This is a genomic window from Bacillus sp. JJ1122, from assembly GCF_036964885.1.
GTDB lineage: Bacteria > Bacillota > Bacilli > Bacillales > Cytobacillaceae > Mesobacillus.
Genome location: NZ_JBALQL010000006.1, coordinates 275387 through 327648, shown reverse-complemented (window position 1 = coordinate 327648; position 52262 = coordinate 275387). Strand labels below are relative to the sequence as shown.

The following is a 52262-nucleotide window of genomic DNA, read 5'->3' as shown; positions in this document are numbered from 1 at the left end:
GCGTGGGCAGATTCGAGGAAGCTAATTCAGTGTCCTGCGGGGCTAAGCGCCAGCCCCTAGAAGAATTTGCTTATGAAAAAACCGGAAGTTGGGCTTTTTCATAATTCTTCAGCGGAAAGCGAAGCATCTGGAACGAAAATCAACAGCCTTGTTTACAGAGCCATAAGACTAACAAAGATAGCAAGGTGCTTTTCTCGAATCATAGATAAAGTCAATAAAGAGAAAACGCCCGGCAGATGCCGGGCACTGAATAGTGGGGTGCTATTTAGATGGCTGGCATTTATCCTTATAGCCAGGCTGCACCTACAATGATTAGCAATATGAAAAGCACTACGATAAGAGCAAACCCAGCTCCTAGTCCGTTGCATCCATGACCTTTTTTATCTGACATGCACATTACCTCCTGATAGTAAAATAGCCTACTTTACATTTTCAGCATATGAGGAAACTAGGTTAAAGGTTTGGGCGATAGTCCCTGTTTTATCAGGAATTTTAAAAATTCATATAGAAATTAGTAATGGATAACCTTATGCTAATCCACTATACTTATATAATGATGCAGTTCAATATAGGAATTTTGGTGGGAAACGATGCAATATAATGTGAAAATCGAGGCTTTCGAAGGCCCGTTGGATTTACTTCTGCACTTGATCAATCGCCTGGAGATTGATATTTATGATATACCTGTAGCGGAAATTACTGAACAATATCTCATGTATATCCATGCAATGAAAGAGGTCCAGTTGGATGTCGCAAGTGAATTTCTGGTGATGGCAGCAACACTTTTGGCCATAAAAAGCAAAATGCTTCTTCCAAAGCATGAGGAAGAAATCATTGATGAATTTGAGTTTGAACAAGAGGAAGATCCGCGAAATGAACTTGTAGAAAGGCTGATTGAATACAAAAAATTCAAAGAGGCCGCAAGTGATTTAAAGTCACTTGAACAAGAACGAGGCCTTATCTATACGAAGCCACCGAGTGATTTGACTGAATATGCGAAGGAAATAAAAACCGAAAATACAGACCTGGATATTTCTTTATACGATATGCTGGGAGCTTTTCAAAAGCTATTAAGAAGAAAGAAATTGCAGAAGCCGATGTCTACAAAAATTGCCCGTCAGGAAATATCTATTGAAAAAAGAATGGATGAAATCATCCACTTCCTGAAAGCGAGCGGGACGAGGACCAGTTTTAATGATTTGTTCCCGAATTCTGATCGTGGACACATTGTCGTTACGTTCTTGGCCATCCTTGAATTGATAAAACGGAAGGAAATCGATGTGCAGCAAGAACAGAATTTTGCTGAGATATTTATGACTGCAAGAAAGGAGTAAAAAGCTTGGAAATAGTTAAGTGGAAAGGTATTTTGGAAAGCCTGCTATTTGCTGCGGGAGATGAGGGGCTCAGCCTCAAGCAAATAGCGGCAGTGCTAGACGTGGAAGAACTGAAGGCTAATGAGATTTTGTCTGAATTGCAGATGGAATATGAAAAAGATGATAATCGGGGGATAACGATCGTTCAGCTTGCAGGTGTTCTTCAGCTTGCCACGAAAAAAGAGCATGCCAATTATTTAAAAAAACTTGTAGAATCACCAGGTGCCGGCCATCTTTCACAGGCAGCTCTTGAAACACTGGCAATAATAGCTTATAAACAGCCAATCACAAGGGCGGAAATTGAAGAGATACGCGGTGTGAAAACAGAAAGACCATTGCATACACTGACTTCCAGGGCGCTGATTAAAGAGGTTGGCAGGGCGGAAGGAACGGGCAGGGCTATTTTATATGGCACCACAAAGGAATTTCTTGATTACTTCGGCTTGAAAAATATCAAGGAACTCCCGCCACTTCCTGAAAAGATTGATGAAGATGATATCCAGGATGATGCAGATCTTTTCTTTGAAAAATTCCAGGAAACGATGGATATGGATATTTAGCTTTTGTGCACAAAGTTTAGAATTTATGATAAAATTTAAATAATTATTAATTGGAAATGCTTTTCGTTATCGAAGGCATTTTCTTTATACATATCTATTTTGATAGAATGAATGTCCATCAGGAGGAATAACATGCTTATTAAGCAATGTGTTGGGTATGAACTTGAAAAAGAGAAATCAAATACATCTGAGGATTTTTTTAACCGGAGTGAAGTCACCTTTGTTGAAGACGGCAAAGAAAAAACATTGCATGTATTGTATGTCAGGTATTTTGATGAATTGATTGGCAGCATCACACCCTTTGAAGCAGATCCACCGTTCAAGGCCGGATCAAGTGAAGTTTATTTAAGAGATCTTGTTGCACTGGCAGCTTTATTGAAAAATCCCGGATATCGCCATCGTAAGAGGGTATATATTAATGTGCAAAGAGAATTCGCGGATATTTTCAATGGTCTTGATTTTAACAAGCTTCCTGAAATTATTGAGGGCATTGAACAAAAAGGAGCTTTTGAAGTACGCTCGCCTTTAGATTATATTGTCCAGCCAGTCTAATAAGTTTGATGAAAATCCATCGGGGGTGTTATTTTGGGTAATACAATCGTTAAAACACAAATTGAAGAAGTCAGGGAATTTCTGGCGAATAGCGTGCACGAGCTGGAAGCATTCCTGAATGAAACAACCCTTACCACACTTCAACAGGGACAAAAAGCTAATGAAGAATATTATAAGTCCATCCTCTCAAGCCTGAGGAAACTGACAGTATATTGTGAAGAAGGTCTCGATGCTTGTAAGGTCATTTTGCAGGCGGAAGCATTTTCAAAGGCTGCCGCAGAAAAAACACTATACAGGATTTATTACCAGTGCATTGAAGAATTCTTCTCTCCAAAAAGTGATGTGTGGTATGAGGATAGCAGGTCGGCATATACAGGAAAGAATGCTATAAAGTTCAGACAGCCAGTATCTTCAGAATTAAGTGAGCTGCTGCTTGGCCTCGAGGGCAGTTTTCAGCGAATAAGAGAAGAATTGGAGTACTACGAAACAGATTACCGTACAAAGATGCTCCAATCCCGATAATTGTTGAAAAGGCTGTGTAAAAGGTCGGATGTTGGTTTCTGGCACCAGTTGATAGGAATGGAACTCAACAGACCTATTTACCATCGGAAAAAATTAATAAGACTGACTGTAGACAACCCGATTTTCATCGAGTTTGTCTACAGTCAGAAAGAAACAGCTTTATACAGCTGTTTCTTTTTTTTATGCCAATTGACTTAAAGTATAACCCGAAGCTTGTAGTCATATCATGCCTTGTCCTGCATAAACTTGTACAAACTGCCAAAGGAGACGAGGGTCTATCAATGAATAGGAAATGGATAATCATTTTGTTAATCACCGCCCTAATGCTATACAGCGTTCCTGGTACTGCCCAGGCTTCTATTTCAGTTAGTGCCAGCAGTGCTATTTTGATAGAACAGGAATCTGGCAGGGTATTATTTGAAAAAGACGCACATAAAGTAAGCCGGATTGCCAGCATCACCAAAATTATGACGGCAATACTGGCAATTGAATCAGGAAAAATGAATAACATGGTTAAGGTAACCGAAAAGGCTGCCCATGCAGAGGGATCATCGATTTATTTGAAACCCGGCGAAAAAATAAAGCTGGAGGACCTGGTTTACGGGTTGATGCTGAGATCTGGAAATGATGCAGCCGTAGCCATCGCAGAATATGTTGGCGGAAGCCTTGAAGGGTTTGCCTTCCTTATGAACGAAAAAGCTCGTGAAATCGGGATGGAAAACACTAATTTCGCAAACCCGCATGGTCTTGATGATCATGAAAATCATGTTTCTACAGCGTATGATATGGCCTTGCTAACCCGTTACGCAATGAACAATGAGTACTATAAAAAGATTGCTGGTACTAAAGTCCACAGAGCACCAAATCCAACAGAATCTTGGGACAGGGTATGGAAAAATAAAAATCGTCTGCTGACTGAATTATACGAGCACAGTACCGGAGGGAAAACAGGATACACAAAGCGTGCAAAAAGGACCTTGGTTTCAACAGCCGAAAAAGATGGATTTGAATTGATTGCTGTCACTCTCAATGCTCCGGATGATTGGAATGATCATATTCAAATGTTTGAATCTGCATATGACAATTATGATATCGCGGAAATTCTGGCAAAAGGGAAAATAAAAGGCATAAAAGATTCCTACTATAAGAATATGCTTTATTTAGATCATTCTTTTGACTATCCGCTAACCACTGAAGAAGAAGATCTTGTAAGAGTAGAATATAAATTAAAAAAAGCGCCAAAGGATGGAGCAGATCAGCTTAATTCTAATCTGGCTGGAAAGGCGAATGTTTATCTTGATGAAAAGAAGATAGCCAGCTTGCCGGTCTATTATAAAATGGAAAAGAAAAAAGAAAATTCATTTTTTGATTTCTTCAAAAATATCTTTACCTCGATGACAGGAATTGATCATCATGGTTAATTACATTTGGGTGATCATGACGTTAATTGGTCTTGGCTTTGCCATGGTGAACGGAACAATGGCTGAAGTCAATGAAGCTGTATTTACTGGTGCTAAGGAAGCAGTAACATTATGTATAGGTTTAATCAGTATTCTTGTTTTTTGGCTTGGCATGATGCGTATTGCTGAAGAGTCTGGCTTGCTTTTGAAGCTTTCAAGTTTATTTAAGCCGTTTGTTTCAAAATTATTCCCTGAAGTTCCTTCCAATCATCCCGCGATGGGCTATATCCTTTCAAATATGATTGCAAATATGTTTGGACTTGGAAATGCAGCAACACCTTTGGGGATTAAAGCGATGGAAGAACTTAAAGAATTAAATGGCGGGAAAAAAGAGGCTAGTCGTTCGATGATCACCTTTCTCGCAATTAATACAGCAAGCATTACCTTGATTCCGACCACTGTCATTGCAATCAGAATGAACTACAATTCAGAGAATCCAACCGATATAGTAGGCCCGACGCTGGTAGCTACTGCCGTTTCAGCTGTGGCTGCCATTTTCATAGACCGTTATTTTTACTATAGAAGAACCAAAAGGGGTAAATGAATATGGAATTCGTTTCAGCTATATCGCTATGGTTCATTCCTGTCTTGATCGGCTTCATCTTAATATATGGAACGTTTAAAAAAGTACCGACATATGAAAGTTTTGTTGAAGGCGGAAAAGAAGGAATCAAAATGGCCGTCTCGATTATTCCATTTTTAGTAGGCATGATGGTTGCCATTTCTGTTTTCAGAGCATCCGGTGCTCTTGATCTAATGGTTGATGCAATCAGGCCAGGACTTGCGAAGATAGGGGTACCGGCTGAAATTGTTCCGCTTGCCATCATCAGGCCTATTTCCGGAACTGCAGCTTTGGGAATAACGAGTGACTTGATTGGAGTGTATGGGCCGGATTCTTATATCGGCAGGCTTGCTGCTACACTGCAAGGTAGTACGGACACCACTTTTTATGTCCTAACTGTTTATTTTGGGGCTGTTGGGATCAAGAAGATGGGGGATGCTTTAAAAGTAGGACTGATGGCAGATGCAGTAGCCATTGCAACAGCTATTATTGTTGTTACCATAATGTTTTCATGAGGATACCTCTTCAGCGGGTATCTTTTTTATTTTGGCCGTATTAAAATTTATTATTAATTTTAAAATTATCAGTCAAGTCTTACAGGATATAATTTATTTTTTAGGGAATTGCTTACTTTGAAAACAGCGCGAGTTATGTCATAATTCATAAGGATGGATTAGATATTAAACTAAAGAATAGTTAATTGATACTATTAGGAGTGACCTTCATGGAAAGACTGCAAAAAGTTATTGCCCACGCTGGCATTGCATCAAGAAGAAAAGCTGAAGAAATGATCCTCGAAGGAAGGGTCAAAGTAAATGGCAGTGTTGTAAAAGAACTTGGACGTAAAGTAACTTCTTCCGACAGGATCGAAGTCGATGGAGTGCAAATCGAGGGAGAAGAGCCGGTTTATTTCTTATTCTATAAGCCGCGAGGAGTCATTTCGAGCGTTCAGGATGATAAAGGCAGAAAAGTGGTTACAGACTTCTTTGAAACTATTGAACAAAGGATTTACCCGGTCGGAAGGCTAGATTATGATACTTCTGGTTTACTGTTACTTACCAACGACGGTGAATTTGCGAACATACTTATGCACCCAAGCAATGAAATCGAGAAGGTTTATGTTGCAAAGGTAAAAGGCATCCCTTCAAAAGAAAAGCTGACAAGTCTTGCAAGAGGGATTATGCTAGAGGATGGAAAGACGGCTCCAGCAAAGACCAAGCTATTAAGTGTGGATAAGAAGAAAGATTCCGCAATTGTAGAGATTACCATCCACGAGGGACGAAACAGGCAGGTTAGAAGAATGTTCGAGGCAATCGGACACCCTGTCCTGAAGCTAAAGAGAGAAAAATATGGTTTCCTGACACTGAATGGCTTGCGAACAGGTGAAATAAGAGAGCTTACTCATCATGAAGTAAAACAGCTGCGTGTGCTTGGATTAAAAAAATCATAAAGAGTTTCCAACATAACTGTCTGTAAATGATATAATGGGGAATACGGTAGGAGGTTTAAAAATGAAAAAAAAGCGTCTGCTCACTCGGACCATTATACTTGCGGTTTTGGCTGCGGCAGTAGCGTATACATTGTACGCCAATATGAACAAAGATAAGAACCAGAAAATTGAAATCGGCAAGCCTGCGCCTGATTTTGTCCTGATTGATATGAATGGCAATAAACACAGACTTTCAGAATATAAAGGGCAAGGAGTTTTCTTGAATTTTTGGGCTACATGGTGCAAGCCTTGCGAACGGGAAATGCCTAACATCGAGAACCAGTATCAGCAATTTAAAGACCAAGGAGTCCAGGTTCTGGCAATAGATTCAAGTGAAACAGAACTGGTAGTAAACAAATTCATTGAGCGTAAAGGACTTAATTTCCCGGTGATGATTGACAAGGATGGACAAGTCCAGGCTGCCTATGGGATTAATCCGCTGCCAATCACCTTTCTGATTGACAAAGAAGGCAATGTTGTCAAAAGCCATACAGGGGAATTAACAGAAGAAACAGTCCGTGAATTCATGGAACAGATTAAACCTTAAAGTAAGGGGAACAGGGAGTTTTTACAATGAACGATGTAAAATGTGAATGTGGCCATGTAAATCCACATGGAACCATTCTTTGTGAATCTTGCGGGAGAGTTCTAGAAGAAAAGGAAAAAGAAACGCAGTTACTTGATATGCGTTATGAAGGAAGCGCACGCCGTTCACAGACTTATAATAAGACGGTTGTCGATAAGATATGGAATTTCTTTTCATCAGTTAAGGTGGGGGTATCGCTGATCATTACCCTCTTGGTCGCTTCTTCACTTGGTACGATTTTTCCACAGGAAATGTATATCCCTCCATTAATGCCGGCAGGGGAATATTATGAAGAAAAGTATGGATGGTTAGGAAAACTTTATTATGATTTAGGATTCCATAATCTTTATAGCTCCTGGTGGTACTTGCTCTTGATAGCTGGACTGGGTACATCACTTTTAATTGCCAGTCTGGACAGGGTAGTCCCATTGTACAGGTCTCTTACTAAACAGCGAGTTACTAGGCATGAAAGTTTTCTGAAGCGCCAGAGGATGTTCAGTGTGTCGGATGGTGAATTGTCAGATGATGCTATGGGTAAGATTACAAACCATTTAACTCAAAAGAGATATAAAATCCGTGAAGAAAACGGAAACATTCTCGCAGAAAAGAATCGTTTCTCCAGATGGGGTCCATATGTCAACCATTTAGGGCTGATTATCTTTTTGATTGGCGGAATGCTTCGCTTCGTCCCGGGAATGTATGTTGATGAAATCCTTTGGTTAAGGGAAGGGGAAACAAAAGCAATTCCCGGCACAGAAGGGCAATATTTTCTAAAGAATAATCAGTTCATCTTTGAAGTCTATGATAAAGATAAAGACGACGAAGTTTTTAAGGATGCAATTAATAAAGTCGGAACTGTAGTGAAGAACTATCAAACGAATGCGACGCTTTACAAAAAAAAGGGTGACACAGTTCCAGGAGAGAAGCCAGAACTTGAAAAAGTCCGAGACCAGTCAATCCAGGTTAACAAGCCACTCAAAGTTGATGGGTTCGGTCTGTACCAGGTCGATTATAAGCTTGGTGAAATGAACATGATGGCATTCAAGCTTGAAAATAAAAAAACTGGTAAACAGTTTGGCGACGTCCAAGTAGACTTATATGATCCTAAGATGAATTACGATCTAGGAAATGGTTATAAAGTGGAGGTCATGAGCTATTTCCCTGATTTTGAATTCAATGCAGAAGGCGAGCCGGCAACAAAGTCTCGTATTCCTAATAATCCTGCATTTATCTTCAAAATGTTTTCACCAGAAAAACCTAAGGGTGAAATTAGTTTTGTTGCGATCAGAAAGACAATCGAGCCGATGGGCAACAATGAATATAAGATGATATTCAATGGCGTTGAAACAAAAAATGTTACAGCACTTACTGTGCGAAAAGACCTCACTTTATGGATTATCGGTCTTGGCGGTTTAATATTCATGATCGGGGTTGTCCAGGGAGCTTATTGGAACCACCGTCGATTATGGATCAGGAGGGTCAATGGCCAGATTTGGACAGCAGCCCATACTAATAAGAACTGGCACGGGTTAAAAAGGGAACTAGATACTATATTTGCCGATTCGGGAATCGGTGTCCCTGAAGACCAGCTGGCAGAAGATAAGAAAGAATAAGGAGGGGAAAATAATGGTTCATTTAAGCTCGAACTTCCTGTTTGCAGCATTTATCCTTTATTTAGTCGGCATTTTATTTTTTGGAGGCGCCATCAAGGATAAGAGACATGCTGACAAGAAAGAAGGCCCTAATAGATGGGCGAAAATTGGTATCTTTGTAACAATCGCAGGATTTCTGTCTCAATTGACATTCTTTATTTTACGATGGATAGCATCTGGCCATGCACCGGTCAGCAATCTATTTGAATTCACAACGTTCTTTGGAATGGCTTTGGTTGGGGCATTTATCGGTATTTATTTTATGTACAAAACGCCACTTTTAGGTTTGTTCACTTTGCCTGTAGCGGCATTGATCATTGCCTATGGCAGCATGTTCCCAAGGGATGTTACACCGTTGATTCCTGCGCTGCAAAGTTATTGGCTTCATATCCATGTAACAACGACAGCGATAGGACAAGCAATTCTTGCGATCAGTTTCGCGGCCGGTTTGATTTATCTCGTCAGAAGTGTGGACCAGACAAAGAAGAGTAAAAGTACTCTGTGGCTTGAAGTTGTATTGTTTGGCTTGATCAGCACACTTGGATTCGTCTTTGTATCCAGCTACTTCGCTGCGACAGACTACGAAGCGAACTTTAACTATGTTAATAAAGAAGGTCAGCCTGCAACAGAGAAATTTACTGTTCCGGCACTAGTTGGCCCGCATCAATTTGAGCTTACAGATAAAGATCGTTTCGAGCCTTCATTTGAAACACCTGCAATTATCAACGCTAAAAAATTAAATACGGTTATTTGGTCTCTTGCTGCGGGTATAGTATTATATGTGTTGTTAAGAGCAATTTTAAGGAAGAGAATCGCTGCAGCCCTGCAGCCATGGACGAAAAATATCAATCTTGACCTTGTTGATGAAATTGGCTACCGCTCAGTCTTGATCGGTTTTCCAGTCTTCACACTTGGAGGATTGATCTTTGCGATGATTTGGGCCCAAATTGCCTGGACACGTTTCTGGGGATGGGATCCAAAAGAAGTTTGGGCATTGATTACATGGCTATTCTACGCCGCTTTCCTTCATCTCCGCCTTTCAAAAGGATGGCATGGTGAGAAATCTGCATGGCTAGCCGTGATCGGATTCATTATCATCATGTTTAATCTGGTAGCTGTAAACTTAGTCATTGCTGGCTTGCATTCTTATGCAGGTTCATAAAATGTGTCAAATTTTTGAATGCCTTCACTGCGTAAAGTGAAGGCATTTTTTAAAAAATCATGGCAAGAAGACGTATGTTTATGTAAAATATTCGCAGGGAGGGATATACCTTATGGAAAAAGACGTTAAGATTTTAGTGGTGGATGATGAAGAAAGAATCAGACGTTTATTGAAGATGTATCTTGAAAGAGAGAATTATATTATAGACGAAGCGGAAGATGGCAACGAAGCTTTGGCAAAATCGCTTGCCAATGATTATGATGTCATTCTTCTTGATTTGATGATGCCTGGCAAGGATGGACTAGAGGTTTGCCGTGATTTGAGGGAAAAGAAGTCTACTCCAGTAATCATGCTGACTGCAAAAGGTGAAGAAGTGAACAGGGTGCAAGGGTTCGAGGTAGGTACAGATGATTATATTGTTAAGCCATTCAGCCCGCGTGAAGTAGTCCTGCGTGTAAAAGCAATGCTGCGACGTTCTTCAAGCACAAGTTATCTTCAGACGGAAACGACTACTAAAGACGTAATTGTTTTCCCTCATTTAACAATTGATAATGATGCTCATAGGGTTTCTGCTGATGGAAAAGAAGTCAGCTTGACCCCTAAGGAATATGAACTACTTTATTTCCTGGCTAAGGCACCAGATAAGGTTTTTGACAGGGAACAATTATTGAAGGAAGTTTGGCATTATGAATTTTTCGGTGACTTGCGTACAGTTGACACACATGTTAAAAGATTGCGCGAGAAATTAAATAAAGTATCTGAACAGGCTGCGAAAATGATTGTAACTGTCTGGGGGGTTGGCTACAAATTCGAGGTAGTCAATGAATGATGTTTTGGCGCAGTGTAGTAGGTAAGCTTTGGATTACCATCCTTCTGTTAGTTTCGTTTGTATTGTTTATCCTGACAGTCATGCTGCTGGAGTTTTTTGAAAATTATCATATAAATGAAACGCGCAAAGGACTCACCAATACTGCTGAGAAAATTGCCAAGGTTCTTGAAGACCATCCAGGCCAGGAGGAACAATTAGGACTAGAGATTGCTTGGGAAATGGTCGATGACGATTCCCGTGTAACGGTTGTAAGAAATAAAAATACGTACTTTTATTCCCCTGGAACTGATGACGCTGCAGCCCATGTTCCTATTTCATTTTTTATGAAAGACAAGGAATTGGCCGAGGTTTTCAATAAAAACAAAACCGTCGATATTATTACTTCATTGCCGGAAGTTTCGAGCCAGGTGGATGATACAAAGTATTTGATGATTGGTGTCCCGCTCCATCAAAATGGAAAAGGAAATGGAGCCGTTTTCATCTATCAATCACTTGAAGTGATGGAAGAAACAACAAGGCTGACGACAAAATTCATATTGCTGGCAGCGGGTGTAGCCATCGTCCTAACGACAATTTTTGCGTTTTTCCTATCAACTCGGATAACGGCACCACTTCGTAAAATGCGTGAAGCAGCTTTTGAAGTGGCGAGAGGAAAATTCGATACGAAAGTACCAATTCTTACGCATGATGAGATCGGGGAATTAGCTACGGCCTTCAATCAAATGGGCAGGCAGCTAAAGTTTAATATGAATGCCCTTAGTCAGGAAAAAGAGCAGCTGACAAGTATACTGAGCAGCATGGCAGATGGTGTAATAACCTTCAACCGGGATGGAACCATCCTGATCACCAATCCTCCGGCAGAAATGTTCCTGCGGTACTGGTATTATGAACAGGGGCTTGGGTCTGAGAATAATGATGCCGTTCCTTCAGAAGTTATGGAGCTATTCCAGCTCGCGGTAAATACGGAGAAAGAACAGATAGGGGAAATCTCAGCCCAGGGGCGTACCTGGGTGATCATTGTCAGCCCGCTATATAATAAACGTTTTATCCGTGGTGCGGTGGCTGTTGTCAGGGATATGACAGAAGAGCGGAAGCTGGACAAACTTAGGGAAGACTTCATCGCCAATGTTTCACATGAACTCAGAACACCGATTTCGATGATGCAGGGGTACAGTGAAGCGATTGTAGATGATATCGCCCAGACTGATGAAGAAAAGAAGGAAATGGCCAAAGTCATTTATGATGAATCTCTTCGGATGGGCAGGCTGGTGAATGAGCTGCTGGACTTGGCACGCATGGAGGCAGGACATCTTCTTCTTTCTATGGAATCGGTCGAAATTGGACCCTATGTAAATCGTGTCATCCGAAAGTTCCATGGTCTCGCTAAGGAAAAGGGGATTGATTTATCAGTACATCTCGATACAGATGAGTTAAACTTCCGATTCGATCCTGATCGAATTGAACAGGTCCTGACTAACTTGATTGATAATGCCATCAGGCACGTGCCAGATTCGGCTTCTATTTTGATCAGCGGAAGGACCGATGAGCGAGGTTTATATTTTGAAGTAAATGATCAGGGTCCCGGTATTCCCGAAGAAGATTTGCCATTCCTGTTTGAAAGATTCTATAAAGCTGATAAATCAAGAACCCGTGGCATATCTGGCACAGGTCTTGGCCTTGCGATTGCAAAGAATATCATCGAGGCTCATCGGGGAAATATCTCGGTTAAAAGCAAACTTGGACATGGAACGACATTTTCCTTTTTTATCCCTCGAAATATTGAATAAATTAGGATTACTTGCCGACTATTCTTGATTCACGAGGAACATTTTTCGGTGAAATATTTCATGTAAGGCCCATTCCTGACAGGGATGGGCCTTTTTGTATTTTATTTTTACCCTAAGCGCGCATAGCGAGGAACAGTTTCGCTGGTCTGACCGCAGAAAACGAAGCGCATGTGGCAAGAAACTAAAATGTCTTGCCAAAAAACTGATTTCAAACATACTCTTCGAAAAATCTTTCTCCTCCATGATCGTTGTATTCAGTGAAATGAGAATTTTGATTGCGAAAAATCCTTTCATTTCCAATCTAAAAATAATATAGTTATTATGAAACTTTCTTTACATACATAACGACTAATCTTATGAATACGGAGGCGAGGCGACCAATGAACTCCGTTTTTGATGAATTATATAATAAATATCATCATGACGTTTTTCAATTTTTATTTTATATGGTAAAAAGCAAAGAGCAGGCTGAAGACCTTGTCCAGGAAGTGTATATCCGTGTTTTGAAAGCTTATGACCGATTCGAAGGCAAAAGCAGTGAAAAAACGTGGTTATTTTCAATCGCAAAAAATGTAGCGATTGACCATTTTCGCAAGCAAAAGGGCTGGAAACAGCGCTTGCTCGAATCGTTCGATATGTCTGCAAGACAGGTAAAGGATGACCAGCCGCTTCCTGAGGAACTTGCGCTTCAAAGCGAAGAGATTCAGATGATGTACAAGTGCCTTGATCAATGTACGGTTGATCAGCGAATGGTCATTATCATGCGGTATATTCATGACTTAACGATTACGGAAGCAGCTGAAGCGTTAGCCTGGACGGAAAGCAAGGTTAAAACGACACAGCACCGTGCTTTAAAAACATTAAAAAAACTGATGGAAGAAATGATCGAAAAGGAAGGGATGACTAGTGAAAAAGTCACAGTTAAGCGATAAGCAGCTAGAAGAAATCCTCGGCCAGATGCCTAAGATAAAAGATCATCGCGACCCTCGTGACATCTACCAAAACATTGCCCATAGAGTCGAGAAAAGAAAGATGCCGGCCTGGGTCATCCCAAGTGCCGCCATGGCAGCTGTGCTTTTCCTTGCATTCATTCTCTCACCTGGGTTGATGGATTGGAACCAATCCGCAGATAAAAGTATGAACAGCAAGTCATCTTCTGAGGCGAATATGGCGATGGATATGGATACGTCCAAGAAAGAAAGTGCCGCGAAAAAGACAGCAGATCAGGCAGATCAAAATATAAGGTTGGGCACTACAATAGAGGATAAGAATACAGAAAATAAGTTCACTGCTAAAGTAGCTGAAAATCCATATGCCAGTCTGAATGCGTTGTATAAGGAAGAGCTTGTTGGGGAGGAAAGTGAAGTCCTTACCTATGCAATACCTGATCAAAATGGACAGATTCTTGTTCCAATAACAACGACCATTCCTAAAGAAGAGGACAAACCTTGGATTGACAGCTTCACAGAGACAATGCCCAAGCTCAAGGAAGAAGAGTGGGGGTTGAGCGAATTTTATCCGGTGGATGCAACCTTTAAATATGATGAAACCTCCAAAACTTTAAATATGGATGTAAAGGCTGACCACCCTTATAAGGATGGAAGCACATCCAGCACGCTTCTACTGGATGCAATGTCCCAGAATTTATCAGGGAAGGGAATCGATAAGCTGACCTTTACGACTGAGCAAAAACCAGGAATGGATTTGGGTAATTATGGTGTTTTGAAAGAGGGCCCCATTACCACGGCAGCAAATGAAATGCGGGCGTATATGTTCTACCAGCAGGATGGCAATAAACAGCCGTTCCTCGTTCCAACCAAAGAGCAATTTGACTCAATCATGCTGGCATTTGAACAAATGCGGGGGAATATTGAAGAGCTGCAGCTAACCGCATCATTGCCAAAAGAATTCTCGCCTGCAAAAATAGAACCCGAAGCAGATCATACTGAACTCAAGATCATTTTAGATAATGAGCTGGCTTTGGATAACGAATTTCTGCCGAATCTTGAGGCTATTCTAATGACTGCAAAAGAATTTGGATACCAATCAGTGAAATTTGAAAATGCTGGCACAGAGCAGATTGGTCCGTTTAAACTGAACGATCCAATACCCGTACCAGTAGCTCCGAATAAAAAAGTAGTTATTGAATAAAAGAAAGGCTAGCCAGCCTTTCTTTTTTTATGGCCATTTTCGTAAATTCTTTTTTCCCCACGAAGAAATTGTCGGCTAGTTTTTTAATCTTTCATCGTTAAGGAACCTTTCAAAACAAAAACGACTTTGTTTTCCAAAACATTCTTTATTAGTGGGGAATTTAATCTTATCCTTGCTGTAGAAGCATTCATAATGAAATTGAATAAAAAAATTTCCAAACACTGTGCTTATGAATTTTCCTTCTTTTGCATAAAAAAGCATATTATCACCAAATATAACGAATGTGCTTTTTTAGCTGCTGTTTTTCCATCGATTGGAGTTCTTTTTTCGTACAGCCTGTCATAGTGATGGAAAGGGAGTACAAATTTAAGGAGGAAAAAAATGCAGGATTACATAAAGCGTTTGCTCATTGCTGGGTTAATGGCACTCTGTGTCAGCTTGCTATTTCTCGGCGGAAAGCACTCTCAAGCAGAAATGCTGGATATTCCGGAATTGACTTCAGATTGGATTTGGCCTGCTGAAGGCGTAGTATCAGACGTATATGGTACACGTCATGGTCACCATAAAGGAATTGATATTGCTTCAGAATTCAGGACACCTATACATACAGTAGCGGATGGTGTGGTCACGAAGTCCTACTACTCGGGAACATATGGACATGTTGTGTTTATCAAACATGAGAATAATTTAGAGACGGTTTATGCTCATTTAAATAAAAGGAAGGTTATTGAAGGTCAAACTGTAAAACAGGGAGATATTATTGGTGAGATGGGCAATACCGGTGATTCTTCTGGAGTGCATCTCCACTTTGAAATCCATAAAGAAAAGTGGACCTACGAAAAAGAAAACGCTGTCAATCCGGTCATCGCACTAGGGGATGCAGCGATTGGACAGCCAGTCACAGCTCTTGAAAAACAGCAGGCATACTCTCTGGAAACAATTGCGAAGCTCCGATTGGCCGATGATATCAAAATAGGCAGCCCAGAAAAACACGAAACCCTGGATGGCCAGGAAACAGTGAAAGCCCCATCTTCAGAACTTGCGGAACCATTGAAGCATGTAGTCCAAAAAGGGGAATCATTATGGTCGATAGCAATAAAGTACAAGACTTCGGTGGATTCTTTGGCTCAGAAAAATAATATAAAAGATTTTCGAATTGCCGCTGGTGACATACTTGTAATTGATGCTGCAGAACAGGATCGTTATATCGTGGCAGCTGGAGATTCTCTGCATTCGATTGCCGCAAAGACCAAAACATCCGTTGAAGAGCTCAAAGCTTTGAATCACTTAACTACAGACGTAATCCAGCCTCAGCAAATATTGATCACCAGATAGTTATTTCTTGTCCCCTTTAATTCGTGAAAGTATAATAGGGAAAACGATTCTATAGGGGGATGAAAAGGAAATGCTGACGGATTACCATAACCATTTGGAAAGAGGAACATTGACCCTGGATTATTTAAAACAGTTCACCACTGCTGCAGAAAAACAGGGGATTTCGCATTTCGGGATTTCAGAGCATGCCTATCACTTTTACCAGACGGCAGATATTCTTCGAAACAGCTGGGTGGATGAACGGCGCTTTTATGATATGGATGATTATGTTCAGCTATTTAAAGAAGCTTGGATAAATAATATTGACGTGAAGATGTCGATAGAGATGGATTATACGCCGAGTAAACATAAGGAAATAGAAAAATTCATAAAAAGTTATGATTTCGACTATGTTATTGGTTCAATCCATTGGATAGGCGACTTCGGGATCGATCTTGCGGAGTACAGGCGGGAATGGGATAAAAGGGATATCAATGAGGTGTATAAACTATACTTTGACCAGGTTGTTACCCTTGCAGAGTCGAATCTATTTGATATTATCGGTCATATTGATCTTGTGAAAATCTTTAAATATGTCCCGTCTGATGAAAATTTCCTGCTGGAGCAATATGATAGAGCAACAACAGCTCTTGCGCAATCTAAAACTTGTGTTGAAATTAGTACGGCAGGATTGAGGAAGCCAACACAAACCTTATATCCCGATAAGCGTCTCCTCCAGATGTGCCATGATAAAAATATCCCAATAGTACTTTCCTCTGATGCACATGTGCCCGAGCATGTGGGTGCTGATTATGACCAGGCACTGAAGCTTGCTAAAGAAGTGGGATACAATGAAATTATGACATTTAGCAAAGGTGAACGAAAGGCCTATCCATTAGGTTAAAAATAGTAGCTGCAGTAAAAACAGGTCTTTAATCTAAGGCTTGTTCTGTTTGTGTAAAAAAGTGGTTCAAAATGGTCATATTTCGAACCACTTTTGCAAATCGATGACGAAAGCAGCAAGTGTAAGACTCAGACGGGAAGGCTAGAGGTAAATTGATTCGAAGCAAATAAGGCTTCTTGGTTACCTGAAAGAGCAAAAAATTGGAAAAGGAGGGCAGCTATAAGGCCTCTTGGATATCCGAATAGAATAAAATACGGAAAATAAGGGTGCCAATAAGGCCTCTTGGATGCCCGAATAGAACAAAATATGGAAAATAAGGGTGCCAATAAGGCCTCTTGGATACTCGAATAGAACAAAATTTGGAAAATAAGGGCGCCAATAAGGCTTTTTGGATACCTGAATGTAATAAAATTTGGAAAATAAGGACGCCAATTAGGCTTCTTGATTCCTCATGGTTGGAATTTTTAATAATTCTTCCGCGGAAAGCGAAGAATATTAGCTCCATTACTTCTCCAACCAAAAGAAAGACCGTAAACAAGCCCGATTTTATCGAGTTTGTCTACAGTCTGAACAGGCTAGATAGGAAGGACTAGTTGTTTTTATTAAGTTTTTTTATTATAGGATTTTTATCCAAATGGTTTGTCTGAAATCAACTTATTAAAACCAACAAAGTTTACCAAAGAGCCATTATTGAAGTATTATGCTGTTTATTGTAACGATATCTTTTAACGATTTAAGTTTTTCAATCATATCCTCTTGAAGCGGCTTGTCAAATGAAAGGACCATTATAGCCTCTCCTCCTGCTTCTTTTCTTCCTACCTGCATCGTTGCGATATTGACGCTATGATCGCCAAGAACTTTCCCTACATGCCCGATAACCCCTGGACGGTCCATATGCTGGATATAAAGAAGGTTGCCTGAAGGGTGGAAGTCGATGTTAAATCCATCCAGATTGACGATTCTCGGACCGTAATGTTCAATATATGTCCCTCTTGCTGTAAACGTTTCCCCGTCGCCAAGGGCAGTAACTGTCACTGTATTCGCGTAGCCGAAAGTATCACCGGTGATTTTCTCACCAATCATTATTCCTCGTTCCTTAGCGATATGGATGGCGTTTACTTCATTAACGGTCACATCGATGCGATTTTGGAAGAAACCAGACAAAAGCGCTTTTGTAAGGAAGGAGGTCTCCAGCTCGGCTGCGGTGCCTGAATATGTAACAGTCAACTCGCTAATCCCTTTATTGTGGCATTCTGAAACAATTTTCCCCATTTCTTTGGCAAGCTGGTGAAAAGGCTGGATTTTTTCGTAAATTTCTTTGGACATTGCCGGCAGGTTAATTGAATTAGCCACTGGTTTGTTTTCAAGAAAGGTCCTGATTTCCTTTGCGACCTGGGTGGCAACATTCAATTGTGCCTCCTTTGTTGATGCGCCTAAATGAGGAGTGACAATGACTGAATCTAGATCAAGCAAAGGGTGATTCCCAGGAGGTTCAACTTCAAAAACATCCAGTGCAGCTCCGGCTACGTGACCTTTTTCAATGAAGTGAGCAAGAGCGATTTCGTCAATAATTCCGCCCCTTGCACAATTCAGCAGGTAAACACCTTTTTTAGTAAAACTTAAAGTTTTTTCGTTTAGCAGCCCTTTCGTTTCTTTTGTTAATGGGGTATGGACAGAAATAATGTCTGCTTGGGGCAATAAATCATCAAATGTGGATAGTTGTACTCCCAATACACCAGCTCGTTCCTGGGTCAGGAATGGATCGAAAACTTTTACGGCCATTCCAAAAGCTCTAGCCCTCTTGGCTAATTCAGAACCGATTCTGCCCATACCTATAATACCTAATGTTTTTCCGAACAATTCACTGCCAATATATTGGTTTCTTTTCCATTCACCATTCTTTACAGTGGAATGTGCTTGAGGAATATTTCTGAGAAGTGCAGCCATCATTGCAAAAGTATGCTCAGCCGTAGAAATGGTATTACCATCTGGAGCATTTACAACGACTATCCCTTTTTTAGTGGCCTCTGAAATATCTATATTATCCACCCCGACTCCAGCCCGGCCGACAATTTTGAGTGAAGGCATGCGGTCAAGCAATTCATGGCTGACTTTTGTAGCGCTTCTTACCAAAAGGGCATCAATTTTTGTTAAATCGATATTTTCAGAGTCAATATTGTCCATATAAACCTGTGCGTTCTCCAATTCTAGTAACGGCTGGAGGCCTTCCTCTTTTATTGAATCGGTTGCTAATATCTGAAACATTCTGCACTCACTCCCTAAACTAAAGTATGTAATATTCTGATTATTTTACAAAACGAATAATTTTTTGTCAAATGACAAAAATGTTCATGATTTAGTGAAAACGCTCTCATATTAAGAGGAACACCAGGTTGAAAAGTTCGGATATTGCTTTTTTTTGTCACACTTAATTCATCATATTCATTATGATGGAAGAATAGGATGGAGATTGCAGCAGACATAAAATCGTCACAAGCAAACAGCTTCACAAATATTCTTTTTTTCAGTATAATAAGTTTGTAAAATTAAATATGGTCTATCTTCGGGGCAGGGTGAAATTCCCGATCGGCGGTAATGAGATCTTTTTCTCTAAGCCCGCGAGCCTTTTAGGGGCAGGATTTGGTGCGATTCCAAAGCCGACAGTATAGTCTGGATGGGAGAAGATGGAGGTTCTGCAGACGTTCAAAAAATGCAGGTTTTGAACGTTTATTAAGCATGCCTTTAACATTTCTCCCTCAAGAATAAAACTTGGGGGATTTATTTGTTTTTGGGTGTGTGAATGCTGAATCTTTCTTCTTTATGTGAGATGGATCTCTATAAGGAGAGAGGATTATGAAAAAATTTAGTGTCAAAGCAATGGTTTCAATTGGGATGTTAAGCAGTATTTCTTATGTACTTATGTTGTTGAACTTTCCGCTGCCGCCGTTTCCCAAGTTTTTAATGGTCGATTTCAGTGACATTCCTGCATTGATTGCTGCGTTGATCTTTGGTCCGGCTGCCGGTATCTTAGTAGAGTTATTAAAGAACATGCTTGATTATTTTATGACTGGAAGTGAAACAGGTGTCCCTGTTGGCCACGTTGCTAATTTTGTCGCAGGTGTATTGTTCATCCTTCCAACCTATTATCTTTACCAGAAGCTGAAAACAACTAAAGGCATGACATTTGCCCTTGTTGCAGGTACAGTCAGTATGGCTGTCTTGATGAGTGTATTGAATTATTTCGTTTTTCTTCCTGCATATACATTATTTTTAAATATGCCGGCAATGTCTGGCCCGGAAACAAAACAACTTATTGTGGCCGGTATTTTGCCATTCAATATGGTTAAAGGTATTTTAATGTCATTTGTATTCATGCTGATGTTCTCAAGGATGAAAACATGGATTGAAAGACAGCGGTCTTTTAAAAACGCATAATTATCTCAGCAGAGATTAAATAGATGAAAAGCAACGGCCTGCACCGTTGCTTTTTTTGTCATTATATGGCCTTCGTTATGCCAGTACCAATTTCAATGGTCAGCTACTATTATGTACTTTAAGCTCAGCAGCATTCTATGCAAAGATGGAGGGAGAAAAATTAAGATCTAATTGCCGACAAAAAAATTCCCGCCGGAAAGCGGGAATTATGTATTGATTATTCGAATTTAGTAGCATCTCCGTTAAATGGCTCATCTGCAACTTTGATTGAATCTGTTGGGCAGCCTTCGAATGCATCCATCATATCGTCAATTAAAACGTCTGGAATCTCTACGATACCTTCGTTTTCATCAAGTGTTACGAATGCAATGCCTTCATCGTCGTAATCATAAATGTCCGGAGCAGCTGCACCGCAAGCTCCGCATGCAATACATGTTTCTTTGTCAACAATCGTGTACTTAGCCATGATCTAATTCCTCCCAAATGTTTAACAATAATAAATCGTCTTCCTGAAAAAGTGAAAACGTATTCCTCATATCTATTGTAAAACTGTATCGCAAACATTTCAATAAAAAAAGTATTGAGAATGCTTATCACATAAGGCATTGCCGACTTTTAAGGCTGAAAATAAAACATTTTCTTCTTCATTTTCATGTTAAAATAAATCTATAATATTTTCCTGCAATAGGAAAGGTAAAGAAATTCTATGGGAATAATTCTATTTTCAGCAAGGGTGATTTTATGCAAATTCAATACCTAGAAGCAGTCATCCTATATCTTTTAAAAAAAATTAATGGAGAACGGACTATTTATTCCTTATTCCATCTTTTTCAAGGTAAGAGGTCATCCCAAACAATTCAAGATGCACATCTATATCAGCTTTTACCTTTTTTTTATTCTTATCCTTCAATAACAAGAAGAAAGCTTGAAAAGGCAGTAAACAGTCTCATTGAGTCCGGACTGGCTGAGGAAATCGCTGAAACAAAAGTTGTTTTAACCTCCAGTGGGATACAGGAATTGGATCTTAAGCTGGCTGAATGTCCTTTGCCTATTTATTTAAATGGCTGGAAGTATCACCAGGTTACAGAACCGTTTTGGGAAAGGCTGACTCTGCTCATTCAAGTAAGTTCAAATTTAGTCCACCGTGAACGGAGTTTTATTCCTGTCCGCAATAAAAAGGAAACTCTTTATTGGATTAAACATTATATTAGGCAGCAGGGCGAGGACAGATACCAGCTTGCAGAAAGGCTGTATCAAGAATTGACTGCCACTCTGGAAAATCAGGAAAGCAGGCCGGAGCTGATCGTATTAAGGCTGACGGGCTTTAAGAAAATTGGGCTGACCGCCGTTCAGGCTGCTGAATTGGCAGGATTAGAGCCAGCCCACTACCATTTTGAATTTTTAAATAGTTTACATGCCATGATAGACAAAATTATGAATGATCCTGCTAATTTTCCGCTTTTAAATGGATTGATCAACCAGCCAGAACAAAAGGTTCCCTTAACCCAATCTACTGAAAAAACGTTTAAAATGCTTCAGAAAGATTATTCGCTTGAAGAAATCGCAGCTGTTCGAAACCTTAAAGAAAGTACGGTTGAAGACCATATTGTTGAAATTGTTCTATCCGTAAAGGATTTTGTAATTGATGATTATGTTTTGCCAGAGAAACAACATAGGATTCTGGAGGCTGCAAGAAAAATTGGAGCAAAAAGATTAAAGCAAATCAGAGAACAAGTGGTGGATGTCTCTTATTTTGAGATCAGGCTTGTACTTGCAAAATACGGTGATGCTGAATGGAACTGAAGATCTATTTAAAAAAATATTTTAATTTTGATCATTTCCGTCCTGGGCAACAAGAAGCAATCGAATCGGTGCTTGGAGGAATGAATACGATCGCGATGCTGCCGACGGGTACCGGGAAGTCTCTATGCTATCAGCTTCCAGGCTACTTGTCTGACGGGCAGGTGCTAATTATCTCGCCTTTGTTGTCGCTAATGCAGGATCAGGTGGAACAAATTATGGCGATGGGGGAAAAGAGGGTCATCGCTTTAAATTCTTTTTTGACACCTCAGCAGAAGGGAAAAGCCATTGAAGGACTAAACCATTTCAAATTTATATTTATCTCTCCGGAAATGCTGGGTTTAGACATTGTCGTTAAGCGGATAAAAGATTTGAATATATCTTTGTTTGTTGTTGATGAAGCCCATTGTATATCACAATGGGGGTATGACTTCAGGCCAGATTACCTAAAGCTTGGAATCATTCGGAAGCTGATTGGAGAACCGCTGACGCTTGCACTTACTGCTACCGCTACTGAAGAGGTAAGGCAGGATATAGCTGATAAACTTCTTTTAAGCGATTGGAAGGAAGTTGTATATTCTGTTGATCGTCCGTCGATTTCACTTGCAGTTGAAAAAGTCAGTCATTTTCAGGAAAAAATTGAACGAACAATAGAGCTGGTGAAATATTTGAAAGGGCCTGGCATCATTTATTTCTCCAGTAAAAAGCTAGCTGAGCAAACAGCTGCTTATATGAGAGAACAGGGAATCAAAAAAGTTATGGCTTACCATGGGGGGGTGGATTCTGAAAGCAGGATACTGATTCAGCAGCAGTTCATTCATGGCCAGCTGGAAGTTATTTGTGCGACGAGTGCTTTTGGGATGGGGATAAACAAAGAGAATGTCAGATATGTAATACATTTCCATATGCCGATGCAAATTGAGTCATATGTGCAAGAAATTGGCCGTGCTGCACGTGATGGGTTGGATTCCATCGCCGTGCTGCTATATTCTCCTGGAGATGAGCAGCTTGCTTTTCAGCTGGCTGAGGGAGAATTGCCTGATCATATTCAAATAGAGAGGCTCTTTGCGTTCCTTAATGATCGTGAGCTGGAGTATCTAGATGTCAAACAGTATGAAGAAGAAATCATAGCGTTTTGCGGATTTACTGAAATTCAATGGAGGATTACTGAAGATTACCTTTCAAGCCTGGAAGTTATTGATTATGATAAAGATAAAATCAGTTTTATCAATATTGTAGAAAGCCGCTTGTCGGTTAAAAACTACAAGATTAAGCAAATGCTCAACTGGGTTCACTCGCAGGATTGTAAAAGAGCAGCCATACTGACCCATTTCAATGAACAGTTCACCACAAAGCCGCCTAATTGCTGCACATTATGCGGGTTAGACATGAACCACTTTAAACAAAGTGAAGTCGCAGCTGACGAACCTGTGAGTATTAATTGGAAACAGGAACTGGCTTCTATTCTGTTATTAAAATCCTTTTGACAAAGCACGAGACAGGATAATGAATGCATTTTCTGTTAGCTATTTTTAGAATAAGTGGGCGAATATGATGAAGGAACGATACAAGGAAAGAGTAGCGGTACTCACTGAAAAAGAACTGCTTTTTCATTTGATTGCTACTCAAATATTACTATTAACGATTTCTGTCATTTTAGGTATGATATTGTTTGATAGTTTAAATGAATTCCAAAATTTGTTTATCTGGAATGATGTTAGTATCCTTACAGTCGGTTTAGGAGCGGGAATCCTGGTAGTAACAGTTGATGTTTTGCTTATGAAATATCTTCCTCCATCTTATTATGACGACGGAGGCCTGAACGAACGAATCTTTAAAAGTAGAACGATTTTGCAGATTGCAATGATTGCAGCAATGGTAGCGGTCAGCGAGGAAATTCTTTTCAGGGGGATCATCCAGACTAATGCCGGCTTAATGATAACGAGCATTATATTTGCTGTAGTCCATTACCGCTATTTATTCAACTGGTTTTTGTTCCTGAATATAATATTGCTGAGTTTTTTTATTGGTTATATTTATATGCAGACAGACAACTTGCTTGTAACGATTGTCATGCACTTTATCATTGATTTCTTATTAGGGCTTATGATTAAATTCAGGGCTGGAGCAGCAAATGGGGGTACTGACGTTGAATAGAGAAAAACCTATTAGGGACCAGGCAGAGCGCCTGAGAAAAAGGGTTGAACGAAAAGCTGAACATGCTGTTGTGAAAAAAGAGACACTCCCACCCAGGAGTGAATTACACAGGCAAAAGCAAAAGAAAACGAAGGTGAAGGTGAAGTACCCTGTAATAAGGCTAATGGCATTATTTTTCATTCTCCTGCCAATCACTTTCTTTAGTATCATTTCCTATCTTGATGGTTCGAAAGGGCCGTTGGATATAACGAAAGACCGAGCTGGCGTTGAACTGATCGATGTAGAGAGCGGCAGTGGAGGCGTTAGCAAAGCTAAAGATTCCTCGGACGATGAAGATTCTCCCTCGATTGAGGAAATCGCAGAACCTGAGGATATTGATGTGGCCGCGGCACCTGCACCAGAAAGTGGCAATGATAAAAATACACCTGGAAATCCAGTTAGCACCAAAGAGCAAACTGCTGCTTCCGAAACTACAACGAAACAGCCTGCTGCTGAAGCTCAGCAATCGCCACCGGCTAATGCAGGGGGCGAGGAGAAAATCATCTATCATACTGTTCAACCAAGTGAAACACTTTTCAGGGTTGCGATGAAATATTATAAATCGCAAGAGGGAATCCCTATTATCAAAAATGCTAACAATATTCAGGGTAATGAAATTCAGGCAGGACAAGTTTTGAAAATACCTATTAAAAACTAGCCGGATTAAACTGCATCTCCATTGTTAGACACGAAACTAACAATGGAGGTGCAGTTTTTTTCTTTTTGGCTCCGTTAAAGCTGAATGTTGATTTTAAAACTCTGTTGATAGAAGTGGAAGACGCGTAGACTCCTCCGCAAATACTAACGCATTTGCTTCGTGCGTGGGTAGATTCGAGGAAGCTTTTCAGTGTCCTGAGGGCTCATCGCCAGCCCCGCGGAAAGCGAAGCGCTTGGAACGAAGATCAACAGTCTTGTTTAACAGAGCCTTCTTTTTTGGAAAAGGGTATTCAACTCAGGAATAGAGATCTTTGCAAGATAAACACTAATTTTGTTTTGTTTTCTAGCTTCCTATCATATCGTTCAGGACAAGCTCATAAATTTAATGTAAGGCTGCTTTCGCATAAAGTGTTGTTTTGTTTCTTTTTCGCTTTTCATAGGATTCACATTCTTAGTGTTTGTTTAAGTAACAAAGAATCCAACAAAAACAGAAAAGTTAATCGAAGGTAAAGAGGAGGGCTTGTGAATGGAACCAGAAATCACGAAACTGGATGACAGAACAGATCATGCAACGAAGAAAATGCTTAATAATCTAATTGATCGAAAAAGGAAGTTTGACAAATACAAATCTAGGCATCTTTTGTCTGTGTGGATAACGATTGGACTAATAACCCTTTATTTCTATTATCTTTATGTAACGGTGATGCAGCCATATTCATACTCATTTGCTGAAATCTTTTCTGTCTATGTCCAGAACTCGGCAAATTTATATTTTTTAATTTTGACCGTCGGGACTTATGGATTAATGATTTTATTAAAAGAAAAGCGGGAGAAAGCGGAAAAAGAATATCATGCTCTCCGTTGTGAGATTGTCGACCGCAGCAAGGATTTATGGAAGAAGGAAGAAGAGTGGAAGAATCGCCATGTAGTATTTGAGATGATGAAAAAAGCATATGATATTAACCTGTACCATGAAAATAAATAAGAAGCATCCGGTGATGGATGCTTCTTGCAATCTTAGTATATTCGTTTCTTTCCTTGCTCATCCTTAAGTATTTCCACTGCCTCACGGAAACGCTGGGAGTGAATGATTTCGCGCTCTCGCAGGTACCTTAAACCATCATTTAAATCTGGGTCATCGCTCATATTAATGATCCATTGGTATGTTGCTCTTGCTTTTTCTTCAGCAGCAATATCTTCGTATAAATCAGCAATAGGATCGCCTTTTGCAGCTATATAGGAAGCTGTCCAAGGAACACCCGCTGCATTATGATAGAAGAGAGCACTGTCGTGGTTGGCGTAATGCGCATCCAGACCAGCTTGCTTCATCTGTTCAGGTGTAGCGTCTTTAGTCAATTTGTAAATCATCGTAGCGATCATTTCAAGGTGGGCGAATTCCTCTGTCCCAATATCCGTCAATAATCCAATCACCTTATCTGGAATCGTGTATCTTTGATTTAAGTATCGTAATGCTGCAGCAAGTTCTCCATCAGCTCCGCCATACTGTTCAACCAAAAATTTGGCGAGCATGGGGTTACAGGTGCCGACCTTTACGGGGTATTGCAATTTTTTTTCATATACCCACATCTTCCTTACCCCCTCCTAAGTTCATTTAGAGCTGCCAAGGCCACGGTCCTTCGTTCCAATCCCAGGGATATCCTGAATAACTGTTACCGTATTGCATTAAAGGGCCATAGTTGCTTTCAATGACTTTTTTCAGTCGTTTGCGTTCTCTTGCAAATTGATTGAACTGATTAATTGCTTCAAAATCATCAGGATGGGTATCTAAATAGAGAGTGAGTTCTACCAAGACGAAATCTACTGCTTGCAACTGTTCCATTGTTGCGTAAAATTCCTGTGGCAGTTGCTTCATAAGAGATCGTCCTCCCTTGGAGCTTCGAGTGGAGAATACCAGGTATCATAGAAAACCTTCCAGAGAGTCCCTGTTCTTAGTGCTTGCATAGGTGTAAACTGAGGCAAATTAGGCGGCTGGAAGCCTAAATATAAATTAGGCGGTGTTGAAAATGTCTTAGCCTTGATAGGCGGACAGGGGTCGAAGGGACTGGCGTAAGGGTACCAAACTTTTCGATTTGTAGACAAACAAAGCCCTCCTCAATATAAACTTCAGTTCATTTTATGAGGGAAATTTAATTTCATGTTAAATTTCTCAGCTTCAGCAGGGATTTTTATAATTTTGTTGAAATATATAAGATATGGCAGTACTTTAAACCAGAGGTGAATTGAATGTTTGTTAAAAGTATCATGATTCCTAAGTACAAATGTATTACAGCCCAACAAGATGAAACATTACAAAATGTTTTGACAAAGCTTGACGAAAATGAAATTGATGGTCTTCCAGTTTTGGATGGAGATAAATATGCCGGTGTTGTCACAAGGCATGGAATTTATCATGGCTTCTTTAAGGCAGGAGACAAGAAAGAGGAATATCTCAATAATACTGCTGCTAAGGAAATTGTCACTTTGAAGGATCACTTCTTGCATGGAAGTGAAATGTTCGAAACAACCTTAGTGAAACTTAAAGACATCCCATTGCTGGCGGTGGTTGATGAAAATGGTAAATTTCAAGGTGCAGTTACCCGCTCAGACGTACTTGATCAATTCCAGAGTGCATTTGGAGTGCAGAGAGAAGGAGTAAGGATCGCATTTACTTCTGTAGAAACAGAAGGAAGGATTGCAAGGCTTGCAGACATTGCCCACCAATTCCATGAACATATCATCTCCTTAGTAACTTTCGATGAAACTGATAAGCTTGTCCGGAGAATCGTCATGAAGATTGAAAAGAAGGATAATATTGATAAATTTGTCAAAAAGCTTGAAGAGTCTGGTTTCCGCATCCTTGATATTCATGAAGTTTGATTCTGTCGCACAGAAATAACGAAAAAGCCTTTCATACATCTTGTATGGGAGGTTTTTTTTTTGCGAGGAAAAATACAGTCACGTTTTCGAATTATTGGCAAGTGCTTGGTCACCATTTGCATGTGCGTATTCGGGTGGCTGATAAGAAACGCTTCAAGTTTTAAAACAGTTAAAGGTAAAAATGGGATGGTTTCTGATATAATTTTAGCTATTGGAAGCAAAGGGTGCTTTTTTCTGCTGACTCTTTTCGTGATATGGCAGACGTGTGTTTCTTTCAGTTATTGTTATCTGTATGGTATGATTTCACAAAGCCTATTAAGGACGGAATGGGGAACTAAGATTACGGATTTGCAGGAGGCACAAATGGTACTGATTTATTTTTTACTGGCAATATTAATTTTAGGCGGCTTCTTGCTGTTATATATGTATCGGCAGGCATTTGGGGACAGGGTATTGAAGCACGAGCTGCGGTTTAAGGAATTCCCCGCTAGTTTTGGCTCTGTTACTCTCTTTTTTATCTCGGATATCCATAAGCGCATCATTTCGGATTCAGTCATTGAGGAAGCTAAAGGGAAGGCTGATTTAGTTATCATTGGTGGAGATCTGGCAGAGAAGGGCGTAGGTCTTGATCAAGTGTCAATTAATATTGAAAAGTTAAAATCCATTGCCCCCGTTTTTTTTGTATGGGGCAATAATGATTACGAATTCAATTCACATGAACTGGATTCTCTGCTCTTTCATTCAGGGGTGAAAATGCTGGATAACACGGCGGTTAAATTTGAGTCGAGCTCTGGTGATACTCTATTTATTTTAGGAATAGATGATCTAAGTCTTGGTAAAAGCAGACTGGACCTCGCAATGCAGGATGCAGAACCGAATGGTTTTCACATCCTCATTAGTCATAATCCAGCAATTGTTAACCGTTTAGAGCCCGGCCATAATATAAGTTTGGTATTAAGCGGCCATACTCATGGCGGGCAGATAAGAATTTTAGGGTTTGGTCCATATGAATTAGGTGGAATTAAAAAGAAAAATGGCACTACTCTGATTACGAGCAATGGATACGGGACAACGACAGTTCCATTAAGACTGGGGGCAAGGGCTGAAACACACTTAATTACCTTGCTGCCAAAGGGAAACTAGCAGATTGAGGTTTTACAACCGTTATCCAAGGGGGGTATAATCGGTGTGGTAATGTGGTTACACGGAGGATTGATGATGGGAGCAAGCGAGGGAAAATATAATATTAAAGCAGTATCAAATATGCTCGGCATCCAGCCAGGAACTCTGAGGGCATGGGAACGGAGATATCAAATGATCGCACCCGTCAGGAATGATTCCGGACATCGATTGTATACTGAGGAGCACCTAAGAACATTAAGATGGCTCATTTCGAAAGTGAATCAAGGTTTTACAATCAGCCAGGCGATTTCATTGATGGAGAATTCCAGTTCTGCAATGGAAGGGGCCGATCCTCCTAAAAAAGATATATTGGAAGAATTAGGAGACAAGCTGTTGGCGGCACTTTTGAACTTTAACAATGCTCAGGCGCATGAATTGATCAATCAGGCATTTAGCTTATTTACAATTGACAAAACGGTTATTGATTTGCTTGGACCTATTTTGATTAAAATTGGGGATTTGTGGGAAGACGGAAAAATAACGACTGCACATGAGCATTTTGCTTCTTCCTTTTTGCGTTCAAGAATAGAAAGCCTTTCTAATTCATTTCCACATAGCTCTTTTCTTCCTAAAGCAGTTGCTGTATGCGGCCCAGGTGAAAAACATGAGCTGGGCTTGCTGATCTTTACGATGTACCTGAGGCGAAAAGGCTTTGAGGTGGTGTTTCTTGGTACAAGTATTGCTGAACATGATTTAGAAGTTGTGCTTGATAAAGTCAGACCCAAATTTTTATTTTTATCTTGTACGCTTGAAGAGAATAGATCAGCAGTACTGAAGCTTGCTGATGAAATTGGCGGAAATTACCCTGCCCTTCACATTGGCCTAGGGGGCATCGCAATAGATTCCATACAGTTTCAGCAGCGTCAACTTTATAAAGAAAACATTGTGGGCATGACAAGGATGGAATGGGAGAAATGGTTAAAAAAGCGTATTGATCAATTGAAATAACTCACCAACCTGCAATAATTTCATAATCTATAACAAGAGCTTTGTCGATGGCAGGGGGCATGATTATGCGCTTGGAACGATTAACGAACAACAAGATAAAGATTTTTATTACAGTTGATGATCTTTCAGACAGGGGATTGACTAAGGAAGACATCTGGAAGGACTCACTTAAATGGCATCAGCTTTTTCATGATATGCTTGAAGAAGCAAGCGAGGAATTTGATTTGGAAATCTTAGGGTCGGTTGCGGTAGAGATTTTTTCATTGCATGCCCAAGGTATGGTGATGATCGTTACCATGATCGAGCAGGATGAAGACGAGGAACAGTTCGATGATGGAATCATTGAAATGCAGGTCACTGTCGATGGAAGCGATGATATTCTATTTGAGTTTGACAATATCGAAGATGTTATACAGCTTGCCAACAGACTTTACCAGGCAGGTATTCCAGGTGGAAGCCTCCACTTTATGGAGAGTCACTATTATTTGCTTATGAATGGGATTTTAGCGGAAGACGCTACCAAAGCCGTTTCACTAATGGCTGAATATGGAGTGCCTTCTATTTTAAGTATCCATAGATTATTGGAATACGGGAACGAGATTATGGAAGAAAACGCAGTCGAAACTCTTGTCCATTATTTTATAAAATAATGGAGAAGAGCTTCGGCTTTTTTTTATGAATTATCATCCCGGTAAAGTCTTATTATTCAGTCAATTTTTATCCACCCAATAACTATCAGGCCTAAATTGTTAGCGTTTACATTTTGTGATCAAAAAATGCTGAAAAGTGTTTTTTTCTTCTTGCATAAAATAACCAAAGGTGTATACTAATCCATGAAAGCAGACAACATCCGCAAAAGTGATTTAGGAGGTTTATCAATGGTAGCCGCAAACGGTAATGAAAATCCAAATAAAGAAGACAAACATGACGTCTTACGATCTACACAAACTGTTATTCATAAGGCTTTGGAAAAACTCGGATACCCTGAAGAGGTGTATGAGCTTTTAAAGGAGCCTCTCAGGATGATGACAGTGAAAATCCCTGTCAGAATGGATGACGGATCTGTTAAAGTCTTTACTGGCTACCGGGCGCAGCACAATGATGCAGTGGGTCCAACAAAGGGAGGAATACGTTTCCATCCAAACGTAACAGAGAAAGAAGTTAAAGCGCTATCAATCTGGATGAGTTTAAAATGTGGTATTGTCGACCTTCCGTACGGCGGGGGTAAAGGTGGAATCGTTTGCGATCCGCGTGACATGTCATTCAGGGAATTGGAAAGATTAAGCCGCGGGTACGTTCGTGCGATCAGCCAGATTGTCGGACCAACAAAGGATATTCCGGCACCTGATGTTTTCACTAACTCACAGATCATGGCATGGATGATGGACGAATACAGCCGTATAGATGAATTTAACTCTCCAGGATTCATTACAGGCAAGCCGCTTGTTCTCGGGGGTTCCCATGGACGGGAATCAGCTACAGCAAAAGGTGTAACAATTTGTATACGTGAAGCATCGAAGAAAAAAGGAATCGAACTTGAAGGTGCCAGAGTCGTAGTACAGGGCTTCGGAAATGCCGGAAGCTACCTGGCAAAATTCATGCACGATGCAGGCGCAAAAATCATCGGTATATCTGATGCATATGGAGCACTGCATGATCCAGACGGACTTGACGTCGATTACTTGCTGGACCGTCGCGACAGCTTCGGGACAGTAACCAAACTATTCAATAATACAATTACAAATAAAGAATTGCTGGAGCTGGATTGTGATATCCTTGTACCAGCTGCAATAGAAAACCAGATTACTGAAGAAAATGCCCACAATATCAGAGCGAGCATCGTTGTTGAGGCGGCAAATGGTCCGACAACTCTAGAAGCAACTGAAATTTTAACCGAACGTGGCATCCTGCTCGTACCGGATGTACTAGCTTCGGCTGGTGGCGTTACCGTTTCATACTTTGAATGGGTCCAAAACAACCAAGGTTATTATTGGACTGAAGAAGAAGTGGAAGAAAAACTTGAAAAAGTAATGGTGAAATCTTTTGACAGTATTTATGAAACGGCACAGACCCGCAGAGTAGACATGCGCCTTGCTGCATATATGGTCGGTGTCAGAAAAATGGCTGAAGCAAGCCGTTTCAGAGGCTGGATTTAGAACTTCCATGCTTGTACATTAATTTAATAAATGGTTCTTCATTGAATCTTATGCAAAAATCTCCTATCATTTAAAGATAGGAGATTTTTTTCTATTCACCATAAAACTGTGGTTGTTTATAGATTACTAAGGAGTGAACAGACTTACATGAATAAAGAACAAACAATTATTGTTGGCGGTGGCCCTTGTGGTCTAGCTGCAGCAATCGCGCTTAAGAAAAAAGGAATCAATCCGTTAATCATTGAAAAAGGCAATATCGTTAATGCGATTTATCATTATCCAACTCATCAAACCTTTTTCAGCAGCAGTGAGAAGCTTGCGATAGGTGAAGTGCCATTCATTACTGAGAATCACAAGCCAAAACGGAACCAGGCACTCGTATATTACCGGGAAGTCGCGAAAAGGGAAGAATTAAGAATTAATAAATATGAAAAAGTCACGGAAATCACGAAAGTCGGAGAAGCAAGTTTCAAAGTTACCACAGATCAGCGTCAATATTCTGCGGCCAATATAATCATCGCGACCGGGTACTATGACAATCCAAATTTCATGCAAATCCCTGGTGAGGATTTACCGAAGGTCTCTCATTACTTTAAGGAAGCCCATCCTTTTTTTGATATGGATGTTGCGGTAATTGGCGGGAAAAATTCCAGTGTAGATGCTGCGATTGAATTGGTGAAGGCTGGTGCCCGAGTTACCGTCCTTTATAGGGGATCAGAATATTCTCCAAGCATAAAGCCCTGGGTTCTGCCAGAATTTGAGGCGCTGGTCAAAACCGGAATGATTAACATGGTTTTTAACGCCGCATTAAAAGAGATAACAGCTGACCAGATTGTGTATGAACATTATGGGAATACTGTAAAGCAAAAAAATGATTTTGTTTTTGCAATGACTGGGTATCGGCCCGACCATGCATTTTTAAAGAAAATGGGTGTGAAAATTGAGGAGGAAACAGGTCGGCCATATTTTAATCCGGATACAATGGAAACGAATGTAGAAGGAATCTTCATTGCTGGGGTAATCGCAGCAGGGAATAATGCAAATGAAATCTTTATTGAGAATGGCCGGTTCCATGGAGGACAAATAGCAGAAGCGATTTCTCAGAGAGTTTAAATAAGTAAAACAAAAAGGCGGATTGTTTCCGCCTTTTTATTTTGCTGGCACATATAATGTAATAGATACAGTACATAAATGTTCTATAACCAGGCATCCAAAGTATAGTTAAAACATGAACATCTCGGTAATTTCTTCCATTTTATCCGTTTTTGCAAGGGCGACAAGCAGCTTAATACGGGCTTTTTGTCCATTTAGTCCATTTGAAAAAATGACACCAAGTTCTTTCAGGTGCTTTCCGCCGCCTTCATACCCATATATATCCTGAACAATTCCATTAAAGCTTCGTGAAACGATCACGACAGGAATGTTGTTTTTTATTAAATCTGCCACACCCTCAAGTGCTGCTGGAGGAAGATTCCCTTGACCCAATGCCTCAACCACGACTCCATCAATCTCCAGGCCAAGTATAGCCTTCAGCAGAGAAGAGTCCATTCCGGCATGGGCTTTAATCAGGACAACTTTCTTTTCGGCATCAGTGATTGAATAGTTTTCATGTTTCGTAGGTGTGTGATGAAAATGGACACCTCTTTTAGTCACAATTCCTATTGGACCGTACTGAGGGCTCTGGAATGTGGATAGATTGCTCGTGTGTGTTTTGGTCACATTCAGCGCGGCATGAATTTCGTCATTCAATACGACCAATACACCTTGTCCCTTAGCTTCATCGCTTGAAGCTACTTTAATTGAAGAAATTAAATTATAAAGACCGTCTGATCCTAATTCATTGCTTGAACGCATTGCGCCGGTAACAACGATTGGAAAACTTGCCTGGACTGTCAGATCTAAAAAGTAGGCTGTTTCCTCAAGGGTATCTGTACCATGAGTAATAACTGCTCCTTCAATAGTGCCCGCTTGCTCGTACTGTTCGATTAATTGCTTTAACTGCATCATTTCTTTTGGTGTAATATGTGGAGAAGGGAGATTGAAGGGTTCTTCTACAACGAGATTGGCGAGTTTTGAAAGAAGGCCTGTCCCTTCCATTAATGGATTGTTTGTGCCCGGCTTGACGGAGCCGCTTGTATCTTCACTCATCGAGATGGTTCCGCCAGTATGAATTAATAAAATATTTTTTTTCAAGTTTACTACCTCCAAATCACCTGTAGAGAAAGAAGAATAATCCATTTTCTTTCTTCTAATATCATGATACGATTAAAAAAACAAATTGAAAAGAGGACAGCGCATGCTGGGAATAGTTACTGCTGGTGTCGCTCCCGGGCTGGCACTGTTAAGCTACTTTTATTTAAAGGATCAATATGATTCAGAACCCCTTTCACTAGTATCCAAAACCTTTTTATTTGGTGCACTGCTCGTTTTTCCACTTATGTTCATTCAATATGTTCTTGCTGCAGAAGGCTTATTGCAAGGGGACTTTACAAAAGCATTTGGAACGGTTGGCCTTTTGGAAGAATTCTTTAAATGGTTTATCCTTTATTATACTATTTTTCAGCACATAGCCTTTGATGAGCCATACGATGGAATTATCTATGGTGCATCGGTATCATTAGGCTTTGCATCAGCGGAAAATATCTTTTACCTTGTAGCGAATGGCCTTCAGGATGCAATCGGGAGAGCACTGCTTCCTGTATCCAGCCATGCTTTGTTTGGTGTGATTATGGGGTACTATATAGGAAAGGCAAAATTCTCCGAGCATTCAATAAAAAAATGGGTAGTGCTTTCATTAACTTTGCCTGTTGCCCTGCATGGAATCTATGATTATATTTTGATGACAAGGGAAAACTGGCTGCTGCTTATGGTTCCTTTTATGATTTTCTTATGGTGGCTAGGTTTAAGAAAAGTGAAAAAAGCAAGGATCTTGACTCTAAAGCATATCGAAAAGCATTATCCTATATAAAAACTCTTCATTTAATTAAAAATGGAGAGTTTTTTCTTTTTGTGGAATAAAAGTTATCTCTTTACAAAAAATAGGGTTAATCTTTAAAGTTCACATCTTGGGGGTTGCATGCAATGAAGAATTATCGGTCAATCTTGAAATTGATGGCCGCACTGGCATTGATTTTGACAGTTATACGCTTCAGCGGGATTGAGCAAAGAGCTGATGCCTTTACAAGCCAAGTTTTACAGCAAGGGTCAGTGGGGGACGATGTAATTGAGCTTCAGTCACGTCTTAAGCATATAGGTTTTTACAGCGGGAAAGTTGACGGAGTTTTTGGCTGGGGAACTTATTGGGCACTTAGGAATTTCCAGTACGAATTCGGAATGAAGGTTGACGGTGTTGCTGGATGGCAAACAAAACTGAAACTGGCAAAAGCTACTCCAAACGCCAAAATTGCTTGGGGCGGAGAATCTAACCAAAGTAAACCGCAGACACCTGCTTCAAAGCCTGCAGCCAGTACACCAAATGGATTCTCTCAAAATGATATCCAGCTGATGGCCAATGCCGTTTACGGCGAGTCCAGGGGGGAGCCGTATACAGGGCAGGTGGCCGTAGCCGCAGTCATCCTGAACCGTCTTGACAGCGCTACTTTTCCAAACACAGTTTCAGGAGTGATTTTTGAGCCTAGAGCATTTACAGCAGTTGCGGATGGCCAAATATGGCTGACTCCTAATGAGACGGCGAGGAAGGCAGTCCTCGATGCTATTAATGGCTGGGATCCTACAGGCAATGCCATTTATTATTTCAATCCAGATACCGCAACAAGCGCTTGGATTTGGTCCAGGCCGCAAATTAAAAAGATCGGAAAACATATTTTTTGTAAATAGAGGTGAGTTGATTTGCTAAGAGGAATAGCCATTGCTGTCCTGGTGATTGGTATAGCAGGAACAGCTTATTGGGGTTATCAGGAGCATAGGGAAAAAACAGCGATTCTTATTAATGCGGAAAATAATTACCAAAGAGCCTTTCATGACTTGACCTATCAAATTGACTTGTTGAATGACAAAATCGGTACAACGCTGGCAATGAATTCAAGAAGTTCATTATCTCCACAGCTGGCAGAGGTATGGAAAATCACTTCCCAAGCGCACGGTGATGTAGGCCAGCTGCCTTTAACGCTTTTGCCGTTTAATAAAACAGAAGAATTTTTAGCGAACATTGGTAATTTCAGTTATAAAGCGGCAATACGCGATCTAGATAAAGAGCCATTGACAGAAAAAGAGTATGGCACGCTGAAAACATTGTATAAACAATCTGGAGAAATTCAGCAGGACTTAAGACAAGTTCAGTATATGGTCTTGAAGAATAACTTGAGGTGGATGGATGTAGAGCTTGCTCTGGCAACGGAAAAGGGAAAAACGGACAATACGATCATTGACGGCTTTAAAACTGTTGAGAAAACAGTAGAAGGTTACTCTGAAACTGATTTTGGCCCTGCGCAAATCAATTTACAAATAAGGGATGAAAACTTTAAAAAATTGCAAGGCAAAAAGATTTCTAAAAACGATGCGATTAAGATTACCAGAAGATATGCGTCAATTGGGAATACTGGCAAAGTAAAGGTAGAAGAGAATGGAAAAGGATCGGATTACGGTTTCTACAGTGTCTCCATACTGAATCCGAAGACGAACTTAGAAGCGAGCATGGACATTACGAAAAAGGGTGGCTATCCTATTTGGTTCCTTCTTGACAGAGATGTGAAAAAACAAGTGATAAGCCTTAATGACGCTTCAAATAAGGCAATCACCTTTTTGAAGGACAACAAATTTACGAATCTGGATCTTTTCGAGAGTGCACAATATGATAATATTGGTGTCTTTACTTTCGTTGGCAACGAGGGTGGAGTCAGAATCTACCCTGATGCTATTAAAATGAAAGTTGCCCTTGATAATGGTGAAATAATTGGTTTTTCAGCTGAGGATTATCTGAAATCCCATAAAACAAGGAAAATACCTGAGGCAGGAATTTCAGTTGAAGAAGCAAAGACGAAAATAAATCCGAACTTGAAAATTATGGACCAGACAAAGGCAATTATATTAAATGACCTGAATGCAGAGGTTTTGTGCTATGAAATCCTTGGAGTTTTAGGAGAGGACACATACCGAATTTATATCAATGCCGAAGATGGTACCGAGGAAAAGGTTGAGAAACTGCATAATGCTGAACCGATATATGAGGATGTAGTCTAAAGGAAAAGCAATTGCTTTTCCTTTTTCATTTTTTCTATTGCTTCGATCCAATTGTTCGTATTTCCTTTCTAAAAAAGGGAAATTAATGCTAAAAAGGACTATTGCACCAATTAATCCTCCCATGTCATAATGATTACATAATATTTATAGAAAGTTACTAACGATTATTTTGTTTTTCTAATAGGGATTTTTAGAAAAGACTTAAATCTTATCTAATTGTTGGTAGTAGTTTTTATAAGCAATGCAACAATTCTAACAGACATTGGGAAAAACATGTGGGGAAGTGGCTAGCTTTGATTAAAATCGGCGATATTATAATCCTTGAGGATAAATACTCAGAAAATTTCGAGCAGTATAAATGTAAATTGGTAGAGCAAAAAGGCAGTGACCTTTATATTGATTATCCTGTTAACATGAATACGAACAGAACCGTTTTTCTTTTAGAAGGAACGCCATTAAAGGCGAATTTTGTGACTGAATCGGGTTCTCACTACTACTTTGAGACAGACGTCAAAGGAAGGGTTAAGCAGAACATTCCAATGGTTGTACTATCTTATCCTGGAAAAGACCATCTGATCAAAATCCAGCGCAGGCAATATGTACGCGTTGAAACGTCCGTAGATGTTGCAGTGCATTCGATTAATGGTGAATTCGCTCCATTCACGACAGTTACTGATGATATCAGTGCAGGAGGTGCTGCATTGCTCATTGGCAAAAATAGCAGTTTGAAGCCAGGGATGAAGATTGAATGCTGGTTTGTGCTTCCTATGCAAAATGGAGAATATGAATACAGGAAATTCCGTGGTGAGATAGTCCGCATCATCCAAGGGCAGGGACCCATGAATAAAGCGTCTGTACAATTTAGCGAGGCTACCGGAACGGAACGACAGATGCTTTTACGATTTTGCTTTGAAAGGCAGCTAGCTATGAAAAAGAAAGGACTTCCAGTCTAAACAGAATAATTTTTAACTTTTGTTCCAATACTAAAAGAAAAATAGCTGCAGGAGCAAAAGAAATGAAATCATTTGAAAGAATATTAATTAAGATTGCTATTATACAATTTGTCTTTTTAATCATTGCTCAGTTGTTTTTTCATGAATTCAATGCATTTCCAGAGCTAAAGCAAATTACCCAATATGAAGGCGTAACTGACGATAATCATTCAGAAGTCTTGAATTCAATACGAAGCAAGGAGTAGGCATGTCTTATGCCTGCTTTTTTATTTGGAAATGTGGATCGTTAAAATTGTAATCGGTGAATCTAACAATTGATGTTAAAAATTGACGGAGTTTAGACAGATAACCTTAATCGTTCCTATAAATTTACATAATTTAAATTAGGATTGTTCACTAAAAAATGAAATGATTAAAGAAGAATAATTAAATTTTGTGTTAAAATAAGAGAGAAAATATATTGCAACAACATTGATTGTACCAGGAGGAAATATGAGTAAACGAATTTCTATTGCTATAGACGGACCTGCAGCAGCGGGAAAAAGTACGGTTGCGAAAATTGTAGCCGAAAAACTTGCATATGTATACATTGACACAGGGGCTATGTACCGTGCACTTACATACAAGGCATTAAAAGAAGGCGTAAGCTTAAATGATGAAACAGACTTGATCAGTCTTTTGAATGATACTACTATTGAACTTTTCCCAGGAGAAGCGGGGCAAAAAGTTGTACTTGATGGAATAGAGGTCTCTCACGAAATCAGAACTGCGGAGGTGACTAATCAAGTTTCGTATGCTTCAATTCATGAGCAGGTAAGGAAAGAAATGGTGAAGCGGCAGCAAATGTTTGCCAAAGACGGCGGAGTAGTGATGGATGGCAGGGACATCGGGACTCATGTACTTCCGAATGCGGAGGTAAAAGTTTTCCTTCTGGCAAGTGTGGAGGAAAGAGCGCAGAGAAGGCATGCCGAGAATACGCAGAAGGGATTTCAGTCAGATTTGGAACAGTTGAAAGCTGAGATTTCCGCTCGGGATAAAATTGATTCAGAGCGCGAGGTTGCACCACTTAAAAAGGCTGATGATGCCGCTGTAATCGATACAACATCCTTGTCAATCGCAGATGTGGTCGAAAAAATAATGGTATTGGCGCTTGAAAGGATCGGGTGAAATTGACATTTTATTCATTTGCTAGATCACTTGTAAATACCGTAATGAAACCAACTTACCGTATCGAGGTTATAGGAAAGGAGAACATTCCTTCGGATGGAGGCGTGCTTCTTTGTGCTAACCATATTTCTAACCTTGATCCGCTTATTGTAGGAATTACCACCAAACGTCCTGTGCATTTCATGGCAAAGGATGAGCTTTTCTCAGTGCCTGTACTTGGGAAAATTGTAAGCAACGTTAATGCGTTTCCTGTTAAGAGAGGAATGAGTGACAGGGAAGCATTAAGAAAAGGACTTGGAATTTTAAAAGAGGCAAAGGTTTTAGGATTGTTTCCAGAGGGAACAAGAAGCAAGACAGGTGAAATGGGTAAGGGACTAGCAGGAGCGGGTTTCTTTGCTCTAAGATCAGATGCCTATGTTGTTCCTTGTGCGATCATCGGTCCTTATAAAGCATTTACTAAATTAAGGGTAGTTTACGGAAAGCCAATTGATATGGACTCTGTCAGGGCAAACAAGGTGAATGCTGAACAGGCAACCGACTTGATTATGAGTGAAATTCAAAAGCTGATAACCCAATATAAGTAATGTTTCTTGCTTGACAAATATGCCTGTTTGTAAGAAGTTATTAAGAAGAGATATTTTTAGAATTTTCACTTAGTAGTTTAATTATGTTGTTTTTAAAAGTGGTGAAGCCGCCACAAAAGCATAAATTTGCAGCAGTCATGGATTAAGGAGGAGTACATATGTCAGAAGATATGAATCAAATCGAGGTTAAGAATTTTGAAAATGGTGACCGAGTCAAAGGCCAGGTAACCAAAGTAGAAGAAAAGCAAGTCCTTGTTGACATTGAGGGCAGCAAACTTGATGGAATCATTCCTATCAGCGAGCTATCAAGTCTTCACGTTGAAAAGGCTGAAGATGCAGTATCTGTTGGCGATGTATTGGAGCTTGAAGTCCAGAAGGTTGAAGAAGAAGCATTGATCCTTTCAAAGAGAAAAGTAGATGCAGAAAAAGCATGGGATCAGCTTAAAGGGAAATTTGAAAGTGGCGAGGTTTTTGAAGCAGAGGTTAAGGACGTAGTGAAAGGCGGCCTGGTTGTTGACTTGGGCGTACGCGGCTTTGTGCCTGCATCACTAGTTGAATCACACTTTGTAGAGGACTTCTCGGATTATAAGGGTAAAACGCTCAGCTTTAAAATTGTTGAGCTTGAGCAGGAGAAAAATCGTCTGATTCTATCTCACCGTGCTGTTGTGGAACAGGAACAAGGAAAGAAAAAACAGGACCTGCTTTCCGCAATCCAAGCTGGACAGGTAATCGAAGGAACTGTACAAAGAATCACTGATTTTGGCGCATTTGTTGATATTGGCGGAGTCGATGGACTTGTTCATATATCACAGCTTTCACACGAGCATGTTGAAAAGCCATCTGACGTAGTTGAGGAAGGCCAGAAGGTTCAGGTTAAGGTATTGAGTGTTGACCGGGACAATGAGCGAATTTCATTATCTATTAAAGAGACGCTGCCTGGACCATGGGCTGACATCGAGGAAAAAGCTCCAAAAGGAAGCACTCTTGAAGGGACTGTAAAACGTCTCGTATCTTATGGAGCGTTTGTAGAAGTATTCCCGGGAGTGGAAGGTCTCGTCCACATCTCACAAATTTCACATAAACATATAGGCACTCCGCATGAAGTTCTGAAAGAAGGACAGACTGTTAAGGTGAAGGTGCTTGAAGCAAATAAAGCTGATCAAAGATTGTCACTTAGCATGAAGGAGTTTGAAGAAAGAGAAAGCAATGAAGCTTTTGATTACGAACTTCCAGAGGAATCAAAAGGTTTCAGTTTAGGTGATATGATCGGAGACAAGCTAAAGAATCTAAAATAGTAATGGTGATAAATAGTGTCAAGATCAAAAAGGAAATGGGACCATATTCAATATGCCCTTGAGACAGGCCAAAAACGGCTTACTGGTTTTGACGATATCAAGTTTGTTCACCAAAGCTTGCCGGATACCAATCTAGCATTAATAAATTTGCAGACTCAAATTGGCGAACTTTCTTTAAGTTCGCCAATTTTTATCAACGCAATGACAGGCGGCGGCGGAGAAAGAACATATCGAATTAACCGTGAACTTGCAATTGCTGCAAAAGAGACTGGTTCAGCTATTGCAGTAGGGTCTCAAATGGCTGCCTTGAAAGATCCTGCAGAACGCAGGACTTATGAGGTAGTAAGAGAAATGCATCCAGATGGGATTATTCTCGCTAATCTGGGCAGTGAAGCAACGGTAGACCAGGCAATAGCTGCAGTTGATATGATTGCAGCTAACGGTATCCAAATTCACCTGAATGTCATTCAGGAATTGACCATGCCTGAGGGTGACAGCAACTTTCAGGGGGCTTTGCAGCGAATTATGGAGATTGAGCAAAGGCTTGAAGTTCCTGTAATTGTTAAAGAGGTTGGATTCGGTATTAGTGCCGAAACTGCTTTTGAACTTGCTTCCTCAGGCCTACGCTATATTGATATTGGCGGTTATGGAGGCACGAACTTCGCTGCAATTGAAAACAAACGCAGAAACCGAATGCTGACATTTTTTGAGAATTGGGGCATACCTACTGCCGCTTCACTTATCGAATGTAGAGCAGCTGCACCGGAAATTTCATTGATTGCATCTGGTGGAATCCAAAGTAGCGCGGAAATTGTAAAAGCTCTTTCATTAGGAGCAGATGCGGCGGCAATTGCGGGTTATCTTCTAAAAGTACTGCTTGAAAACGGGACTGAAAGACTTATTAAGGAAATTCAATCAATAAAAACTGAGATTTCAATGATGATGGCCGCACTCGGTGCTAGTACTATAGGAGAACTAAAGGGCATTCCTCTGGTGATTTCTGGCGATACATACCATTGGCTTGAACAGAGAAGAATTGATACAAAAGCGTTTAGCCGTCGTTGAGTGTAAGAACCCTGCAGATATCTGCAGGGTTTTTTTATTTTTACGCTATTCAACTATACTTCCCATCATTTAGAGATCTTGCTTCTTCAGGGCTCTGCAATTTAGTTGCTCCTGGGTAATGCAATGCCTGGTCACGGTCTGATTCCACTCGGCCGCTTTTCTTTAACTTCTTTTCCTGTCTGTCTCTTCCCATTTTTATACCTCCCGAGAATGTGTGATTAGAATGAAATTCAAATGCCATTATTACGGCAGGCTTCCATCGTGTGCCTGTCTTTTGTACAATACTACACCTAAGAACCAGTTCAGGTTCAGCAGCAAGGATAAATATGCTTAAAAGAAGGGGAGTCTTGACCAGTTCTCCAGGATTTTATAGCAATCCCGCAAACCTTCAAATCGCTTCCCCTTTTCTTAACATGGAACAGTGCAAAAAGTTTATGCAAAAAAGATTAATTTACATAAGCAATTGCCATAATGGAAATGATAGGAGGGGAATAATGGAGGGACTATATTTTAATTGGCTGGCATGGATGGCGTGGATTTGGGCTACCTTTTTTATGGATAAGAAAAATCCCGCTAGGATGAATTTGGCTTTCTGGCTTTTGGCAGTCATTGTAGCTGCACCATATAAGATTCATTTGTTTATTTTTGATTTGCACCTCTCTGCATTTTCAATTGCCATGTTCTTATTTATAGAGACAAGGAAGAAGAAGAAAGGATCATTTCTTTATTTATACCTTTCTTCATTCATTATCATGCTGGCATATACAAGTTTTTTGCTTTTTGAATTGTATGATCCGGTCTGGGTTCTTTTTGACAGAAAAATCATGATTTCGGCAATTGGCTTTTATCTTGCACTCTTACTACAGAAGAACAAATACAATAGGGGTTTGGCATTGATTTCAGGATTTTTGCAAGGTGAAATATTGTACTCAATGATCCTTTGGCAATTTAACTTTCCTTATTCAATATCATCTTTAGCCTTTATGGACATTCTGATCATTTCTTTAGCGATGCTGATAACTTGGTCAGGTTTTGAAATGGCTATAGGTATTATGTCTAGGAGTACGCTTAATCAAGCTGAACGGGAGGAACAAAAACTGCATGAATGAATACACATTGCCTATCGTTTTCGGGATTGCGACAGGAACACTCGCGAGGCTTTTTATGCTTCGGACAGATTATCGTCAATACCCAACATATTTGCATGGCAAGATCATCCATGTTGCACTTGGTTTTATTGCTGCAGGGCTTGGTACTGTTGCGGGTCCAGCCATTATGGAAGAAGAATTTACGGCAATCACCTTTTTGACACTCGCGGCTTCACAGTTCAGGGAAGTGAGGAATATGGAGAGGAATACCCTCACTGAACTCGACAGTTATGAGCTTGTTTCTAGAGGCAAGACATATATTGAAGGGATAGCAATCGCCTTTGAAAGCAGGAATTATCTTGTTATATTTACTTCCCTTGTCAGCACGCTTGCTTACCTTCTAATCAATATTTGGGCAGGAATAATCGGAGCGATTGTGGCAGTCTTTATTTGCAAACTGCTAATGTCTGGTGGAAAGCTGAAAGATATTGTTGAGATTGAATATGTTGAACCGAGATTCGAGGGTGCGGGACTATATGTGGATAATATTTACATTATGAACATAGGTCTTCCTGAACGGCAAAAGGAAGTGCTTAGTTACGGAATGGGATTTATTCTAAAACCGAAAAATATGAATGCACGTTCCACAATCGCAAATCTTGGCCAGAGACAAGCGGTACTTCATGATTTGTCCACAGCACTTGGAGTGTACCGCGATTCTGGAACTCCTGCGCTTGTGCCGCTGGCAAAGAGGGATTTAGATGATGGGAGAGTTGGGGTATTTGTTCTGCCTCAAGAACGGAATATCGAAAGGGCAATTTGTGTCATTGGTGATGTTCCTACCCTGGAAAATGCAATCAGGATGCCTTCTGAGAAGAAGAGTAATGCAGGAGGTGCGGGGAAATGATGATAGAGAAGCTTATACTTGCCGTCATCACTACAAACCCAAAGAAAGCACCATCAGGAACAGCCGTTTTCCATTGTGATACAAAAGAAGAGATGGAAACTATCGCAGCGAACCTGGAAGCCATTCTTGATGGGATTGCACACGCACTCACAGAGGAGCTTTTTATTATTGTGAAACATTGACAGGAAATGTTTTCATTGCCTGTTTACGGCATCTTTTGATAAACTGATTAAGCCAGACCCTTCTGTATACTAAGAAGGGTTTATTTTATAAGGCTATTTCCTCGTGCTGACTGTGTCTACCAGGAGGCGAAAAAGGAAGAGTCTTAACTAATGATGAGAACCTGTGAAGTTTGAAATTGTTATGGCCAGGTCCGTGACCTGCATTAATAGAATTTGAAAGGGTGATATTCATGACGAAACCAGTGATCGCTATCGTTGGGCGTCCGAATGTCGGCAAGTCTACGATTTTTAACCGAATCGTTGGTGAACGTATTTCGATCGTTGAAGATATTCCTGGAGTAACAAGGGATCGTATATACAGTTCAGCTGAATGGCTGACACATGATTTTAACATTATTGACACTGGAGGAATTGACTTAGGAGACGAACCTTTCCTAGATCAAATCCGCCAGCAGGCTGAAATTGCAATTGATGAAGCAGATGTAATTATCTTCCTAGTGAACGGAAGAGAAGGTGTCACTTCTGCTGATGAAGAAGTGGCGAAAATCCTTTACCGTTCGAATAAGCCAGTAGTTCTGGCCGTCAATAAAATTGACAATCCTGAAATGAGAGATATGATTTATGACTTTTACGCTCTAGGGTTTGGCGAACCATTTCCGATCTCAGGCTCACATGGCCTTGGACTAGGAGATTTGCTTGATGAGGCGGCAAAACATTTTCCAAATCCAAAGGATGATGACTATGATAAAGATGCGATTAAATTCTCTTTGATTGGACGTCCGAACGTTGGGAAATCCTCGCTAGTGAATGCCATCCTCGGCGAGGAACGTGTCATTGTCAGTGATATCGCTGGAACGACAAGGGATGCGATTGACTCTCAGGTAACGTATAATGGGCAAAAATATCTTATTATTGATACTGCTGGTATGAGAAAAAAGGGCAAGGTATATGAAACAACCGAGAAATACAGTGTTTTAAGAGCGTTAAGGGCAATTGAACGTTCAGATGTTGTTCTAATTGTCATCAATGCAGAAGAAGGCATAATCGAGCAGGATAAGCATATTGCCGGTTATGCTGAAGAAGCTGGACGAGCTGTTATCATTGTCGTCAATAAATGGGATGCCATTGAAAAAGATGAAAAAACTATGAAGGAATTTGAGGAAAAGATTCGTGCTCATTTCCAATTCTTAAGCTATGCACCGATTGTTTTCTTATCGGCTAAAACGAAGAAGCGTATCCATACATTGATGCCGATGATCGATTTGGCTAGTGAAAACCATGCGATGAGGGTCCAGACTAACATTCTGAATGAAGTGATCATGGATGCTGTCGCAATGAATCCAACGCCTTCAGATAAAGGCAAGAGGCTTAAAATTTACTATGCTACACAAGTATCAACCAAGCCGCCGACATTTGTTGTATTTGTCAATGAACCTGAGTTATTGCATTTTTCTTATGAGCGCTTCCTTGAAAACAGGATTCGGGATGCTTTTGATTTCACAGGTACTCCGATTAAGATTTTTGCCAGAGAAAGAAAATAATAAAAAGGTTGTGGTTTAAATGGAACGGAAGAGAGAGAAAATAGCTGTCCTCGGTGCCGGAAGCTGGGGGACAGCATTGGCAATGGTCCTTGCTGACAATGGACATGAAGTTCGGCTATGGGGGCAAAATCCTGTCCAAATAGACGAAATCAATCAGCAGCATACCAATAAGAAGTATCTTCCCGAAATTACTCTGCCTGCAACCATCATTGGATATTCTTCACTTCAAGAGGCTTTAACTGGGGTAAAAACTGTCATTATGGCTGTTCCAACAAAGGCGATTCGTGAAGTAATCAGGAAAATGACAGATGTCCCTTCGAATTCATTACTTATTGTCCATGTAAGCAAAGGGATAGAGCCAGATTCTTTGCTGCGGATTTCTGAAATGATTGAAGAGGAGATGCCAACTGAGCTGCTTGATAGTGTTGTGGTGCTTTCCGGCCCAAGCCATGCTGAAGAAGTCAGTCTGCGTCACCCAACCACGGTTACGGTGTCTTCAAAAGTTATGGAGTCAGCTGAAAAAATCCAGGATTTATTTATCAACACTAACTTCAGAGTATACACCAACCCTGATTTAATAGGTGTCGAGATTGGCGGGGCCCTGAAAAACATCATTGCTTTAGCGGCTGGTATCTCCGATGGGCTTGGTTATGGTGATAACGCTAAAGCTGCCTTGATCACTAGGGGACTTGCGGAAATAGCACGCCTGGGTGTGAAAATGGGTGCGAGTCCTTTGACTTTTTCAGGTTTAACGGGAATTGGGGATTTGATTGTGACGTGTACAAGCGTCCACTCACGCAACTGGCGGGCAGGTAACCTGCTCGGCAGAGGGCAAAACCTGGATGAGGTCCTTGAGAACATGGGTATGGTTGTAGAGGGTGTAAGGACAACCAAGGCTGCACACCAGCTCGCTGAAAAGTATAACGTGAATATGCCTATTACCAATGCACTTTATAACATCCTGTTCAATGGTGTTAACCCAAAGGACGCGGTAGACGATTTAATGTCCCGGCAGAAAACACATGAAATGGAAGATTTAGCTGACATTCTTGGCGGAAAAAACTGATCAGAAAAATTTTCCGAAGAATAATATTCTTAAAATAGGCATTCGAGGATGCGATTTCCTTTTTGCTTGCATAAAATGCATCGAAGCAAACTGGTGGTTTGAACTGGGTGATAGGGTATTTAGTCAATATAGGCTGAGGTAAAGTTGTCCGCCCCTTCTTTACTTCAGCTTTTTTTATGTCAAAAGATCAATAGGGCATATTCCAGTCCCATAATGAATGCTTTACTTAAAGTATTTTAGGAATATTAATTTGATCACCGCTTATGTTATAATACTTCTCGGAAAAGGGAGGGGTTTATTTTGTCACCGGCATTATTAAAGATGTATGTATCTTTTATTGGCATGGGCTGTATGATTGCCTCATTGCTTGCAATTTATTTGAGCAGATTTAAGCTAAAAGGTTTCTTTAAGGTTATTACGGCGGTCATTGCCTATTTGTTAATGATCACTGCTGGGCTGATTATCTTTTTTGTTGTATTCAGCGGGCCGACGAGCGAATAAAATACATAGGATTAAAGGGTTGGTATTAATGAATAAATTCCGTTTCTTTCTGCCGTTCATCCTTGTTTTGATAACATTGACAGGCTGCATGTATCCGGAAGAAAAACTTGTTCAGAATCAAGTTCCTTATAAAGATCAACTGGATAGTGTACAGACAGCTGTGAAACAATTTCAGGAAGCGAATGGCGGTATTTTGCCTATAAAAACAAGGGATGCTGAGACACCAATCTATCAAAAGTATCCTATAGAGTTTAAAAATATTGTACCTAAATATTTATCTGAACCGCCAGGAAATGCATATGAAAACGGCGGTATATTCCAATATGTCCTCGTTGATGTTGAGGAAAACCCTACGGTTAAATTGCTGGATTTACGAATCGCAGAAACCATCCGTGAAATAAAAATGAGAATTGAAGCAAACGGCTATCCGCCCTTCAAAGATCAAATAGCGAATAATATCTATACACTGGATTTTAAAAAGATCGGCTATAAACAAGAACCTGTGGCAACCAGCCCTTTCACTAACCAGAACCTTCATTTCATCATCTCAACTGATGGAGAGATCTTCGTTGATTACAGGAGTGATCTTTATCAGGCGATTAAATCCACAAAGCTGGATTTGAATGAGGGCGAAGACATCCGTCATATCCTAGTAAACGACTCGATGTTTGTACCTGCATATTCACCTCCATACACTATTGATAAGAGCACGAGCGAACCAATCTTTTTAGAGAAATAGTCATAACCCTTTTTCTGCAAAATATATTGTAGAAGAAGGGTTTTTTTTTGTCTTAAAAAAGAAATCAACTGTTCTCATAAAAGGACACTTAGAAGTCTTTTGTTTGTGAATAAAAAATAAGGAGGTAAAAAAATAAATAATTGTCATATCGATATAGGACAACATCATAAATATATACTGTCCCAGATTACTAATTTGGATGATATTATTCCCACTAACTCTATGATCGGGAGGGGATCACTTGGAAAAGGTAGATATTTTTAAGGATATTGCCGAGAGGACTGGCGGCGATATTTACCTGGGTGTTGTTGGTGCGGTACGTACTGGCAAATCCACTTTTATCAAAAAATTTATGGAGCTGGTGGTTTTACCTAATATTAATAATGAGGCAGACAGGGCGAGGGCGCTAGATGAATTGCCTCAAAGCGCCGCAGGTAAAACTATTATGACGACTGAGCCGAAGTTCGTGCCTAACCAGGCAGCATCCGTGCACGTGGATGAAGGTCTGGATGTCAATATCAGGCTCGTAGATTGTGTTGGCTACACTGTTCCTGGAGCGAAGGGTTATGAGGATGAAAATGGCCCAAGAATGATTAATACACCTTGGTATGAAGAACCAATTCCATTCCACGAAGCTGCAGAAATTGGAACAAGGAAGGTTATTCAAGAACATTCTACTCTTGGGGTTGTCGTCACGACAGATGGGACAATTGGAGAAATTCCAAGACAGGATTATATCGAAGCAGAAGAAAGAGTAATTGAAGAATTGAAGGAAGTTGGGAAGCCGTTTATCATCGTGATCAACAGTGCCCAGCCATACCATCCGCATACAGAAACACTGAGAGCTCAGTTAGCCGATAAATATGATATCCCGGTGCTTGCGATGAGTGTTGAGAGCATGAGGGAATCTGATGTGCTAAATGTTATGAGGGAAGCACTTTATGAGTTCCCTGTACTTGAAGTGAACGTCAACCTTCCTAGCTGGGTAATGGTGCTTCGTGAAAATCACTGGCTGCGTGAAAGCTATCAGGAAGCAGTGAAAGAAACAGTTAAAGATATTAAAAGGTTGAGAGATGTCGACAGAGTGGTCCACCAATTCAGCGATTTCGAGTTCATTGACCGTGCCGGCCTTGCCGGTATTGAAATGGGCCAGGGTGTAGCTGAGATTGATTTGTATGCCCCAGATGACCTTTACGATGATATCCTTAAGGAAATCGTCGGCGTGGAAATCCGCGGCAAGGACCACCTGCTTGAGCTTATGCAGGAATTCGCCTATGCCAAGGCAGAATTTGACCAGATTTCAGATGCTCTTAAAATGGTTAAACAAACAGGATACGGAATTGCTTCTCCGTCACTGTCTGATATGAGCCTGGAAGAGCCAGAAATCATTCGTCAGGGATCCAGGTTTGGAGTGCGTTTGAGAGCTGTAGCACCATCAATCCATATGATTAAAGTAGATGTCGAGTCAGAATTCTCGCCAATCATTGGCACAGAGAAGCAAAGTGAAGAGCTTGTTCGATATTTAATGCAAGACTTTGAAGATGATCCACTATCCATTTGGAATTCAGATATCTTTGGCAGAAGCTTAAGCTCAATTGTGCGTGAAGGTATTTCAGCCAAGCTAAGTCTAATGCCTGAAAATGCTCGTTATAAATTAAAAGAAACGCTGGAACGCATCATAAACGAAGGATCTGGCGGATTAATTGCAATCATTTTATAATTGGACTCCTCATGGGAGTCTTTTTGTTTTTATTTACAGAGAAAATACCCTTAGTTAATTTGAGGTTTTTGACGATTTAAACTTCATTACGGGTGTGGTAAATATCAATTTTAATTTTACCATCCGTTGATTGAAGTGGATGGTATTTCACTACTGCGGCATCAAGGAAAGTCTCAGGAAAAGTAGGAGTCTGAGCCCGAAATCAACATTCTAATTTTTTTGGCCTTCAAATTTAGATTAAATGTTTGAATTACTTACGACCGGGTAAGTAAAAAGGGTTAACATATTACAATTATGTTTCAAAGAAGAAAAGATTCCCATTATTTCTTGAAATTATCTTGATAAGAAGAATACATTGTGATAATCTTTTAACAGAATTAGCGTTGTGGCTTTCAAACCCTTATATAATAAGGATTTAAGGCAAATTGATTTCATTTTCACGGTTTTTTGCGACATGTGGGAATAAAATCATCAAGCAACGTATAGAATTCATTTGTTTTGTTTAGAAATGTAGTAACAATGCTTTATTTCTGAGCAATGGGATATCTTTGGGAGGAGGTGAATGGCATGAACAAAACAGAACTTATCAATGCAGTTTCAGAAGCTGGTGAGCTTTCTAAAAAGGATGCAACAAAAGCAGTTGACGCTGTTTTTGATTCAATCTTAAATGCATTAAAAGATGGGGATAAAGTACAATTAATCGGTTTTGGTAACTTCGAAGTGCGTGAGCGTGCTGCCCGTAAAGGCCGCAACCCACAAACTGGCGACGAAATCGAAATCTCTGCAAGCAAGGTGCCTGCTTTCAAACCTGGCAAAGCGCTTAAGGATGCAGTGAAATAATTACATACGACGCACTGAGCGTATGCTTAAGCAAAAGGCCGCGACCTGATCGCGGCCTTTTTTGTTTGCCAGCTAAAGGGAAAGTTTTTGCTTGCACTGAAATGGATATGCTAAGATGAAAATATTATAATCAAATAGCTTATTAAATATGCGCGGTTATAATCAGATTTATTGACATAGGAGGAAATGCAAATGTCGAACGTCAATCGTGCCCAGATTGAAGAAGCGGTACGTTTAATATTAGAAGCAGTAGGCGAGGATCCAAACCGAGAAGGATTGCTTGATACACCCAAACGTGTAGCCAAAATGTATGAAGAAGTTTTCTCCGGCTTGAACCAGGATCCGAAGGAATACTTCGAAACAATTTTTGGTGAGGATCATGAGGAACTAGTACTAGTTAAGGATATCCCGTTTTACTCTATGTGTGAACATCACTTGGTTCCATTCTTCGGAAAGGCACATGTTGCATACATTCCAAGAGGCGGTAAGGTAACAGGACTTAGCAAGCTTGCAAGAGCGGTTGAAGCAGTGGCAAAAAGACCGCAGCTTCAAGAGAGGATTACGTCCACAATTGCCAATTCGATTATGGAAAAGCTTGACCCTCATGGAGTGATGGTTGTTGTCGAAGCAGAACATATGTGTATGACAATGAGAGGAGTCAAGAAGCCGGGCTCGAAAACGGTAACTTCGGCTGTACGCGGTACTTTGGCTGAAGATGTAAACGCTCGTGCAGAAATCCTGTCATTGATTAAAGGCTAAAATGGTAATCATGGCTAAAAGTAATTCTTTTAGCCTTTTGATGCTTTATTTTTCCTGTAAGGGGGATAATAATGGATAAGAAACCAAGTGTAAATACGGATTACGTAGTAATAAAGGCTATTGAAGATGGAGTGAATGTAATTGGGCTTACAAGAGGAACGGATACTCGTTTCCATCATTCTGAAAAGCTTGATAAGGGAGAGGTCATGATCGCACAGTTTACAGAACATACATCTGCAATCAAAATCAGAGGGCATGCCAAGATCGTGACACCGTTTGGAGAAATTGAAAGCGAAAAGAGATAAATAGTCTAACTTTAACTATTTTGTTACAAAAATACGCTCATTTTTCGGTAACTGGCTTTTAATTTATAATATCACGTCCATGTTAATACCATTTATGATATAATTGTCACTGCCTTGGAATGTTCGGTACAACTGCAAACTAGTTATATAGGCGCTTTTTTTTATGTCTGTTTTATTTTTGTCTAGCTCCAGCGCCT

The 52262-nt window shown here is 40.2% G+C and carries 56 protein-coding genes, 1 pseudogene and 1 riboswitch; of the genes and pseudogenes, 49 read left to right on the top strand and 8 right to left on the bottom strand.

Annotated features, from left to right (window positions below; translation table 11 throughout):
• Positions 1-286 precede the first annotated feature (286 nt).
• Positions 287-391 (bottom strand): YjcZ family sporulation protein, encoded by a 105-nt coding sequence (locus V7201_RS05370; protein WP_438825014.1) that lies wholly within the window; start codon positions 389-391, stop codon positions 287-289.
• Between the two features lie 199 nt (positions 392-590).
• Between V7201_RS05370 and V7201_RS05365 the strand changes: the two genes are divergently transcribed.
• The 17 genes from V7201_RS05365 to V7201_RS05285 all read left to right on the top strand — a co-directional run bounded on the left by V7201_RS05365 (position 591) and on the right by V7201_RS05285 (position 16903).
• Positions 591-1334: a segregation/condensation protein A gene (locus V7201_RS05365; RefSeq protein ID WP_335375750.1), complete on the top strand. Its 744-nt coding sequence runs from the start codon at positions 591-593 to the stop codon at positions 1332-1334.
• A gap of 5 nt (positions 1335-1339) precedes the next feature.
• Positions 1340-1933: an SMC-Scp complex subunit ScpB gene (scpB, locus tag V7201_RS05360; protein ID WP_335375749.1), complete on the top strand. Its 594-nt coding sequence runs from the start codon at positions 1340-1342 to the stop codon at positions 1931-1933.
• 132 nt (positions 1934-2065) lie between these two features.
• On the top strand, positions 2066-2485 hold the full coding sequence (locus V7201_RS05355; RefSeq protein ID WP_335375748.1) for a hypothetical protein: 420 nt from the start codon (positions 2066-2068) through the stop codon (positions 2483-2485).
• 33 nt (positions 2486-2518) lie between these two features.
• Positions 2519-3007: a DUF3907 family protein gene (locus tag V7201_RS05350; protein ID WP_335375747.1), complete on the top strand. Its 489-nt coding sequence runs from the start codon at positions 2519-2521 to the stop codon at positions 3005-3007.
• A gap of 281 nt (positions 3008-3288) precedes the next feature.
• The gene (locus tag V7201_RS05345; RefSeq protein ID WP_335375746.1) at positions 3289-4428 is read left to right on the top strand and encodes a D-alanyl-D-alanine carboxypeptidase family protein; all 1140 of its coding nucleotides are present in this window, start codon (positions 3289-3291) and stop codon (positions 4426-4428) included.
• Entirely contained in the window at positions 4421-5011 is a 591-nt protein-coding gene (locus V7201_RS05340) for a nucleoside recognition domain-containing protein (protein ID WP_335375745.1), read from the top strand. Before V7201_RS05345 ends, V7201_RS05340 begins: the two co-directional genes overlap by 8 nt.
• 2 nt (positions 5012-5013) lie before the next feature.
• Positions 5014-5544, top strand: a complete 531-nt coding sequence (locus tag V7201_RS05335; protein ID WP_335375744.1) for a spore maturation protein — start codon at positions 5014-5016, stop codon at positions 5542-5544.
• 209 nt (positions 5545-5753) lie between these two features.
• Positions 5754-6479: a 23S rRNA pseudouridine(2605) synthase RluB gene (gene rluB / locus V7201_RS05330; RefSeq protein WP_335375743.1), complete on the top strand. Its 726-nt coding sequence runs from the start codon at positions 5754-5756 to the stop codon at positions 6477-6479.
• A 61-nt stretch (positions 6480-6540) separates the two neighbouring features.
• Positions 6541-7065, top strand: a complete 525-nt coding sequence (gene resA / locus V7201_RS05325; RefSeq protein WP_335375742.1) for a thiol-disulfide oxidoreductase ResA — start codon at positions 6541-6543, stop codon at positions 7063-7065.
• Between the two features lie 26 nt (positions 7066-7091).
• Positions 7092-8717 (top strand): cytochrome c biogenesis protein ResB, encoded by a 1626-nt coding sequence (resB, locus tag V7201_RS05320; protein ID WP_335375741.1) that lies wholly within the window; start codon positions 7092-7094, stop codon positions 8715-8717.
• Positions 8718-8730: 13 nt separating this feature from the next.
• Positions 8731-9918: a c-type cytochrome biogenesis protein CcsB gene (gene ccsB / locus V7201_RS05315; protein ID WP_335375740.1), complete on the top strand. Its 1188-nt coding sequence runs from the start codon at positions 8731-8733 to the stop codon at positions 9916-9918.
• A gap of 112 nt (positions 9919-10030) precedes the next feature.
• The gene (locus tag V7201_RS05310) at positions 10031-10747 is read left to right on the top strand and encodes a response regulator transcription factor (RefSeq protein ID WP_335375739.1); all 717 of its coding nucleotides are present in this window, start codon (positions 10031-10033) and stop codon (positions 10745-10747) included.
• On the top strand, positions 10744-12534 hold the full coding sequence (locus V7201_RS05305; RefSeq protein ID WP_335375738.1) for an ATP-binding protein: 1791 nt from the start codon (positions 10744-10746) through the stop codon (positions 12532-12534). The genes V7201_RS05310 and V7201_RS05305 overlap by 4 nt, the downstream gene beginning before the upstream one ends.
• Before the next feature lie 380 nt (positions 12535-12914).
• Positions 12915-13466, top strand: a complete 552-nt coding sequence (gene sigX / locus V7201_RS05300; RefSeq protein WP_335375737.1) for an RNA polymerase sigma factor SigX — start codon at positions 12915-12917, stop codon at positions 13464-13466.
• Positions 13441-14685, top strand: coding sequence for a negative regulator of sigma-X activity (locus V7201_RS05295; RefSeq protein WP_335375736.1), 1245 nt, complete (start codon positions 13441-13443; stop codon positions 14683-14685). Before sigX ends, V7201_RS05295 begins: the two co-directional genes overlap by 26 nt.
• Before the next feature lie 381 nt (positions 14686-15066).
• Positions 15067-16020: a peptidoglycan DD-metalloendopeptidase family protein gene (locus V7201_RS05290; RefSeq protein ID WP_335375735.1), complete on the top strand. Its 954-nt coding sequence runs from the start codon at positions 15067-15069 to the stop codon at positions 16018-16020.
• 70 nt (positions 16021-16090) lie between these two features.
• Positions 16091-16903, top strand: a complete 813-nt coding sequence (locus tag V7201_RS05285; RefSeq protein WP_335375734.1) for a histidinol-phosphatase — start codon at positions 16091-16093, stop codon at positions 16901-16903.
• A 687-nt stretch (positions 16904-17590) separates the two neighbouring features.
• On the opposite strand, the gene serA is transcribed toward V7201_RS05285, so the two are convergent.
• Positions 17591-19168, bottom strand: a complete 1578-nt coding sequence (serA, locus tag V7201_RS05280; RefSeq protein ID WP_335375733.1) for a phosphoglycerate dehydrogenase — start codon at positions 19166-19168, stop codon at positions 17591-17593.
• Between the two features lie 290 nt (positions 19169-19458).
• A riboswitch (FMN riboswitch) is annotated at positions 19459-19593 on the top strand.
• 163 nt (positions 19594-19756) lie between these two features.
• Here serA and V7201_RS05275 point away from each other — a divergent pair.
• Positions 19757-20338, top strand: coding sequence for an ECF transporter S component (locus tag V7201_RS05275; protein WP_335375732.1), 582 nt, complete (start codon positions 19757-19759; stop codon positions 20336-20338).
• Positions 20339-20555: 217 nt separating this feature from the next.
• Here the strand turns inward: V7201_RS05275 and V7201_RS05270 are convergent, their stop codons facing one another.
• A complete protein-coding gene (locus V7201_RS05270; protein WP_023627496.1) occupies positions 20556-20804 on the bottom strand; it encodes a ferredoxin in 249 nt (82 codons plus the stop codon).
• A 275-nt stretch (positions 20805-21079) separates the two neighbouring features.
• Between V7201_RS05270 and V7201_RS05265 the strand changes: the two genes are divergently transcribed.
• The 5 genes from V7201_RS05265 to V7201_RS05245 all read left to right on the top strand — a co-directional run bounded on the left by V7201_RS05265 (position 21080) and on the right by V7201_RS05245 (position 25976).
• Positions 21080-22141: a helix-turn-helix domain-containing protein gene (locus tag V7201_RS05265; RefSeq protein WP_335375731.1), complete on the top strand. Its 1062-nt coding sequence runs from the start codon at positions 21080-21082 to the stop codon at positions 22139-22141.
• Positions 22132-23625, top strand: a complete 1494-nt coding sequence (locus V7201_RS05260) for a RecQ family ATP-dependent DNA helicase (protein WP_335375730.1) — start codon at positions 22132-22134, stop codon at positions 23623-23625. Before V7201_RS05265 ends, V7201_RS05260 begins: the two co-directional genes overlap by 10 nt.
• 67 nt (positions 23626-23692) lie before the next feature.
• Complete coding sequence (locus V7201_RS05255) at positions 23693-24295, top strand: CPBP family intramembrane glutamic endopeptidase (protein ID WP_335375876.1); 603 nt, start codon at positions 23693-23695, stop codon at positions 24293-24295.
• Positions 24288-24992 (top strand): LysM peptidoglycan-binding domain-containing protein, encoded by a 705-nt coding sequence (locus tag V7201_RS05250; RefSeq protein WP_335375729.1) that lies wholly within the window; start codon positions 24288-24290, stop codon positions 24990-24992. The genes V7201_RS05255 and V7201_RS05250 overlap by 8 nt, the downstream gene beginning before the upstream one ends.
• Before the next feature lie 525 nt (positions 24993-25517).
• A complete protein-coding gene (locus V7201_RS05245; RefSeq protein ID WP_335375728.1) occupies positions 25518-25976 on the top strand; it encodes a YpbF family protein in 459 nt (152 codons plus the stop codon).
• Positions 25977-26008: 32 nt separating this feature from the next.
• Here V7201_RS05245 and V7201_RS05240 read toward each other — a convergent pair whose 3' ends face one another.
• Genes V7201_RS05240 through V7201_RS05230 form a run of 3 tightly spaced genes read right to left on the bottom strand, consistent with a single transcriptional unit; the run spans position 26009 to position 27091 of the window.
• The gene (locus V7201_RS05240; RefSeq protein ID WP_335375727.1) at positions 26009-26578 is read right to left on the bottom strand and encodes a manganese catalase family protein; all 570 of its coding nucleotides are present in this window, start codon (positions 26576-26578) and stop codon (positions 26009-26011) included.
• Positions 26579-26603: 25 nt separating this feature from the next.
• Complete coding sequence (locus V7201_RS05235; RefSeq protein ID WP_335375726.1) at positions 26604-26864, bottom strand: spore coat protein CotJB; 261 nt, start codon at positions 26862-26864, stop codon at positions 26604-26606.
• Complete coding sequence (locus tag V7201_RS05230; protein WP_335375725.1) at positions 26861-27091, bottom strand: spore coat associated protein CotJA; 231 nt, start codon at positions 27089-27091, stop codon at positions 26861-26863. The genes V7201_RS05235 and V7201_RS05230 overlap by 4 nt, the downstream gene beginning before the upstream one ends.
• A 144-nt stretch (positions 27092-27235) precedes the next feature.
• Here V7201_RS05230 and V7201_RS05225 point away from each other — a divergent pair, with 144 nt between their 5' ends.
• The 6 genes from V7201_RS05225 to V7201_RS05200 all read left to right on the top strand — a co-directional run bounded on the left by V7201_RS05225 (position 27236) and on the right by V7201_RS05200 (position 33267).
• Positions 27236-27868: a CBS domain-containing protein gene (locus tag V7201_RS05225; protein WP_335375724.1), complete on the top strand. Its 633-nt coding sequence runs from the start codon at positions 27236-27238 to the stop codon at positions 27866-27868.
• Between the two features lie 363 nt (positions 27869-28231).
• On the top strand, positions 28232-29011 hold the full coding sequence (locus V7201_RS05220; RefSeq protein WP_335375723.1) for a metallophosphoesterase: 780 nt from the start codon (positions 28232-28234) through the stop codon (positions 29009-29011).
• A gap of 75 nt (positions 29012-29086) precedes the next feature.
• Complete coding sequence (locus V7201_RS05215; protein ID WP_335375875.1) at positions 29087-29998, top strand: MerR family transcriptional regulator; 912 nt, start codon at positions 29087-29089, stop codon at positions 29996-29998.
• A gap of 65 nt (positions 29999-30063) precedes the next feature.
• A complete protein-coding gene (locus V7201_RS05210; protein ID WP_335375722.1) occupies positions 30064-30648 on the top strand; it encodes a genetic competence negative regulator in 585 nt (194 codons plus the stop codon).
• A 228-nt stretch (positions 30649-30876) separates the two neighbouring features.
• Complete coding sequence (locus tag V7201_RS05205; protein ID WP_335375721.1) at positions 30877-32154, top strand: Glu/Leu/Phe/Val family dehydrogenase; 1278 nt, start codon at positions 30877-30879, stop codon at positions 32152-32154.
• A 147-nt stretch (positions 32155-32301) separates the two neighbouring features.
• Positions 32302-33267: a YpdA family putative bacillithiol disulfide reductase gene (locus V7201_RS05200; RefSeq protein ID WP_335375720.1), complete on the top strand. Its 966-nt coding sequence runs from the start codon at positions 32302-32304 to the stop codon at positions 33265-33267.
• Positions 33268-33375: 108 nt separating this feature from the next.
• On the opposite strand, the gene V7201_RS05195 is transcribed toward V7201_RS05200, so the two are convergent.
• Positions 33376-34347 carry an asparaginase gene (locus tag V7201_RS05195; protein WP_335375719.1) on the bottom strand — a complete coding sequence of 324 codons (972 nt, stop codon included), beginning with the start codon at positions 34345-34347 and terminating at the stop codon, positions 33376-33378.
• Between the two features lie 103 nt (positions 34348-34450).
• Between V7201_RS05195 and prsW the strand changes: the two genes are divergently transcribed.
• The 9 genes and pseudogenes from prsW to fni all read left to right on the top strand — a co-directional run bounded on the left by prsW (position 34451) and on the right by fni (position 42417).
• Complete coding sequence (prsW, locus tag V7201_RS05190) at positions 34451-35122, top strand: glutamic-type intramembrane protease PrsW (RefSeq protein WP_335375718.1); 672 nt, start codon at positions 34451-34453, stop codon at positions 35120-35122.
• A gap of 206 nt (positions 35123-35328) precedes the next feature.
• Positions 35329-35991, top strand: a pseudogene (sleB, locus tag V7201_RS05185) (spore cortex-lytic enzyme); the annotation flags it as partial.
• A gap of 12 nt (positions 35992-36003) precedes the next feature.
• Positions 36004-37353: a germination protein YpeB gene (gene ypeB, locus V7201_RS05180; protein ID WP_335375717.1), complete on the top strand. Its 1350-nt coding sequence runs from the start codon at positions 36004-36006 to the stop codon at positions 37351-37353.
• Between the two features lie 275 nt (positions 37354-37628).
• Entirely contained in the window at positions 37629-38306 is a 678-nt protein-coding gene (locus tag V7201_RS05175; RefSeq protein WP_335375716.1) for a flagellar brake protein, read from the top strand.
• Between the two features lie 62 nt (positions 38307-38368).
• Positions 38369-38551, top strand: coding sequence for a YpfB family protein (locus V7201_RS05170; RefSeq protein WP_335375715.1), 183 nt, complete (start codon positions 38369-38371; stop codon positions 38549-38551).
• A gap of 247 nt (positions 38552-38798) precedes the next feature.
• Positions 38799-39473: a (d)CMP kinase gene (gene cmk / locus V7201_RS05165; protein WP_335375714.1), complete on the top strand. Its 675-nt coding sequence runs from the start codon at positions 38799-38801 to the stop codon at positions 39471-39473.
• A 2-nt stretch (positions 39474-39475) separates the two neighbouring features.
• Positions 39476-40057 carry a lysophospholipid acyltransferase family protein gene (locus tag V7201_RS05160; RefSeq protein WP_335375713.1) on the top strand — a complete coding sequence of 194 codons (582 nt, stop codon included), beginning with the start codon at positions 39476-39478 and terminating at the stop codon, positions 40055-40057.
• A 158-nt stretch (positions 40058-40215) separates the two neighbouring features.
• Complete coding sequence (gene rpsA / locus V7201_RS05155; RefSeq protein WP_335375712.1) at positions 40216-41352, top strand: 30S ribosomal protein S1; 1137 nt, start codon at positions 40216-40218, stop codon at positions 41350-41352.
• A 15-nt stretch (positions 41353-41367) separates the two neighbouring features.
• Entirely contained in the window at positions 41368-42417 is a 1050-nt protein-coding gene (gene fni / locus V7201_RS05150) for a type 2 isopentenyl-diphosphate Delta-isomerase (RefSeq protein ID WP_335375711.1), read from the top strand.
• A gap of 49 nt (positions 42418-42466) precedes the next feature.
• On the opposite strand, the gene V7201_RS05145 is transcribed toward fni, so the two are convergent.
• Entirely contained in the window at positions 42467-42610 is a 144-nt protein-coding gene (locus V7201_RS05145) for a YpzI family protein (protein WP_125480618.1), read from the bottom strand.
• Positions 42611-42911: 301 nt separating this feature from the next.
• Between V7201_RS05145 and V7201_RS05140 the strand changes: the two genes are divergently transcribed.
• The 11 genes from V7201_RS05140 to mtrB all read left to right on the top strand — a co-directional run bounded on the left by V7201_RS05140 (position 42912) and on the right by mtrB (position 52065).
• Positions 42912-43526 carry a YphA family membrane protein gene (locus V7201_RS05140; RefSeq protein WP_335375710.1) on the top strand — a complete coding sequence of 205 codons (615 nt, stop codon included), beginning with the start codon at positions 42912-42914 and terminating at the stop codon, positions 43524-43526.
• The gene (locus V7201_RS05135; protein WP_335375709.1) at positions 43519-44412 is read left to right on the top strand and encodes a YIEGIA family protein; all 894 of its coding nucleotides are present in this window, start codon (positions 43519-43521) and stop codon (positions 44410-44412) included. Before V7201_RS05140 ends, V7201_RS05135 begins: the two co-directional genes overlap by 8 nt.
• Positions 44409-44594: a capping complex subunit for YIEGIA gene (locus V7201_RS05130; protein ID WP_335375708.1), complete on the top strand. Its 186-nt coding sequence runs from the start codon at positions 44409-44411 to the stop codon at positions 44592-44594. Before V7201_RS05135 ends, V7201_RS05130 begins: the two co-directional genes overlap by 4 nt.
• A 230-nt stretch (positions 44595-44824) precedes the next feature.
• Entirely contained in the window at positions 44825-46135 is a 1311-nt protein-coding gene (der, locus tag V7201_RS05125; protein WP_335375707.1) for a ribosome biogenesis GTPase Der, read from the top strand.
• A 19-nt stretch (positions 46136-46154) separates the two neighbouring features.
• On the top strand, positions 46155-47201 hold the full coding sequence (locus V7201_RS05120) for an NAD(P)H-dependent glycerol-3-phosphate dehydrogenase (protein ID WP_335375706.1): 1047 nt from the start codon (positions 46155-46157) through the stop codon (positions 47199-47201).
• A 300-nt stretch (positions 47202-47501) separates the two neighbouring features.
• Positions 47502-47702, top strand: a complete 201-nt coding sequence (locus V7201_RS05115; protein ID WP_335375705.1) for a DUF2768 domain-containing protein — start codon at positions 47502-47504, stop codon at positions 47700-47702.
• Positions 47703-47730: 28 nt separating this feature from the next.
• Positions 47731-48441, top strand: coding sequence for a hypothetical protein (locus tag V7201_RS05110; protein WP_335375704.1), 711 nt, complete (start codon positions 47731-47733; stop codon positions 48439-48441).
• A gap of 241 nt (positions 48442-48682) precedes the next feature.
• A complete protein-coding gene (gene spoIVA / locus V7201_RS05105; RefSeq protein ID WP_335375703.1) occupies positions 48683-50161 on the top strand; it encodes a stage IV sporulation protein A in 1479 nt (492 codons plus the stop codon).
• A 567-nt stretch (positions 50162-50728) separates the two neighbouring features.
• A complete protein-coding gene (locus V7201_RS05100; protein WP_335375702.1) occupies positions 50729-51001 on the top strand; it encodes an HU family DNA-binding protein in 273 nt (90 codons plus the stop codon).
• A 192-nt stretch (positions 51002-51193) separates the two neighbouring features.
• Positions 51194-51760, top strand: coding sequence for a GTP cyclohydrolase I FolE (gene folE / locus V7201_RS05095; RefSeq protein WP_041965672.1), 567 nt, complete (start codon positions 51194-51196; stop codon positions 51758-51760).
• 71 nt (positions 51761-51831) lie between these two features.
• Positions 51832-52065 carry a trp RNA-binding attenuation protein MtrB gene (mtrB, locus tag V7201_RS05090; RefSeq protein ID WP_335375701.1) on the top strand — a complete coding sequence of 78 codons (234 nt, stop codon included), beginning with the start codon at positions 51832-51834 and terminating at the stop codon, positions 52063-52065.
• Positions 52066-52262 lie beyond the last annotated feature (197 nt).

Bases quoted from the DNA above. Each gene is read 5' to 3' on its own strand.
- V7201_RS05370 (WP_438825014.1), bottom strand. From the start codon at position 391: ATGTCAGATAAAAAAGGTCATGGATGCAACGGACTAGGAGCTGGGTTT.
- V7201_RS05365 (WP_335375750.1), top strand. From the start codon at position 591: ATGCAATATAATGTGAAAATCGAGGCTTTCGAAGGCCCGTTGGATTTA.
- V7201_RS05355 (WP_335375748.1), top strand. From the start codon at position 2,066: ATGCTTATTAAGCAATGTGTTGGGTATGAACTTGAAAAAGAGAAATCA.
- V7201_RS05345 (WP_335375746.1), top strand. From the start codon at position 3,289: ATGAATAGGAAATGGATAATCATTTTGTTAATCACCGCCCTAATGCTA.
- V7201_RS05340 (WP_335375745.1), top strand. From the start codon at position 4,421: ATGGTTAATTACATTTGGGTGATCATGACGTTAATTGGTCTTGGCTTT.
- V7201_RS05335 (WP_335375744.1), top strand. From the start codon at position 5,014: ATGGAATTCGTTTCAGCTATATCGCTATGGTTCATTCCTGTCTTGATC.
- rluB (WP_335375743.1), top strand. From the start codon at position 5,754: ATGGAAAGACTGCAAAAAGTTATTGCCCACGCTGGCATTGCATCAAGA.
- resA (WP_335375742.1), top strand. From the start codon at position 6,541: ATGAAAAAAAAGCGTCTGCTCACTCGGACCATTATACTTGCGGTTTTG.
- resB (WP_335375741.1), top strand. From the start codon at position 7,092: ATGAACGATGTAAAATGTGAATGTGGCCATGTAAATCCACATGGAACC.
- ccsB (WP_335375740.1), top strand. From the start codon at position 8,731: ATGGTTCATTTAAGCTCGAACTTCCTGTTTGCAGCATTTATCCTTTAT.
- V7201_RS05310 (WP_335375739.1), top strand. From the start codon at position 10,031: ATGGAAAAAGACGTTAAGATTTTAGTGGTGGATGATGAAGAAAGAATC.
- V7201_RS05305 (WP_335375738.1), top strand. From the start codon at position 10,744: ATGATGTTTTGGCGCAGTGTAGTAGGTAAGCTTTGGATTACCATCCTT.
- sigX (WP_335375737.1), top strand. From the start codon at position 12,915: ATGAACTCCGTTTTTGATGAATTATATAATAAATATCATCATGACGTT.
- V7201_RS05290 (WP_335375735.1), top strand. From the start codon at position 15,067: ATGCAGGATTACATAAAGCGTTTGCTCATTGCTGGGTTAATGGCACTC.
- V7201_RS05285 (WP_335375734.1), top strand. From the start codon at position 16,091: ATGCTGACGGATTACCATAACCATTTGGAAAGAGGAACATTGACCCTG.
- serA (WP_335375733.1), bottom strand. From the start codon at position 19,168: ATGTTTCAGATATTAGCAACCGATTCAATAAAAGAGGAAGGCCTCCAG.
- V7201_RS05275 (WP_335375732.1), top strand. From the start codon at position 19,757: ATGAAAAAATTTAGTGTCAAAGCAATGGTTTCAATTGGGATGTTAAGC.
- V7201_RS05270 (WP_023627496.1), bottom strand. From the start codon at position 20,804: ATGGCTAAGTACACGATTGTTGACAAAGAAACATGTATTGCATGCGGA.
- V7201_RS05265 (WP_335375731.1), top strand. From the start codon at position 21,080: ATGCAAATTCAATACCTAGAAGCAGTCATCCTATATCTTTTAAAAAAA.
- V7201_RS05260 (WP_335375730.1), top strand. From the start codon at position 22,132: ATGGAACTGAAGATCTATTTAAAAAAATATTTTAATTTTGATCATTTC.
- V7201_RS05255 (WP_335375876.1), top strand. From the start codon at position 23,693: ATGAAGGAACGATACAAGGAAAGAGTAGCGGTACTCACTGAAAAAGAA.
- V7201_RS05245 (WP_335375728.1), top strand. From the start codon at position 25,518: ATGGAACCAGAAATCACGAAACTGGATGACAGAACAGATCATGCAACG.
- V7201_RS05240 (WP_335375727.1), bottom strand. From the start codon at position 26,578: ATGTGGGTATATGAAAAAAAATTGCAATACCCCGTAAAGGTCGGCACC.
- V7201_RS05235 (WP_335375726.1), bottom strand. From the start codon at position 26,864: ATGAAGCAACTGCCACAGGAATTTTACGCAACAATGGAACAGTTGCAA.
- V7201_RS05225 (WP_335375724.1), top strand. From the start codon at position 27,236: ATGTTTGTTAAAAGTATCATGATTCCTAAGTACAAATGTATTACAGCC.
- V7201_RS05220 (WP_335375723.1), top strand. From the start codon at position 28,232: ATGGTACTGATTTATTTTTTACTGGCAATATTAATTTTAGGCGGCTTC.
- V7201_RS05215 (WP_335375875.1), top strand. From the start codon at position 29,087: ATGGGAGCAAGCGAGGGAAAATATAATATTAAAGCAGTATCAAATATG.
- V7201_RS05210 (WP_335375722.1), top strand. From the start codon at position 30,064: ATGCGCTTGGAACGATTAACGAACAACAAGATAAAGATTTTTATTACA.
- V7201_RS05205 (WP_335375721.1), top strand. From the start codon at position 30,877: ATGGTAGCCGCAAACGGTAATGAAAATCCAAATAAAGAAGACAAACAT.
- V7201_RS05200 (WP_335375720.1), top strand. From the start codon at position 32,302: ATGAATAAAGAACAAACAATTATTGTTGGCGGTGGCCCTTGTGGTCTA.
- prsW (WP_335375718.1), top strand. From the start codon at position 34,451: ATGCTGGGAATAGTTACTGCTGGTGTCGCTCCCGGGCTGGCACTGTTA.
- V7201_RS05170 (WP_335375715.1), top strand. From the start codon at position 38,369: ATGAAATCATTTGAAAGAATATTAATTAAGATTGCTATTATACAATTT.
- cmk (WP_335375714.1), top strand. From the start codon at position 38,799: ATGAGTAAACGAATTTCTATTGCTATAGACGGACCTGCAGCAGCGGGA.
- rpsA (WP_335375712.1), top strand. From the start codon at position 40,216: ATGTCAGAAGATATGAATCAAATCGAGGTTAAGAATTTTGAAAATGGT.
- V7201_RS05145 (WP_125480618.1), bottom strand. From the start codon at position 42,610: ATGGGAAGAGACAGACAGGAAAAGAAGTTAAAGAAAAGCGGCCGAGTG.
- V7201_RS05140 (WP_335375710.1), top strand. From the start codon at position 42,912: ATGGAGGGACTATATTTTAATTGGCTGGCATGGATGGCGTGGATTTGG.
- V7201_RS05135 (WP_335375709.1), top strand. From the start codon at position 43,519: ATGAATGAATACACATTGCCTATCGTTTTCGGGATTGCGACAGGAACA.
- V7201_RS05130 (WP_335375708.1), top strand. From the start codon at position 44,409: ATGATGATAGAGAAGCTTATACTTGCCGTCATCACTACAAACCCAAAG.
- der (WP_335375707.1), top strand. From the start codon at position 44,825: ATGACGAAACCAGTGATCGCTATCGTTGGGCGTCCGAATGTCGGCAAG.
- V7201_RS05120 (WP_335375706.1), top strand. From the start codon at position 46,155: ATGGAACGGAAGAGAGAGAAAATAGCTGTCCTCGGTGCCGGAAGCTGG.
- V7201_RS05110 (WP_335375704.1), top strand. From the start codon at position 47,731: ATGAATAAATTCCGTTTCTTTCTGCCGTTCATCCTTGTTTTGATAACA.
- V7201_RS05100 (WP_335375702.1), top strand. From the start codon at position 50,729: ATGAACAAAACAGAACTTATCAATGCAGTTTCAGAAGCTGGTGAGCTT.
- folE (WP_041965672.1), top strand. From the start codon at position 51,194: ATGTCGAACGTCAATCGTGCCCAGATTGAAGAAGCGGTACGTTTAATA.
- mtrB (WP_335375701.1), top strand. From the start codon at position 51,832: ATGGATAAGAAACCAAGTGTAAATACGGATTACGTAGTAATAAAGGCT.